Source organism: Clostridium lamae, assembly GCF_033043255.1.
Taxonomy (GTDB): domain Bacteria; phylum Bacillota; class Clostridia; order Clostridiales; family Clostridiaceae; genus Clostridium; species Clostridium lamae.
The window spans coordinates 57,672-115,342 of sequence record NZ_JASCQJ010000002.1 but is presented as its reverse complement, the minus strand read 5'-3'; the positions used below and the strand labels follow the sequence as shown (position 1 = coordinate 115,342).

The window sequence follows — 57,671 nt, the reverse complement described above, 5'->3', positions numbered from 1 at the left end:
AATCATTAGTTCCCCCCATTATAAATACTGTATATGGATTTAATTTAATTACATCCTCAGTAAATCTATTTAGCATATCTGTAGTTGTATTTCCATTAATTCCTTTATTAATAATATTAAGATTTATACTTGAAGATAGAATAGAATCTCTTAAAATTTCTATCCAACATTTATTTTTATTTACTCCATACCCAAAGGTTAAACTATCGCCTATAAATATAAAATTATTATGGTTCAATATATTCACCTCAATTAAAACAATTTATTAAAGCAATTTCTACACACTAGTGTTTTTCCACCATTTCCTCTAATTATATTTTCTTCTTTAATTTTTTTATTGCAAAAATCACAAATTAAAGCATTACTATTATCTTCTTTTTTGGTAGATGCATTTTTTATTAATCTAGTGGCGGGGTTTTTCTTTAGACTTGAGTATATTTTCTTATCACTATACTCTGCCTTCTCTTTAATTGAGTAAGAAACTTCATATTTACTTTCACCGAAGAATTCAAGCTCAAAGCGAGGATTTTCTTTATCATAAAACTCTTCTGTAATTATTCTAGTTATTTGGGCATCATTAACTATAAGACCACTCTTCTCTATTCCGTCAAAAATACTTTTAGTTATGTTTGCAGTATCTGGATGCCTTTTTTCACTTTTATAATAAACTTTTAATATAGCTATAAGGGACTCTTCTAATATAACTCCAGGATTTTGTAATCTAGCATAGTATGCTATTTTTTCTTCGTAAATAGCATATCTATCATGTGATTTTCCAGTATTGCTAGGAAGAATAGCTCTACCATCTTTATTGTGAAGTTTAAAATTAGATTTTGTTATAGGGGATCCAGGTACAACTATCTTAGCATATGTATTCATTTAAAAACTCCTTTAAAATTTTAGATATCCTTAAAAATCCATTAATTCTAACAAAAATTAATGAATATTTTTGTTATTCATTATATAATAATCAATGAAACGAAAGAAATATATGATAAGCTAATAGCTTTATTTTAATATACAATAATTGAATGGCTTATACAATATAACTAAGGAATAGAAAAATAAATAAGAGGTAAAAAATAGATGGAAAGTAAATTAATTTTATCAATAGAATCAAGTTGTGATGAAACATCAGCAGCAATAGTAAAAGATGGCAGAGAAGTATTATCAAATATAATTGCTTCTCAAATTGAAACCCACAAAAAGTATGGGGGAGTAGTTCCGGAAGTTGCATCAAGAATGCATATTGAAGTTATTAATGGTGTAGTTACTGAAGCTTTAGAAGAGGCAAATGTTAAATTAGAAGATATAGATGCTATTGGAGTTACATATGGCCCAGGTTTAGTTGGAGCTTTATTAGTAGGATTACAATATGCAAAAGGATTATCATATTCATTAAAAAAACCTTTAGTAGGTGTAAATCATATTGAAGGACATATTTGTGCTAACTATATAGAGCATAAGGATTTAAAGCCTCCATTTGTATCATTAGTAGTATCAGGAGGGCATACATTTATAGTTCATGTTAAAGATTATGGTGAATATGAGGTAATAGGTCAAACAAGAGATGATGCAGCAGGTGAAGCTTATGATAAGGTTGCAAGAGCACTAGGACTTGGATACCCAGGTGGACCTAAGATAGATAAGTTAGCTAAAGAGGGTAATGAAAATGCTATTGAGTTTCCGAAAGCAAACTTTCATGATGATACCTTAGATTTCTCTTTTAGTGGAGTTAAGTCAGCTGTGTTGAATTATTTAAATAAATGTAAGATGCAAAATATAGAAATAAATAAAGCAGATGTAGCTGCATCATTCCAAAAAGCAGTAATAGATGTTTTGAAACAAAATGTTTTAAAAACATGTAGACAAAAGAATGTGGATAAAATAGCTATTGCAGGAGGGGTTGCTTCAAATTCTGCCTTAAGAGAAGCTTTGATAAAATCAGCTTCTAAAGAGGGAATAAAGGTATTATTTCCGTCACAAATCTTATGTACAGATAATGCAGCAATGATAGGAAGTGCGGCTTATTTCAATTTTATTAAGGGATTAGAAGCTCCTTTAAATATAAATGCAAAGCCAAACTTAAAGTTATAATCTATAGGGGGGATGGTATAAGTGAAACTTTTGCCACATTCAAATGGGCTTTATAAAGTAAATATGAAAATACAATTAAATCCAAAGGATAGAGCTAAAAAGATTATTCTTATAATATTAATAGTATTATCAGTTGGCTTTATATTTCAAAGAGTAAGTAATTTTATTACAAAAGAAACATTAAAAGAAAGAGTTGACTATGTAAGAGTTAATGATAAAAGATTAGATTTTAAATTAGATGGGGAAGGTAAATATACTATAATCTTTGATGGTAATATTGGTACTAACTTAAATCAATGGAATGAGATATCAGAAAAATTAGTATCGGATTATGGAGACGTTGTAACTTTTACATATAATAGAAGAGGATATGGCTTTAGTGATAGTGGATCGATAAGAACACCTAAAGAACAAGCTGAAGATTTAAGGTTATTACTAAAAAAAGCTGGTGTACCGGCTCCATATATATTAGTAGGAGAGGAATACGGTAGCCTTGTATTGACAGAGTTTACTAAAGCTTATCCAGACTTAGTAGCAGGTATAGTTTTAGTAAATCCTTTAGTTGAAGATGAAATTAATACTGATCAATATAAAAGAAGTATGTTTTTTGACAAATTTAGAAGAAATGTAGAAAAAATTGGTTCCGAAATAGGGCTCACAACATTACTAGATAAGATTAATTTAGCTTGCAGTACTGATGAATTTGAAAATAAGCTTGATGAGAACGCATTAGAAGAATTCAAAGCTCATAGAACAAAAGCTAGTTATAATAAAGCTGTAAGTAATGAAAATAAAAATATAACATCTGGTAATAACTTTAGTCAGGAGGATGGTGTATTTTCAGGAAAGCCTTATTACTTAATAGCTAAACCTGGACAAGAAGTCTTATCTAATTTAGGAGATGAAGATCTAACCAAAGTTTATAATGTTGATTATGAAGAGAGTATTGTCTCTATGTACGAGCCTGATACAGTAATAACAGGAATAAGACAAGTTATTAAACAAGCTAATGAGATAGAAAGACTACAAAAAAATAATTAAATAAATTAATTTTGTTAGATATATGTCATATAATTGTCACAGAGAAGGGTTATATTAATAATTGTAATAGGAATTATTAATATTTTAGGAGGACTTTCAAATGAATGAAGATAATATATATGATGTAGAAAATTATGAAGATGTAAACAGGGATAAAGAATTAATAGACAAACAAGAAAATACTTATGAAGATCATAGTTTTGAGAAAGAATCTTATGTCCATCCGATAAATGATATTTCAAATAAACCAAAGAAAAAAAAGAAAAAAGGTACATTTAAATTTATAGCTTTGGCTCTTATAGTGGGATTGTTAGGCGGAGCTATAGGTGGTGGAAGTACTTATTATATAATGAAAAATTACATTAATGGATCAAATAATAAAGTTATAACTGAAAATCCTCAAACATTCAATACTGATTCAGAAGCGTTAACAGCTAGTGAAGCTTTTGAAAGGGTCGCACCAGCAGTAGTTGTTGTATCTGTTAGTGGAGTAATTGATTATAGTGGAATTATACCTCAAGAAACAGAGGGGATAGGTTCTGGATTTATAATAAATGAGGAAGGTTATATCTTAACTAATTATCATGTAATTGAAGGCGCTAAGGAAGTGACAGTAACATTATCTGATGGAAGAGACGTCAAAGCTAAGGTTGTTAATTACGATGAAAATCAAGATGTAGCAATGTTAAAGATAAGTGATGATAGTGTAAAAGTTCCAGCAGTAGTTGAACTTGGAGATTCAGATGCATTAAAGCCAGGAGAACAAGTTATAGCAATTGGTACTCCTTTATCTAAAGAATTTAATCAAACTGTTACTAGTGGAATCGTAAGTGCAGTAAATAGAACAGTAGAAACAAGTTCTGGTGTACAATTAAATTTAATACAAACAGATGCAGCAATAAACCCAGGTAATAGTGGTGGTCCTTTAGTTAATACAAAGGGTGAAGTAGTGGGAATCAATAATATGAAAATAGCTTCAGATGAAGTTGAAGGAATAGGATTCTCTATTCCAATAGATGAAGTTAAAGATAGAATAGAATCATTATCCAAACCTATTTTAAATCTAGGAATATCAATAAGAGAAATTAATTCAGAGCTTGCTAAACAATATAATATGGATGAAGGATTATATATAGTTCAAGTAACAGAGTTTTCTCCAGCAGAAAAGGCAGGACTACAAGGTGGAGATTTAATCGTTAAATTTGACGGTAAAAGAATTAAGACTTTTGATGAGTTAAAAGCTATTAGAGACACTAAAGAAGAGGGCGATATAGTTAGTGTGGAAGTAGTTAGAAATGGTGAAAATAAAACATTTAATGTACAATTAGAAGCAAAGAGTTAATATAATAGACTAGTTCGAAAATGAACTGAACTGTAACATAAAAATGTTACAGAGAATGTTCAAGGAACTAGTCTTTTTTATTTTGTAGAATTATTAAAGATAAGTAGCCTTAGGAATTTTTAAAGAAAAATATAACTATTAAATCACATTTTAGTGTTAACGGAATAAACTATAGTATAAATAACAAAAAACTTATTTTCAAAACTTAGGAGGCAAAGTTATGAGCGGAAGAATAGCATCATGTGAATTAAAGACAAGATGTAACGAACAAATTGAAGCAATAATTAAATTACCAGAGGAAAAAAGATCAGTTATATTTGGAACAGTTTTAGACTGTAATAGAATGCCTGTAGTAGATGCAGTAGTTAAATTACTACAAGTAGTTGAAGGTTACAGATATCCTTATCCTTTGACTCACACTTTCACAGACTGTCATGGACAATTCTTATTGGGACCATTATGCCCAAATACAAAGTATATGTTAAAGATATATAAAGACAATATAGTAATAAGATATACTGAATTAGAAACATCTTCATTTAATGGTAAATGTATAGGAAAACCAGATCAATCTGAAAATAAACCTGGAGATCATGGACAAGGCGGTTGCAATTGTTAGTATTTAATAATTAAATAACAAAGAGTCCCTTAAATGATAAGGGACTTTTTTGTTATTTTAATATTTGATAAGGAGTAAATAATTATTCTTAATCCTTTTAATATTAATTTTCTAAGGTAAAATCAGAATCAGTTAATTTAAAAATATTTTTTAGTTCATTAGTTATATAAACTTTTTTATCTTTAGTGATAAATATTGCATCTATACCATCTAGGGAATTGACAAACTTCATGCCTTCTTCCACCCCCATTGCAAATACAGAGGTAGATAGTGCATCTCCATCAACAGATTTATCACTTACTATTGTAATTCCTGCAATTTCATTATCGTAAGGGTATCCAGTTTTAGGGCTTAAAATATGATGATATTTAACCCCATCTTGTTCAATATATCTCTCATATATACCAGAAGTAACGATAGACTTATTACTAGTAGTAAGAACGCCAATTTGATCACCACGTTCAGAATATGGATTTTGGATTCCTATTCTCCATTCATCACCATTAGGCTTTTTACCGTGAGCAAAGATATTTCCACCTAAATCTATTATGGCACTCTTAACACCTTGTTCAGTTAATATATCTGAAATTACATCTGCTGTATATCCTTTAGCTATTCCGCCTAAGTCTATCATCATACCTTTTCTTTTTAAATAAATTGTCTTATCAGTATCATTAAGTTCAATATCCTGATATCCAATAAGTGGAAGTTTCTCATTGATTTCTTCTTGAGTAGGAACTTTCGCCTCAGGAAGTCCTATGTTCCAAAGCTTTACTATAGGTCCTACAGAAATATCAAATAATCCATTTGAAAGTTTTGAATATTCTACTCCTTTTTTCACAAGAGTATATGTGTCATCATCTACTTTTACAGGAGTAATGCCAGCAGATTCATTTATTTTATCTACTAATGTACCATTTTCATTAATACTTAAAGTAGATTCAAGCTCTTTAACTTTAGTAAAGACTTTATTTAACACTTCTTCATCATTGCTATCATAAAGAGTTACGGTTACTACGGTACCCATTAATATTTCGCTTCTAGATAAAGGCTCCATTACTTTGTTATTATTTGAACAACCAGCCAAAATTCCAAGAGAAAAAATTAACAAAAGGTAAAAAACGAGTTTTTTTAGTGTTTTTTTTGTCATAAAAATCCTCCTAATTTGATAATAATTAATATTATTATTAGCAAAAATATATATAAATAACAAAGGACTTTAGACAAGAGCCTAAAGTCCTATTTTTCAACAGTAATTACTTAGCTTCTGCTAAAGCTTCTTCTGCTAAAGCTTTAAATTTATCTGAAGTGCTAGTAGCACCTGTTACAGCATCAACAGCAGCAACATCTTGCTTTTCAACTAAAGAAGCTTCTAAAGCTGGGATAGCTTCTACAGGGTTGCTTCCTGAAACTTCTTTCATCTTAGTGTTGTAAGCTTCATCATCTAATTTGCTTACTCCATCAGCTGAAACTTCATCGTACTTAACAGTAGCGATTTTTCCATCTTTAACTTCTATTTCTATTGAAGAAGTATATCCTCTTTCATCAGCTTCAGATGTTTTAGTATATGTACCATCTTTTAATCCGGCTTCTTTAGAACCACATCCTACAAATATAGTAGTTGCTAAAGCAGCAACAGCTAATAAGCTTATAACTCTTCTTGATTTCATAAAAAATCCCCCTCAAATGTATTTAATTTATGTTTAAATGTTTTAAATTACGGTTTAATTATACACAAAATATAATGAAATTGGTATTCGAAATTCTTATGAAGCATAAGTAAAACTAATAGTGTTAAAATATAAACAATCACCTGTAGATTAGATAATATAAGGATTCTAAAGAAAAAAACGTTTAAAAAACCCTAAATATATTGTTAAAAATTCGACAAAAAAATATTTTTCATAATATAGACATATTAATGATTAGTGTATAGAATTAAATATGCTATTTTGAATTATTTGAGTTGAAAGGAAGGGTGCGACATGTCAAAAAATAAGATACTTGTTCTTGGTGCGGGATATGGTGGTGTCCATGCTGCTAAGAAATTAGCTAAGAAATATAAAAAAAATAATGATGTGGAGATAACGTTAATAGATAGGAATCCATATCACACATTAATGACAGAATTACATGAAGTTGCTGGTGGAAGAGTTCATCCAGAATCAGTACAAGTTGAATTATGCAAAATTTTCGGTAAAACAAAAGTTAAAGTTGTAACTGATTTCATAGAGAAGGTTGATACAGACTCTAAAGTTGTAAAAACAACATATGGAGAGTATTCATATGACTATCTAGTTATAGGTACAGGAAGTGAACCTGCTTTCTTTGGAGTACCTGGAGTAAAAGAAAATGGATTTACCCTATGGTCATTTGAAGATGCACTAAAAATAAGACATCATATTGAAGATATGTTTGCAAAAGCAAGATTAGAAAGAGATGCTAGTAAGAGAAAGGAAATGCTTACGTTTATAGTAGCAGGTTCAGGTTTTACTGGTATTGAAATGGCTGGAGAACTTCTAGAATGGAAGAGTAGATTAGCAAGAGAATACAATGTTGATGAAACAGAAGTTACTTTAAAAGTTGTTGAAGCTATGGGAACTATCTTAAATATGTTAGATAGAAAACAAGCAGATAAAGCTGAAAAGTATATGGTTAAACATGGAGTAGAAGTATTAAAGAATTCACCAATAGTTGAAGTTAGTGAAGATAAGATAACTTTAAAAGGTGGAGAAGAAATAAGTACAAGAACATTAATTTGGACTTGTGGAATACAAGGAAATCAAGATGCTAAAGAATATGGCTTAGAAACAGCTAGAGCTGGAAGATTACAAACTAATGAATATATGCAAGCTGTAGGAAAGAAAGATGTTTATGTTGTTGGGGATATGGCTTACTTTGAAGAAGAAGCAGGCAAGGGTACTCCACAAATAGTTGAAGCAGCAGAACAAACAGCTAATACTGCAGTTACAAATATAATTGCCTCAATTGAAAATAAAGAAATGGAAAAATTCAAAGGAAATTATCATGGATTTATGGTTTCAATCGGGGGAAGATACTGTGTTGCTAACTTAATGGGAATGAAATTATCAGGATTCATTGCAATGATGATGAAGCATTTAGTTAATATGTACTACCTATGGGGAGTAAATAATATTAATGCTGTATATAATTATTTACAACATGAGTTCTTTACAATGGAAGATAGAAGATCTGTAATGAGAGGTCATGTATCTTCTAAAGCAAATAGATTATGGTTAGTGCCATTAAGACTATATATCGGTTGTTTATGGTTAATTGAAGGTATAAAGAAATTACTTGGTGAATCTACATGGGAAAAAATGTGGGACGCTGGTAGCATTAAAGGATTCTTCGAAAATATAACAATAGGTGCTGATAGCTGGACTAAAGCTGGTAATATAAACATGCCATTTACATGGTTAAAAGATGCTACATCTGGGGCTTCAGCTTCTACTGGAGAAGCAGCAACAGAGTGGGCTACACCAATACTTAAGGAAGTTCCAGGCTGGTATGCTTCAATAATGCAAGTTGTTATGCCAAACCCAGAAGTTGCTGTTTGGTTCCAAAGAATAGTTGTATTAATGGAAATAGGAATGGGTCTTTGTTTAATAGCAGGATTATTCACATTTATATTTAGTGCAGTTTCCGCTGGAATGGTAATTAACTTTATATTATGCGCTATGGCTGGATGGGATATATTATGGTACTTCTTTGGTTCTATAGCACTAATGGGTGGAGCTGGTAGAACATTTGGTTTAGATTACTATATTATGCCGTGGATTACAAGGTTGGCAGATAATTTCTGGCATGGTAAGAAACAACCAATATATAAAAGTGCAAAATAATGATGAAATAAATTAAATATATATGTATAATGAAATTTATAAGGTAGAGTTTTAATACTCTACCTTATAAATTGTTAAGTTATAATGTTGTTATATTATAACAGAGAGAGGTTTAATATGTTTAAAAAATTAGACTTTGTTATAATTGCAGTATTGATGTTATTATCCTTTTTACCTGAAATCTTGTTAGGTGCCTCAGTTGGAAAAGGGTTTAACAATACATATGCAGAAATAACAGTTGCTGGAAAGCTATATAAAACAGTACCTTTATCAGAGCATAAGGGTGAAGAGACAATAGAGTTAAGTACAGATTTAGGAACTAATATTATTAAGATAAAAGATAATGAAATAGGTATAATAGAAGCTGATTGTCCAGATAAGGTTTGTATGAATCCAGAACATATTGAGAAGCCAGGACAAAGTTTAGTTTGTCTTCCTAATAAAGTGATGATAGAGATTAAAGGGATGGCAGATGATGATGTTATACTATCATATTAAGGTGATGCTATGAGAAAGACTAGTAAAATAGTATATATTGGATTGTTAGTTGCTCAAGCTTTAGTTTTGCATATTATTGAACGTTCGATTCCTGTACCTTTTATAACACCAGGTGCTAAATTAGGTTTAGCAAATTTAATTACTGTAATTGCTTTATATACACTAGATAGTAAAAAAGATGCTTTTTTAGTTATGTTTTTAAGACTTACATTATCAACTATGTTTGGAGGAAACTTATCTTCATTTATGTATAGTGCAGCAGGAGGAATATTAAGTTTCTTTTCAATGATATTAGTAAAAGAGTTGTTTAGAGATAAGGTTAGTATTATCGGAGTTAGCTCAGCAGGAGCTATATTTCATAATGTAGGACAATTAATAATTGCTTCATTAATAGTAAAGAACATAGGAGTTATGTTATATTTGCCTGTATTATCAATTATAGGAATAGGGACGGGTATTTTTATTGGAATAACAGCAAACTATGCAGTTGCACACTTGAGAAAATTACCAATGTTCAATAGCTAAATAGTTATGCGGTGAAAAATAAATATATGATTTTTTAATCACTAAGAAGGTGGAATAGAATGGACAATATTTGGAATAATTATCCGGAAATAAAGCAAGAGCTTATTGAAGTGCTAAATTTAATGAAGAAAAATGTAAAATGCAAAGATAAGAAAATAGAAAAATCTATAATGGAATTAATTGAATCAGGTGGGAAATTATTAAGACCTGCTTTTGTTTTAATAGGATCAAAATTCGGTGATAACGATAAAAATAAGGCAATTCCTACTGCAGCAGTAATAGAAATGCTTCATATGGCAACTTTAGTGCATGATGATGTAATAGATGATTCAAAACTTAGAAGAGGAAAAGAGACTATTCAATCTAAATATGGTAAAGATTATGCTGTATATATAGGAGATTATCTTTTTTGCGTATGCTTTAAGATATTAGCGACTAATTCATCATTGCAAGCAATAAAAGTTGATTCAAGAGCCATGTCAAAGATTTGTATGGGAGAAGTAAATCAACTGAATTCTAGATTTTCTATGAATTTTTCAGTTAAGGATTATTTAAGCAGAATATCCGGAAAAACAGCAGAATTATTTTCTATATCATTATATTTAGGGGCAGCAGAATGTAACGCCGGAGAAAAGGTATCTAGAGAACTTGGAAATATTGGTCATAATTTAGGGATGGCTTTTCAAATAATAGATGATATTCTAGACTATGAAGGAAATGATGAAAGTATCAAAAAATCAGCTGCTAATGATTTAAAGCAAGGTATTTATACTATTCCATTAATATATGCTTATAGAAATAATAAATCTGATTTTAAATATATTCTTGGAAAAGATTATTATTCTGAAGATGATGTAAGTGAAATAATCAAATTAGTTAGGGATAATAATGGTATAGAAATGGCTAAAGAATTAGCTGAGAAGTATATAAATAAATGCCTTAAGGGAGTAGATAGACTTCCGAATAATGAGTATAAAAATGTGTTAAGACAGATAATTAATTGGTTATTACAGAGGACATACTAAAGAGTTGCTTAAATTAAGTAACTCTTTAGTATGTTTTTTAAGGATTTAACAAATTCGGAATTAGTTTTATAAAATGAATCTAAATAGCTTATATATACAGGCAGATTAAGAGATAAATTATCAATTTTAATTATTTTGATATTAGGCAGTGAATGATAATTTTTGTATATGCTTGAAGGTATAAATGTAGCGGCTTTACTAGAAGAAACACCTTTCAAAGCAGAAAAATAGGAGCTAGTACTATATAATATGTTTGAATTATCAAAAAGCATATCATCGCAATTTAATTCATTACATAGTAATTTTTTTAAACAACTTTTATCTGAAGCAAATATTAATGGTATATCAAATATTTGCTCCTTTGTTATTGAGTTCATTGGGAAATTTTTGTCCGCAACTAGAATTATTTCATCAGTACCTATTAATTTTGTTGTAAAACCATGAATATTTTCACGTTTACTATAGCATATTAAAATATCACATAAGTTATCAAATAGATTTGATTTTGAGCAACAATCTATAGTGCCAAGATTTATTGTATAAGAAGAAAAATGTTTTTTTAATCTAGAAATTGCCATAGGTAAAATAGTCAATCCTAATGATTCTACAGATTGAATAGATACAAACTTTTTCTTGTTTACTGAATTTAATAGTTCTTCTTGCATTTTATCATAAGCATTTAAAATTGTTTCAGTGTACTTATATAAAATTTCCCCTTCAGAAGTTAATGATACCCCTTTATTAGTTCTATTAAATAATTGTACATTAAGTTTATTCTCTAGCTTAGCTATTTGTTGGCTAAGTGCAGATTGTGAAATATGTGAATTTTTTGCAACAGTTGAAATGCTTTTCAAACTAGCAACTTGAAAAAAATAATTTAAGCTATCAATATGCATAATAATCTCCTATCTGATGATTTGAATATTAAATTATTATATTATAATAATATATAAAAATCAAAGCTTTATTATTATATAAATAATAATAAAATAGTGTATAATTTATTTGTAGCTAGGATGTGAGAGTGTGAGAATTAGAAAAAAATTAGTATTAATAGTATTATCAGTTTTTTTTATTATTTTTAGTATAAATTTATTCTTTAATAAATCTAATAGAGAAGAGTTAAAGGGAGAGATTGTAATTTGGACAAACGATTTATATTATACTTATTTTTTGGAAATTGCTAATGAATTTATACAAAGTAATAAAAAAGTTGATATAGAAGTTGTAAGTATAGGAAAAGACGATTATTTAAATAGAATTATGAATACAAATGAAAAAAGTTTGCCTAACATAGTACAACTAGATTTTATGGAAATAGATATGATAAAAGATAAAATTGATTTTATAGAGGAGAATAAATATATAATCGATACATATAATAAAAATTTTAATGATAGCAGACTTCAACAAGTTGAAATTAATGAAAATTATTATGGAGTTCCATTTGAATCTAAGCCAATAGCATTATATGTGAGAAGTGATATATTAAGTAACTATGGCTTTGAAGTATCACAATTAAATACATGGAATGATTTATTAAGAGTAGGTAGTGAAATAAAGTCTAAAACTGCTGGGGAAATTAATTTATTTTCAGTAGCTGACAAGAATAATATTGAATTATTAGTTACAGCCCAATTAGTAGATAATAAAGATACTAAATACACAAAAGTGAGTATTTTAGAAGAGATTAGTAAGATATATAATAATGAATTTGTAACTGAAGATAGCAATTATTTATTTCGAATAGCATCAATAGATTTTTATAAAGATATTACTGAAGGGAATATTGCTGGTATATGGGGATGTAAAAATCCACCAAGTTATAGTGTTGGAGAAAATAAGTTCTATGACTTAGGTGGAAAAAGTTTAGTAGCATTAAATGTAGATAAAAATAGAGAAGCTATAAAAGCATTTATAGCATTTGCATCTACTAATAAAGAATTGTTATCGGAAGAGCTTTTAGATAATAAATTTTTCCCTAGCTCATTATATTCCTTAAATATTAAACAAAAGGAAAGTGAGATAGTCAATATAGAGGGAAGTAGCCCCTTCTTAATATTGTCTAATATAGTTGAAAGGGCCCCAATTATAAAAGATTATGATAGATTAAAAGAAATGCTTTATAATTAGATATTATTAAATATTTTATAAGCCTCTAAAGTTTTCATGGCAGTATTTCTCCATGAAAATTGGAGGCTTCTTTCATAGCCTTTTTTAGATAAATCATTTTTTAAGTCATCATCATTTAGCAAATTAACTAAAGCCTCTTCTAGCTCCACTCTATTTAAAGGATTGATAAGAATACATGAATCACCTGTAACTTCAGGAATAGAAGTTATATTAGAAGTTATTACAGGTGTTTTGCAGCACATAGATTCTAATGGTGGCAATCCAAAACCTTCATAAAGAGAAGGATATACAAAGGCAGCAGCACCATTATACAAGGTAGGCAATAATTCATCTTCTATAAATCCTGTAAAAATAATATTATCTGAAGAACTCAATGTTTTAGAAAGATCTAGTAGTTTTTTCCCTTCATCTTTTAAGGACCCTGCTAATAATAAGACATGAGGTTCTTTTAAATCTTTGTAAATTTTATCAAAAGATAGAATTAGATCTTTAGCGTTTTTCCTTGGGCTAAATCCACCTATGTATAAAATATAAGGTTTCGAAAAATTAAACTTTTCTTGCATATGCTTTCTACAGAGCTCTTTATTTAATGGCTTGAAGTTAGAATTTGCCGCTAAAGGAGTGACATATATCTTATCTTCAGGAATATGATTAAAAAATTTTAATATATCCTTCTTAGAATATTCAGAAACAGTCAAAATTCCTTTTGATTTATCAATTATTGTTGGCATATTCTTAAGAAATCTTTCGAGATATCTTCTACCAGTTGTTTCAGGTAATATATAAGGAATTAAATCATGAATTGTTACAATACAATTAGTATCGTAGTTATCGCAAAGTCCAATTCCGTTTTGAGGGATATGATGAAGATCTATTTTATTATTTTTTATAAATGTTGGAAAATAATAATTTTCATAAAAACTACCATGTTTACTAGAGGTAAACACTATCTTACAATTATTCTTTTTATATTTTTCGTAGTTCTTACCTGTCCAGAAAAGTGAAAATTCATTTTCGTTATCAATACTAAGCATTTCTTTAATTAAATTTTCAGTATAAGTACCTATACCTGTTCCGTTATATAAGTTGATTCCTCTAGCATCTATGGAAATGTTCATAGTGATCCTCCTAAATTACTCTTTTATATTATAGATATTAATAATTATTTAATTCTATGATTATAAACACAATAAAATAAGTGAGTTCATATAATAACATAGAATTAATCTTAAGGAGAAGCCTATGGAAATTTCATATATAAAGAATGAAATTGAGGATAAGTATTTATTGAGAGTAGAAACTATAGAGAAAGTTAAGAATAGCTATAAGATAAAAACAAATGATGGGGATTATGGTATTAAGGTAATTAAATATCAGCATCCTCATTTTTATTTTATATTTTCAGCTATTGATCATTTAAGAAGAAGAGGCTTTAAAAAGATGCCAGAAATAATTATGACTAAAGATAATTTAGGATATATAAGTCTCGGGAATAAATTTGCATATTTAAATAAATGGATAGAATCTAAGAGCTGTAACTATAAAAACTCAATGGAGTTGAAGTTAGCATCAGAAACATTAGGTGAACTTCATAACTTTAGTGAAGGTTTTACATTAAGTAATAACATGAGACCAAGAATTGCTTGGTTTTCATGGATAAATGTTTTTGAAACAAGATGTGAAGAAATATTGGATTTTAAAAGGAGAATTTATCAGAAAGCTTATAAGTCACAGTTTGATGATATTTATTTAGGAGCTATAGAAGAGGAATTAGATAGAGGTAAAAGAGCTATAGATGAGATTAAAAATAGTAAATATATAGAATTAATGAATAAAGAGATTCTTAAAAGAGGCTTTTGTCATCATGATTATGCACATCATAATGTTTTAATGAATAAGAATAATGAAGTAAATATAATCGATTTTGATTATTGCATCTTAGATACTCATATTCATGATTTAGCTTCATTATTAATTAGGGTAATGAAAGATGGGGGATGGAGTAATGAGGTGGCTAATCTAATATTGGACTCTTATGCGAATACTCATAGTTTATTTAATGATGAAGTAAAGCTTATGAAGGGATTTATTAGATTTCCTCAAGGATTTTGGCAAATAGGACTTCAATATTATTGGGAACAACAGCCTTGGGGAGAGGAGTTTCTTATAAATAAATTAACAAAATATTTAGGGGATAGAGAAAAAAGAGAAGAGTTTTTAGAAAGCTTTATTTATTAGGGAGTGAGAGAATGCAGAAATCTGAATTAAACTCCTATTTAGAGAATAGGGGGATATATGTTTTGAATAGAAAAATTTCTAAAGATAAAGATGAAGATAATAAAAATATATATAAACAAATAGATAATATAGTCTCTTTTCATAATAAGATAGGTCAATATAAAGAAAATTTATTTCCTAGAATCGGTGCATCTATTGGTAAGGAAGTGAATGCGTATTATTCACAGATAATATTAGTTAGTAAATATTTAGGGAAAATTGAGAACAAGACTTCTTTGAACTCTATAGACTTTTATCTAATTAATAGAGGAGAAGAGTTAATAGAGTTAGGTAAAAAATCAATAAATCAAATAAAGACAAATGGTTTTAAAGGGTTAATTAAAAGAAGCATGAGCAATTATGAAGTTTGTTTAACTAGAGTAGATGAAGGGAATTTGAAGGTCGAAGAGGATGGGAGCATAAAAGTGGGAACTATACGATACTTAACTTATAATCTTAAGGAACACGATATATATTCTTATATAAAAAAGATTAAAAGGCGAAATATTGAGCTAGATATGGATAAGATTATTGATTATTATATCAAGATTGCCGAACTTGAACCTTGTAGTAGGGAATATCTAAGAGCATTGACCTCATATCCTAATGAAGAACTAAGAATAATAGAAAAATATATTCTTGGTAAACTTCAGATAGAGGAAGGGGAATGGCTAAGGAATTTATATAAGGCTAGAAGTATAGATAGTAATGGAATAGTAATTTAAAGGTGGGGTAAATATGAATAAATTTAGATATGTAGATAACGATATTTTATGTAAATATGATTTGAGTGAAGAGTTTTTCAACAAACTATCTTTTGAAGTCGAGGATATAGTTCCTTTAAGAAAAGTTTTTGTATTATTAACAACTGAAGGGAAGAAAATTTTAAAGCTTACAGATTCATCAGACAAGAGAATAGATTTTATAAATAAAGCACTAAATTATGTATCTAAAAAATATGGTGATATCTTGAGTTACTATGAAGATCAGGAAGGAAGAGTGACACATAAATCTGGAGAAAACACTTATGTAATTCTGAATATGATAGAAGGAAGAGAAGCAACATTTACCAATCCTGTAGAAATAGAGATATGCTCAAAAGCTATAGCAAATATGCATTTGGCTTCTAGAGGGATATTTAATATTTTAGATGCTGATACAGTTAAGGGAAATTTAGGAGAATACTTGCCCTATCAGTTTAATCGAGCTAAGGAAGATCTTATTAATATTAAAGAATATATATTAAGATTTAGACATAAAGTAGAATTTGATGTTCTTGTATTAGATAATATCGATAAGCACATTAATGAAATACAAAAGTCTATAGATCTTATTGCAATGTGTAATTATAACAGCTTATTAGAAAATTTTAATAAGAGAGTGTTATGTCATAATGATTTAGCCCATCATAATTTTATTATAGATGGAGATGAAGTGAAAATTATAGATTTTGATTATTGCAAAATAGATGCAAGGGCTGTAGATATAGCTAATTTTGCAATGAAAGTTATAAAAAATACTTATTATGATATGGATACATTTAAGTTAATTTTAGAATCATATAATTCTATAGATATTTTAAGTAAGGATGAAATTAAATTAATCTATGGAATTTTAAGTTTTCCAAAAGATTTTACAACAATTACAAGAGATTATTATTACAAGCAAAAGAAGTGGGAGTATGAAGTTTTCTTAAATAGATTAAAGGAGAAGATTAATAATGAGATACACAGGGAGGAGTTCATAAAAAAATTTATCACTGAGTTAAGTCAATATTTTTATTAAATAATAAAGGGCATCGTTTTATATAATATCGATGCCCTTTATACTATAAATTTAAGATTTAATAATTTTTTCATAGGCTTGCACTGTAGATTCAGCCGTTATATTCCACGAATACTTAGAGCTTTGCATAAGGCCTTTTTTAATCATTTCTTTTCTTAATAAATCATCTTTCAATACAGTTTCTATGGAATTTTTTAATTCATCAATATTATAAGGATTAATTAATAAAGCAGATTCAGAACAGACTTCTGAAAGCGATGTTACATTAGAAGAAATTACGGGAGTTCCGCATGCCATAGCTTCTAAAGGCGGTAATCCAAATCCTTCATAAAAAGAAGGATAGGCTAGTAATTTTGAAGCGTTGTAAAAAATAGGCAATTTTTCTAGAGGAATAAAATCTGTAAAAATTACATCATTCTCAATATGAAGATCTATTGCTCTCTTTTTATAAATATTATATGAAATCCCTTTTTTACCTGTTATAACCAACTTAAGATTCTTCTTTACTCCTTTAGATAGAAGTGAAAAAGCTTCGATCAATCCAACTATATTTTTTCTAGGGCTAAAACCACCTACATAAAGTATAAAATCATCTTCAATATTATATTCATTTTTTATTATTTCTTTGCATTGACACTTATCTAAGGGCCTATATATATCCTCAGCAGCAAGATGTGTAACAAAGATTTTTTCTTCTGGGAAGTTAAATTCTTTTGCTATATCTTGCTTTGAAAATTCAGAAACTGTCAATATACCATCACAATCATTAATAATTTTAGGAAGTTCATTATTAAAAATATACAAATAGCGTTCACTAACTGTTTCTGGCATTCTCAATGGGATTATATCATGCAATGTAATAGCTTTGTGACAATTAATATTAGTATATAGCCCAACTCCATTTTGAGGAACATGATAAAGGTCCAAAGTGTTATCATGTAAAATATTTGGTACTCTAACTTCATCCCAAAAGTTTGATGAAGCTGTGGCTCTAACTAGTTCAATATTAAAATTATCACTTAAATCTAGAGCTGAATTTTCAGGTAAATAAACTAAATAATCATTAGTATGATCAACTTTACTAATACTATTAATAAGTTGATAAGTATATGTTCCTATCCCAGTTCCTCTATACCATTTTGCAGCTCTACCGTCTACGCCTATCTTCATGATTTAATCCTTTCTCATTGTTTTTAATTTATTATATTAAACTTAGGAATAAAATGTTAATAAAAGAATAAATATAGTCATATAAATATAAAGGGGGTGAGGGTTATGATGAGAGAATTCGAAATAGAAAGACAGTTTGATATCAAGATTGAGACTTTAAAAGCCAATAAAGGAGTATATTATCTAAAGACTAATAAAGGTGAAAAGTGTTTAAAAAAAATAAATTATGGACCTCAAAAGTTATTATTTGTTTATGGAGCTAAAGAGCATCTAATTAAAAATGGATTTAATGCTGTTGATAAGTATTATTTGAACATAGATGAGGAACCATATGCCCTAGTAAATGAGGATCTTTATACTTTATCTGAGTGGATAGAGGGAAGAGAGTGTGATTTTCATAACATAGACGAAGTGAAATTGGCAGCTCGTACTTTAGCTATGCTACATGAGGCATCTAAGGGATATGATCCTCCTGAGAATTCCAAGTTGAAGAGTGATTTAGGTAGATGGACTCATCTTATGAATAAAAGAATTAAATCTTTAGATAAGATGAGAGATATGGTAAGAAAGAAAAATAATAAAAATAATTTTGATTTATTATATATAAAGTCAATGGAGTTTTATAAAGAAATTGGTAGAAAAGCTCTAAAGACTTTAGAAGAATCAGAATATATTAAGTTATGTGAGATAGCTGAAAATGAGAAGAGTTTTTGCCATCATGATTTTACTTATCACAATATAATATTGGACGCAAATAATAACTGTAATGTTATAGACTTTGATTACTGTAAGAGAGAAGTTAGAACTTTTGATATATCAAACTTTATGATAAAGGTATTAAAAAGAGTTGATTGGGATACTAACTTTGCAAAAGCTATTATAGAGTCTTATAATGAAGTTTCACCTTTATTAGAAAGTGAATATAAAGTCTTATATGCCTATTTACAGTTTCCTCAAAGATATTGGAGGCTTGCCAATAGATATTATTATAATGAGGTTAATTGGGGGCAAAACACTTTTGGTAGTAAGCTAGAGTCGATAATTAACGAGCAAGAGTCTATGCTAAAGTTCTTAAATGAATTCCAAAATGAATATAACTTAAAATAGAAAAGTGCCAAGTGCACTTTTTTACTATTTATGAACGTATAAAAAGATAAAAAATAATTTTCATAATTCTGAATGGAATGAGGAATTATTACCTTTAGTATAGAGTGAGATAAATACTATATGAGCGCCACTTGGAGCGGAGTGACGGAGCAACGAATATAATATTTATCTCACCTTTTTTATGTACAAATAGATTAGATTCGACATAGGATAATATAAAGCAATAACTAAGAGGTAAAAATGAAAGTAGGAGATTTAGTAGTTAGGAAGTCATATGACAGGGATATAACTTTTAAGATTATAGATATTAAGGAGGATGACGAAGGGAACACAGTATATATTTTAAAGGGAATTAGCATAAGAATAATAGCAGATTCAAGAAGTGATGATTTGGAGAATGTAGATGATGAATATGAAGGATCAAAAGAAAAAATTCTAAATAGAAGGGTGGAAGAAGCATTAAAGAAAGCTGTATCTATGAGAGGGGACAGTGAAGCTACAAAGGCTTTAAATAATCTATACAGAGGGAATAAATCTTTAAAAAATCAACAAAATAAAGAATTGATATTTGGAAGACCAGGAAAAATACTTCATATAGATGGTGATAGTGAGTATCTAGAGACATGTCTTAAAGTATATAAGCAATTATCTCTAGATGCTGTAGGGCGTGCTGTTGCAGAAAAGAAACAACCTGAGGTCATAGTGGATTTAGTTAAGGAAATTAAACCTGATATAGTAGTCTTGACAGGACATGATAGTGTTCTTCGAACACCAGATGATTATCTTAATCTAGAAAATTATAGAAACTCAAAATATTATATAGATGCTGTTAAAGCTTTGAGAAATTATAATTCTAGCTATGATGAACTGGTGATATTTGCAGGGGCTTGCCAGAGCTGTTATGAGTGTATGCTGGATGCTGGTGCTAATTTTGCTAGCTCTCCTAACAGGGTTTTGATACACTGTTTAGATCCTGTTTTAGTATGCGAAAAAATAGCTTATACAAGAATTGATAAGATAGTATCGATAACAGATGTTATAGATAATACTATAACTGGTATCAAAGGTATAGGAGGATTACAGACTAGAGGAAAGTATAGGGAAGGATATCCTAGATCGCCATATATTTAAATATAAAGAAAGTAAAAAAAATTGTATAAAAAAATAGAAATTAGGAATAATAATAAATGTATAAAACGGCAATAAAAAAGGTAAAAGTTTACATTGACAATTACTATAGAAGATGGTAAAATTATAATTTTTATTTGACAATAAGTGGGTTTGGGTGTATAATATAATCAAGAAAGAAGGTGTTTATGTGGAAAATGTAAAGACTATCGCCGCTATAAAGAGAAATATAGAAAATCATATAGGAGAAAAAGTAACTTTAAAGGCAAACGGTGGAAGAAAAAAGATCCTAATAAACAACGGTGTAATAGAAAGTGCACATCCAAGCATTTTTGTAGTAAGATTAGATAATGATATTCCAAGGACAGTAACATACAGCTATTCAGATGTATTAACTAAGACAGTTCAATTATATTTTGCTTTATAGAAAATAGAGCTCAACAGTAAGGGCTCTATTCTTTTTTTTGCATTTTTTTATAAAAAAAAAGAAAGATGGTGGGTTTCCATCTTTCAACTATGGTATAAAAGGGTATTGAGAATTTATGAGAGGTTATATGGTCAATAACCATATTCATAATACGACAGATTTTTATATATGTCAACATATTATTTAAAAAAACATAAAAAATTTTTAAAAAAAATTATCATAACTAGATAATTCGACAATAAATTAGTTAAATGAACCTTTATTGTAAATAAGATACATGTGGATGTAGAAATTTGCAAAACTTATTTTTGAAACATTGATATAAATCCTGAATAAATATATATAGTTAGAAATATATTTATTATAGGAATTATATGGGAGGGATAATATGTCACAGATAGATGTAATAAGAGAAAGTGTCCGCTATGAACAATTATTAAGAGAAGGTTCAACTAATCAACCTATAAAAGGAGAACATTTATTAAGAGATTCACAATATCCTGATATGAAAGAAGTATTAGGAATAGACGTAAAGGCTACTATAACAAATAAGGAGATAGTAGGCGATAAAGTAATGGTGGAAGGAAACTTAGATTATATAGTTTTTTATGTATCTAAAGATGAGGCTATCTTAGATTCACCAGATAATAAAATACATGCAGTTGTCTTTAATGATAAGTTCTCAAATCATCTAGATCTTAATAGCGATGAACATAATATAGTATGTAATGTTGAGTGTGATATAGAACATATTGAAGCAGAATGGATGAATGAAAGAAAAGTTCGAATTAGCGGATTGTTAACTTTAAACTGGGAAATTTATAAAAATGGAGAGTTTGAATACGTAAAGGATATTGAAGGAAAAGATGACATACAAATGAAAAAGAAAGAAGAAGTATTGAATGATGTTAAGGGAGACAAAGATATAGACTTTATGGGTAAATCTATGCTTAAAGTAAGTACGGATAAACCTGAAATAGACGAAATTTTAAAATGCAATATGAATCTTCATAAAAAAGAAGTAAAAGTTGTAGAAGGAAAAGCTTATATTGGATGCTATTGTAAGGTAGCAATTCTTTATAAAGGCAAAGATAATAAAGAACTTGAGTCATTAGAAGATGATGTGTACTTGTCTAAGGAAGAAGAATTACCAGGAATAAGCGGGGATATGATTAGTGTCATAGATTTAAATGTAGCTGATGAACAGCATTCAGTTAATCTAGACGATGTTGGAGAGAATAGAATAGTTAATGTGGAATTTCTACTTAAAGGAAATATCAAGGTATATTCTAATGAAAAAGTAGATATTTTAAAAGATGCGTACTCACCAACAATGAATATAGAATTAGTAAATGCTGATAAGGGATTTACGTTGATTCACTCTATATCAAATGCTGAAGTAACAGCTAAAGATATATTTGATATTGGTAATAGAGAAGAAAGAATAGGAGAAATAGTTGCAGTTTCTGGACATCCTATAGTAAAAGACAAGGTAGTTGAAGATGAAAGAGTGAAAGTAGAAGGTGCAGTTAAAATCCATATAATATATAAGTTAGCAGGTGAAGAATTGAAATATGGAATACTGAATGGAAATATTCCTTTCAATACAACAGCCGATGTTAAGGGATTAAGAAAAAATATGGATGTAATGGTTAAACCTTATTTAGAAAATATAGATACAAATATAGAAGGAAATGCAATTTCAGTAAGAGCAACTATAAGTCTTAGTTTGAAATCTTACTACAAAGTTAATAAAAATTATATTAAAGATGTCTTAGAGGGAGCAGAAGAAGCTAAAGAAAAGAAAGCATCTGTAACTATATATGTTGTAGGGGATGGAGAGAGTTTATGGGATTTAGCTAAGAAATACAATACAACTGTTGATGAATTACAAAAATTAAATGAATTAGATGGTGAAGAAAAAATTAAGCCAGGGTGTAAACTTATAATTCCTGGTAGAGCAGTATTTTAAAAAGAGTTAAATATATTTAAAAATAAAGGGGATTGGAAAATTTGAATGTTTTTCAATTACCCTTATTTTTTTATGTCGTTTATATTTGTTAGAAAATTTATCGATGTTTTCTAATGAATAATATTAACATCTCATGGATAAAATAAGAAATGCATGATAAGAGGTGAGAAAATGGCAGAAAAGATTAAGGGAGATTTGATTATTATAGGGGGAGCAGAAGATAAAGAAGGAGATAAAGAAATTCTTAAAAAAGTATGCAACTCTATAGATAAAGAAGAGGATATTATATTGATTGCAACAATAGCTACTGAATATCCGAAGGAAGCTTTAGAAAAGTATAGAAGGATATTTACAGGATTAGGAGTTAAAAATATTAAAGGATTAAATATTGAAGAAAGGGAAGATTCTTTAAATAAAAATAATATTGATCTTATTAAGGAAGCATCTCTTATATTTTTTACAGGTGGTGATCAGTTAAGAATAACCAGCTTAATTGGAGGTACTTTAATTTACGATGCCCTAAAAAGTGCAATTCAGGATGGGTGCATAATGGTTGGAACATCAGCAGGTGCATCAGTGATGAGTGATACTATGGTGGTGAAAGGTGAAGATGATGAATCTCCTAGAAAATGCACTTTGAAGATGGCACCTGGACTAGGGCTTATAGAAGGAGTTATGATAGATCAACACTTTGCCCAAAGAGGTAGGATAGGAAGGTTATTGACCGGAATTGCACAGAATCCTGAAGTGTTGGGGATTGGTATAGATGAAGATACTGCTTTGGTAGTTAGAGATAATGGAGATGCACAAGTAATTGGGAATGGAGCAGTATATTTTTTAGATGCTAGAAATATAACTTATAGCAATGTATCTGAACAGAATTATGATGAAGTATTAAGTATGTTTAATGTTAATTTACACGTATTAAAAGAAGGAGATAAATATAATCTTCTAAGTAAGAAGCCTTTTGAGGAGGATAAAAGTAAAAATGAAAGTAACTGAAACTAAGGTTTTTAAAGGAAAGAATATCTATTCACATAAGAAGTGTATTAGACTTGATGTTGATTTAGAGGGATATTCCGAAATACCGAGTAAATATATTGAAGATTTCAATTTTAATTTGGTTAATATGATTCCAGAATTGAGAAGTCATAGATGTGGCATTGATGAAGATGAAGGATTTGTAAAAAGACTTAATGAGGGAACTTATTTAGCGCATATATGTGAGCATATAATAATAGCGATACAAAACAAGATAGGTATAGATGTTGCTTACGGGAAGGCTAGAGAAGTTAAGAATGATCATTATTATATAATTTTTCAATATGTTTATGAGAATACAGCTATAGAAGCATCCAAACTAGCTATAGATATTGTAAATTCATTGATAAATAAAATACCGTTGAATTATGAAGATAGAATTGAGTTTTTAAAGGACGTGTTAAGAGAAGAACTTTTAGGACCGAGCACTAAATCTATTTGTGATTATGCTAGGGAAGTTGGACTTCCAGTAATTGACTTTGGTAATGGGAATTTCTATCAAATAGGATATGGTAAGCAAAGAAGAATAATTGAAAACTCTATAAGCGCTAATACGAAGTGTGTGTCAGTGGATATATCTTGTGATAAACTTCTTACAAAGGAATTGCTTAGAATTCATAATATTCCAACTGCAAAGGGATGTAAGGTTAAAAATATAATAAGTTTATTAAGAGAAGCAGAAGATATAGGATATCCTGTAGTTATAAAGCCTCAATATGGAAATAAAGGAAATGGTGTAATATTAAATATAAAAAATGAAAAAGAATTATTAAGTGCTTATAAAGATTTAAAAGATAAGTTTAAGGATTTGATAATAGAAAAATATCATAGAGGAAAAGATTATAGGGTTTGTATGGTTAATTATAAGGTTGCAGCAGTTTCACTTAGAATTCCGCCATTCATAATAGGAAATGGAATCGATACTATATTCGACCTTATTAGTGAACTAAATGATGATCCTTTACGTGGAGATGATCATGAAAAGCCTTTAACTAAAGTGAAGTTAGATGAAGAAGTGATTAAATGCATTTCAGAACAAGGAAAGGCTTTAATGGAAGTGTTAGATGAGGGAGAAAAAATTTATTTAAGAAAAAATGCTAACTTATCTACTGGAGGAGAAGCTATAGATTGTACTGATGATATTTGTAGAGAAAATATAAATCTATGTATGAGGGTTGCAAGAGTATTAAATTTAGATATCTGTGGGATAGATATCTGTGCAGAGGATATTTCTAAACCACTAAAAAATAACGGGGTAATAATTGAAGTAAATGCTGCTCCAGGTCTAAGGATGCATATAAATCCTAGTAAAGGCACACCAAGAAATATAGGAAAAGAAATTATAAATATGTTATATGAGAATAAGCCGCTTAACATACCGGTTGTTTCAATTACTGGAACTAATGGTAAGACAACAACCACAAGAGTGATTGCTCATACATTATCCAAAATGGGATATTGTGTTGGGATGACGAGTAGCAGTGGAATATTTGTAAATAATGAATGTATAGATGTAGGTGATGACACAGGCTTTGAAAGTGCCAGATCTATTCTTTTAAACCCAGATGTAGATGTTGCCGTATTAGAAACGGCAAGAGGGGGGATTATTAGAAGGGGATTAGCTTATGAAGTTGCCGATGTAGCAGTTATTACAAATATTAGAGAAGATCATCTAGGGATTGATGGTATTAAGTCAATGGAAGATCTTTGCTATGTAAAATCTTTAGTTGGCGAAGCAGTCAAAGAAACTGGATATGTAGTTATAAATGCTGATGATAAATGGAGCATGAAAATTTTAGATAGGATAAAGGCAAAAAAAGTGTTTTTCACTCTTGATTCCAAGAATGATATTTTAAAAAATAGAAATTCAATAGATATATATGTATATTTGGAAGATGAAAAAATTATAGTTTTAAACAATAATAAAAAGTTTACTATATGTAATTTAAAAGATGTTCCAATTACTTTAAATGGAAAATTAAAATTTAATATAGAGAATATTTTAGCAGCAACATCAGCTTTGGTAGCTATGGAAGTTGATTATTGTATGATAAGTAATGGAATAACTTCTTATCAATTAAACTCAAATGAGAATTCAGGAAGATTCAATTGTTATGATGTTAATGGAATTAATGTAGTCTTAGATTATGGACATAATGCAGACGGGTACAATGCCGTTTTATCTGCGCTTAAAGAAATTAGTAATGGAAAACTTTATGGTGTAGTAGGTATTCCTGGAGATAGATTAGATGAATCTGCTATAGATATTGGGCGTATATGTGCTAAGTTCTTAGATTATACTATAATTAAAGAGGATAAAGATTTAAGAGGAAGAAATTCGGGAGAAATAGCTAAATTAATAGAAGATGGATTAGTTAAAGAAAATAAAAATAAGAAATATGAAGTCATTTTAAGGGAAGAAGATGCGCTGATTAAAGCTATTAATACGGCTAAAGAAGGAGATACTATTGTAGTATTCTTTGAAGAGCTGAAACCTTTAGTAAAAATAATTGAAGAGTTTAAGATGTTTGATGAGGGAGATAAGGAATTTAGGAGTAAGGCATTAAATTAAAAGAATAGTCTTTAGGTTTACTATGTTATTAAAAAAATATATAATAAAAATAAACTTCGGAGTTATCTCTGAAGTTTATTTTAAAATATTCAGCGAAAGGAAATAAAAAAATATGAGGATTAAGGCTTATGCTAAGATTAATTTATCCTTAGATATAATAGGTAAAAGAGAAGATGGATATCATTTATTAGAGATGATAATGCAATCTATAGATTTATATGATGAATTAAACATAGAGAAACAAAATAAAGATATTACGATTAAATGTAACAAACCTTATGTTCCTACAGATGAAAGAAATTTAGCTTATAAAGCAGCTAAATTATTTATAGAAAAATATAATATAGATAGTGGAGTTAACATAAATATTAAGAAAAATATTCCGGTGTGTGCAGGATTGGCTGGAGGGAGCACGGATGGTGCCGCAGTATTAAAGATAATGAATAAACTTTTTGATGTAAATGCCAGTGATGAAGAGCTAATGGAACTTGGATTAAAATTAGGAGCTGATGTACCATACTGTATAAAAGGTGGTACGGCTTTGTGTAGAGGGATTGGGGAAGATGTAACACAATTAAGTAATTTCAAAGACAAAATTTTGGTGTTGGTAAAACCGCCTTTTGGAGTTTCTACTAAGAGTGTTTATCAAAGTTTTGACCTTTCAAAAGTAAAGAACCACCCAGATACGAAGATTTTGCTTGATGGTATCGAAGGAAATGATTTAAAAGTAGTCTCAAATAATATGAAAAATTTATTGGAGAATGTTACATTAAAAAAACATAAAGTGTTGATAAATATAAAAGAAGATATGAAAAACTTGGGAGCTGTTGGAGCTATGATGAGTGGAAGTGGCCCTACTGTTTTTGCTTTTTTTGATGATATGCTTAAAGCGCAAATATGCTTTGAAAAAATGAAGTTAAAATATAATGATGTGTATATTACAAGAACAATTTAAAATTTAAGTATAAACCTCCTAAAATTGTCAATAATTATAACAGTAGGGGGTTTTGATATGAAATACAAGATTTATATATTGTTATTATTTTTTAGTTTAAATTTAAGTGGCTGTACAAATCTAAAAATTGGACAAGACTCTGATTCTGTAAAAGAGTTAGTTTATGAAGATATAGTCAATGAAATAATAAGGTTTCATGTAATTGCAAATAGTAATTCAGATGAAGATCAATCACTGAAATTAAAAGTAAGAGATAGAGTTATTGAGTTTGTATCAAGTAGCTTAAAGAATAGTAAAAGTTTAGATGAATCACGACAATTCATAATAAATAATAAAAATGATATAGAAGCTATAGCTAAGTCTGTAATAAATGAAAATGGATACACCTATAATGTTAGTAGTGCTCTTTCTAAAGAAAATTTTCCTGATAAAGTTTATGGAGATGTAGTATTTCCACAAGGTGAGTATGAAGCTTACAGAATACTTATTGGAGACGCAGAAGGGGAGAATTGGTGGTGTGTAATGTTCCCTCCGCTTTGTTTTGTGGATGGCACAAAAGAGGTTGTAGACTCCAAAGAAGTAGTAAAAGCTTTGGATGATAAGAAAGAGGAAAGAAATCAAAATGCTGAAGTTCAAGAGAATAAAGATAAAAAGGAAAAGGTTAAAGAGGGTAAATTTAAGTTCAGATTCAAGTTATTTGAAATATTATTTAAAAAATAAAACTTGATTAATGTATTTATTATATTTAAACTATATTATGTGAAAAGTAGTAAGGGAATAATACAATAAATAAATATTGTATAATATTAAGAATGGAGGAAATATAGATAAAGTGAAAAACTTTATTTATAGACGTATATGAAAAAAAGAGCGGTTATATCTTTGAGAAGTTTTAATGATTTAGATACTGATGATGTAATAGAAGTAGTAACTCCTGGAGAGTTTTTAATAACTGAAGATGGATTTAAAGCGATATATGAGGAAACAGAACTATCTGGAATGAGCGGAACAATAACTACATTAACCATGTTAAATGATAAGTTAGTTCTTGAGCGAGAAGGAAATGTTAGCGCTAAAATGGATTTTAAGAAGGGGGAAACTTCTGTATCTTTATATAATACTCCTTATGGAGTTTTAGATTTGCAAATTCATACTGAAGATTTAAAGGTGGATATTAATGAAAATGGTGGGGAAATAACAGCGAAGTACTCAATGGAACTTGCTGGTCAGCCGCCGATAGTAACTAAACTTGCAGTAAATGTTAAAACTAATTAAAATAAAAAATCAAATTGTGTAAAATCTATTGAGAATAGTTTTTTACACTTTTTTATTTTATATTTTTTGAATAAATTTGAATAATGATGCTTTTAAATGGAAATAATATAGAAAAATAAAGGGGTGATTGTCTTTTGAATCATAATGACAAGCTTGATAAGGTTTCTATAGTTATTAATGTATTAGCAACGTATCTTGGAATAGAAATAAAAGAGATGAATGATAAACTAAAAAAGAAAGAAAATAAATATTTATTACTCTTATTATTAAGGGATTATAGATGTCTTCAAAAAGATAGAGTTAAAGAAATATTAAATATAATTAGTGATAAAAGTATTAAGTATAATATTGATAAAGCTGAGGAAAAGTTTCTGATTAATAAAGAGTTTAGAGAAATGTATTTTGAAATTCAAGAAGGGATAAATAAAATTATTTAAATGCATATAACAAAAAAAACACTAGATTTTTTTTTCGTTATATGATAATATATCACTTATTGTATTTAGGCATTATTAACCCATCATAAATAGTGAGGTAATTATGATTATAACAAAAGGGGAATTTAGTGTCAAGAAAATAAATAAAAATTTTATTTTTTTGGAGGAATATTATGAAGACTAAGTATGTATTTGTAACAGGAGGAGTTGTATCTTCTTTAGGAAAAGGGATAACAGCGGCATCTTTAGGTCGATTATTAAAAAATAGAGGTTTAAAAGTTTCTATACAAAAATTTGATCCATATTTAAATGTTGATCCAGGCACTATGAGTCCATATCAACACGGAGAGGTTTTTGTAACTGATGACGGAGCAGAAACAGATTTAGATTTAGGGCATTATGAAAGATTTATTGATGAGAATTTAAGTCAGAATAATAATGTTACTACAGGTAGAATTTATTGGTCTGTTATATCTAAAGAAAGAAGAGGAGAATACTTAGGAGGAACTGTTCAAGTTATTCCTCATATAACGAATGCAATTAAAGAAAGAGTATACAGAGTCTCAAAAGAAAAAGAAGTAGATGTAGTAATAACTGAAATTGGGGGAACTGTTGGAGATATAGAATCTCAACCGTTCTTAGAGGCTATAAGACAAATTAAATATGAAGTGGGTAGAGAGAATGTATGCTTTATTCATGTTACATTAGTACCTTATTTAGGAAAAGCAGGAGAGCTTAAAACTAAACCTACTCAACATTCAGTAAAAGAATTAAGAAGTATAGGGATTCAACCAGATATAATAGTTTGTAGATCTCAAAAAGAATTATCAGATGATTTAAAAGCTAAAATAGGATTATTTTGTAATTTAGAAGCTAAGTGTGTTATTCAAAATTTAGATGCAGAGCATTTATATGAAGTTCCACTTATGTTACATAAAGAAGGATTAGATAGACTGGTTTGTGAAAAGTTAGAACTTGGATGTAGAGATATAGATAATACTGAATGGATTGAGATGGTTAAAAAGGTTAAAAACTTAAAAGAAGCTGTCAAGATTGCATTGGTCGGTAAGTATGTTGAGCTTCATGATGCATATATTTCAATAGTAGAAGCCCTAAATCATGGGGGATTAGCCAATGATTCTAATGTGCAAATTAAATGGATCAATGCAGAAGATGTTACCTATGAAAATAGTAATGATTTATTATCAGATTGCCAAGGTATATTAGTTCCAGGTGGATTTGGAGATAGAGGAATAGAAGGTAAAATTGAAGCTATAAGATATGCGAGAGTAAATAAAGTACCTTTCCTTGGGATTTGTCTTGGAATGCAATGCTCAGTCATTGAATTTGCGAGAAATGTATTGGGATATGAAGGCGCTAATAGTGCTGAAATTGATGGAAATACAAAATATCCTGTTATTGATATAATGCCAGATCAAAAAGATATTGAAGATTTAGGTGGAACAATGAGATTAGGGCTATATCCTTGTAAATTAGACACAAGTAGTACAGCCTATGATGTTTATGAAGAAAACTTGATTTATGAAAGACATAGACATAGATATGAATTTAATAATGAGTATAGAAAAGCTATGACAGATGCTGGATTAAATATTACTGGAACTAGTCCAGATGGAAGATTAGTAGAGATAGTTGAGGTGAAAGATCATCCGTGGTATGTTTCTGCTCAATTCCATCCAGAGTTGAAGTCTAGACCAAATAGACCACATCCTTTATTTGTGGGACTGATAAATGCAGCGCTAAAGGAAAAGTAAAATTAAAGAGATGATGTATATTACAATATACATCATCTCTTATTATTTTATATAGCTATAATATTGTATAAATTATGTATAACTATATTAATAGACTAACCAAAATAACTTTAGTAAAATATCAATATAAGAATAGTAATAGAGGGTTTGATTATGAGGATAAAAAGTATAACAATAAAGCTGTGTCTGCTTTTAGCAGCTTTCATAGTAACTATATCAATAGTAATAGCAGCATGGTCGATTAAGGATACTAATAATATAGTGCAAGCTGAAATAGGAAAATTAAATAGTGAAATATTAGATGAGGTTGCAGATAATATATCTATTTTTCTTTTAAATATAGAAGAAATAGGAAGCAATATTGTAGAAGATAATAAAGTTAACAGTGCATTAGCTCTTTCTAACAAGGATATAATAAATAGAACTGAAGAATCAATTATCTTAGAGAAGTATGTTGAAGGACTATTAAATGAGCAAGTTTGGAAGTATGGTAAGTATATGAAACCAGACCTGTATATAGTTTCCGAAAACGATTTTAATTTCAGTACATATTCAAAAACTAAATATACTATGGACTCTATTAAAAATGAAACATGGTACAATGAAATAGTGGATGCTAAAGGAAAAACAGTCTTATTAAGCACATTTGAAGATAAAGAGGGTATTGGACCTTTTAAATCTATTTTTAGGATGGGAAGATCTATTAATAATTTAATTACAGGTGAAACTTTAGGTGTACTTATAATGGATATAAGTGAAAAAATGTTGTTTGATAGATATAGCAAAATTATTAAAGATGGAAGAAATATTTATATAATTGATTTAAAAGGAAATATAATTTCAAGTAAAGATAAAAGACTAATAGGCAAAAATTATTATAATGATATAGATGATGGTGAATATATAGATGAAAGTGAATGGTATTCAGTAGTAAGAAGAGAAGGGGCTACTTATATTAAGATGGAATCAACTTTAAATAAATATGGATGGTCTATAATTGAAGAAATTCCATCTAACATTATCAGGCAGCCAATAAAACAAATTACTGAGAAATTTGCACTAACATTACTATTAGTTATAATAGTTTCTTTTATAATAGTATATAAACTTTCTAGCTGGATTACTAAACCAGTAATTAATATGAAAAATATAATGAAGCAGGTTATGGATGGGAATCTTAAAGTAAAAGTTGAAGTTGATAGAGATGATGAAATAGGCAATTTAGAACAGTCTTTTAATAATATGATTAAGCAGTTAGATGACTCTATAGAAGAGATTAAAGAAAAAGAAAAACAAAAGCGTATTGCTGAATTGAGTTTCTTACAAGCGCAGATTAATCCACATTTTCTATATAATACTCTTAGTGGAGTTAGATTTTTAATATCAATGAATAAGAATGAAGAAGCGGAAGAGATGCTATTTAAGTTTACTAAACTTTTGAGGAATATATTGCCCAAGGCAAGTGAGCTTATTACTCTTAATGAAGAGATAGAAATAGTCATGGCATATATTGAACTACAAAAAATTAGGTATCCAAATTTATTTAAAGTAGAAATATGCATAGAAGAAGATATTAAAAATATAAAAGTTCCAGCGCTAATATTACAGCCTGTAGTTGAAAATGCAATATTTTATAGTATGGAGGATGAAGGTAAAAAGGGAGAAATTAGTATAAATGGATACAGTGATGAGGATAGAATAATTATTGAAATCAACGATAATGGAAAAGGAATGAGTAACAGGCAAATAAATGATGTATTTAGCAACAAAGAGGCTATTAATAAAGTAGGATTAATTAATGTTCATGAAAGAATACAATTGAATTATGGAAAATTCTATGGAATAGAGATTATAAGTGAAGAAGGAAAAGGGACAAGTGTTAGGTATATTTTACCTAAATAGAGGAGGATGAGAAATGAAAATTTTGGTCGTAGAGGATGAAGCTCCAATTAGGGAATGGATAAGTTATACTATAAAAAATGTTTCTGAAGATTTTCAATTGGTAGGAAGTGCTAAGAATGGGAGAGAAGCTTATGATTTATCATTAGAAGTAAAACCAGATGTAATCATAACAGATATCAAGATGCCTGTGATGGATGGATTAGAACTTTCGAAAAGAATTAAAGAAATTATGCCGGAAGTGTACATAATTATACTAACTAATTTTGCAGAATTTAGCTATGCAAAAGAAGCTATTGGCTTTGGAGCATATGAATACTTGGTGAAATCTGAAATTAGACCTAAGGAAATAAAAGAATTATTGTCTAAAATAGATGAGAAATTAAAGGGGAGAGATTCATTTATAGGGGATCATCAAATAAATAAAAAAGAAGATAAAAAAATATACTCAAAGACTATAGAAAAATCATTGAAATATATAGAAGATAATTATAAAAAGCATATTTCATTAATTGATGTAGCTAAACATATTTATTTATCTCATGAATATTTTTCAAGATTATTTAAAGAAGAGGTAGGAGAGAATTTTAGCACATACCTGACTGTTTATAGAATGAATAAAGCTAAAAAATTAATAAGAAGCACAGATATGAAAATATCACAAATTGCTATGGAAGTTGGATATACTAATCCAGGTTACTTCTCTAAAAATTATAAAAAGTATATGGGGGTTTCTCCAGAAGAGGATAGAATATACTAAATAAAAATAAGATGTCAAAATAATATATAAAAATCAATATTTTACTATTAAATAAGTAAATAATTCTATTTATTATCAATTTTATTTATATTAAGTAGTAAAATATTTATGTATAATGAAATAAATAGAGTTATTGCAAAGGAGAATTAATGAAAAGAAAAAGCTATAAAATAGTAATGGCTTCAGTAATTTTATTATTATTTTCTATAATATCTATAAACATTATTATTGGGAATAAGCATTTAAGTAATGAATCAATAAGACCTATTAAGATAGCTGTTGTTTTCACTGGAAGTGGATTAGGTGATAAATCTTTTAATGATTTGATTTATGATGGATTATTGAGAGCTCAAGAAGAGTTAAATATTGAATTTGACTATTCAGAGCCTATATCACCTGAACAATATAGACAAAGTATTTTAGAATTTACCAAAACTCGAGATTATCAATTAATTATTGCGATTGGTCCTGAGCAAGAAAATGATGTGAAAGCGGTTTCAATGGAATACCCTGATCAGAAGTTCACATTAATAGATTCTAAATTGGTAGGTGAAAATGTAAGTTCAATTTATACTAGATGGGAAGAGCAGGCTTTTTTAAATGGTGTTATTGCAGGATTATTAAGTAAAATGGAATATGAGAAAACAGGAAATATTAATAAAGCTGGAGTTGTTATTGGAATGGATGTCACACATCTTAAAGAAGGTGCTATTGGATTTGAAGCTGGATATAAATATATATTTCCAGAAGGAGAAGTTATAACTGCGACAGTAAATGATTTCAAAAATCCATTAAAGGCTAAGGAAATAGCTCTTTTAATGTATAGTAAAGGAGTTAAGTATATTCAACACTTAGCAGGAGCTTCTGGACTTGGTGTATTTGCAGCGGCAAAAGAAGCTGAGGGATATGCTTTTGGTGTGGATGAAAATCAAAATTCATTTGATCCAAGTATTATAATAGCTACTTCAACTAGATATATTAATGAGATAGTATTTAATGAAATAAGATATGTTAAAGAAAATAGTTGGAATGCTGGAGTTCATTATTCAGGGTTAAAAGAAGGAATAATAGATATTACTAGAGAAGATTCTGAGGTTCCATTAGATCCTAGTATTATGAAGATTGTTAATGTTATAAAGTATAAAATTGTTAATGAAGAATTATATATACCAAAAACAAATACAGATCTTAATGACTGGATTAAGGATAATAAATATATTACAGATTAAATGGAGGATTAATTATGAGAGCTTTTGATATAATTGCCAAAAAAAGAGATTGTAAAGAATTGACTAAAGAAGAGATAGAATTTTTTATTGAAGGATATACTAAGGGCGAGGTTACTGACTATCAAGCATCAGCTCTTCTAATGGCTATATACATAAATGGATTAAATGATGTCGAAACTGTTAATCTTACAATGGCGATGATTAAGTCTGGAGATGTAGTTGACTTAAGTGAAATTAATGGCATTAAAGTAGACAAACATAGCACTGGAGGAGTAGGAGACAAAACTTCTCTTATATTAGTTCCTATGGTGGCAGCTGCTGGAGTAAAGGTTGCAAAATTATCTGGGAGAGGATTAGGTCATACTGGAGGGACATTAGATAAATTAGAATCAATACCAAATTTTGATATAAATGTAGATAAGAAAAACTTTATAAACTTTGTAAATAAATCTGGATTAGTAATAGCTGGACAAACTCAAAATATAGTTCCAGCAGATAAAAAATTATATGCGTTAAGAGATGTTACAGCTACTATAGACAGCATACCTTTAATAGCAGCAAGTATTATGAGTAAAAAAATTGCTTCAGGATCAGATGCTATATTATTAGATGTTAAATATGGGGATGGAGCATTTATGAAAACAAAGGAAGACGCTGAAAAGTTAGCAAATACAATGGTTGCTATAGGAAAAGGATTAAATAGAAATACTTCTGCTGCAATTACCTTAAATGGGGAACCTCTTGGGTATGCTATAGGAAATGCTCTAGAAATCCAGGAAGTTATTGAAGTATTAAGTAATAGAGGACCTAAGGATTTAAGAGAATTATGCTTAAGATTAGGAGCTCAAATGCTTAAACTTGGTGGAGTTGAACCTGATACTACAAAGGGAAGAGAAATACTAGAAGAAGTTCTTGAGAATGGTAAGGCACTTAATAAATTAAAAGAGTTAGTCATCAATCAAGGTGGAGAAGTGAAAGTAATAGAAGATAAAAGTTTGTTTACAATTGCAAATATAGTCCATGATGTTAAAGCGATAGAAGAGGGGTATGTATACGAACTGGATGCCGAAAAGGTTGGTATATCTTCATTAATAGCAGGAGCTGGAAGAGAGACTAAAGACGATGTTATTGATTATGGTGCAGGTATAATACTTAAGAAAAAAATGGGGGATTATGTTAATAAAGGAGACATAATTGCAACAATTTATACTAGTGATAAAAATAAAATAAAAGAGTCAGAAAAAATGCTTTTATCAGCATACATTATACAAGATAAGAAACCAGATATGGAGGATATAATATATAGAATTATAGAATAGTTATTCGTGTATTTCTATAGAAATTAATAGAATATTTTAAGTTATTTTAGATTCGGTTGGTATTTAAGAAGCGCATGATGTAGTAGAGTATTTAGAGAAGTGAACTAATACTCTGCTAAAAAAATAAAAGTTACTGGCGAGCTAAAAGGGATAAATCATACGAGAGAATTGGTGACTTTATTAGTTAATAGTAAGAACTCAAAGAAATGTAAACATTTAGAGAAATTTAGTGCTGTGTAATATATTGTAATAACTATAACAGATGAATTTAATACAATTAATAAAAATATTAATTTTGAGATTTTTAATAGTCTTTTAAGTATAATAAATTAATTGTTTTATATAATTTTGCAAAAATTTTAAAATTATATAATATTTTTTGAAAATTTTATCAAAAATTATTTTAAATAGAAATTTACTTTAGTATAATTAAATTGAGTGAATGTATATAATATTCATTTAAGAATGAAATTGTTAATTTATATAACTATAGTATGAGGAGAAATAAAATGGCACTAACTATAGATGACATAGCTATAAAAGCTGGCGTATCATCTGCGACTATTTCCAGAGTATTAAATAATTCTTCCTATGTTAAGGAAGAAACTAGAGAAAAAGTATTAAAGGTTATAGAAGAGATGAATTATGTTCCAAGTGCAATAGCAAGAAGTTTATCTAAAAGGGAGACAAACACTATTGGAATAGTAGTTCCTGATATAACTAATTCTTATTTTGGGGAAATAATTAAGGGAATTAGTAAAATAGCAGAAGAAGTTGAATTAAATATAATATTATTTAATACCAATAATGATGTAAAAAGCGAATTGAAAGCTTTAGAAGAAATCAAAAAACATAGATTAAAAGGAGTTATTATGACTCCTGGGTTTGGAGATACGAAGTTTCAAGAAGAATTTATAACTGCCATAAAAAGTATAAATATACCTATAGTTTTGGTATCAGCTGATTTAAATTATATTAATTTAAGTGGAGTATTTGTAGATGACATAATTGGGGGATATTTAGCTACAAAGACTTTAATAGAAAATGGTCATGAAAAAATTGGAATAATAACAGGTATAATGAGTTCTAGTTCAGCAGTAAATAGATTAATAGGTTATCAAAAAGCATTAAAAGAGAATAATATTTCAATTAACCATGAATATATAAAAGAAGGAAAATTTAAATTAGAAGAATCATATGAGTTAACAAAGGATTTCTTGAAGATGGATAATCCTCCAACTGCATTAATTGCATGTAGCAATAGGATGACTTTGGGAGTGATTAAGGCATTATTAGAACATAAGATGAAAATTCCTAATGATATCGCGTTAGTAGGGTTTAATAAGGTTGAACTTATAGATATAGTGGGTATTAATTTATCTTATATAGAGGACTCGCCTATAGAACTTGGAGAAGAATCTATAAGATTACTTTTAGAGATTTTCAAATCTAGTGAATCCGAGTATGAGATAAAAAGATTGAATATTCCACCTAAGTTAATTTTAAGGGGATCAGAAAGAAATTTCTTAGGGAAAAGACTATAAGAAAAAGTTTTAAGTTCGTGCATTTCTTTGTATAACAAAGATTGCTATATATTATTTTATGGAGGGATTATACATGAAAAAAAAGCTAATAGCACTAACACTTTCAGCACTTATGGTAACAGGCTTAGTTGGCTGTGGAAGTAAGGAAGAAGGGAAAACAGATGCAAATAAAGAGTATAAGGTAGGTATGGTTACTGATGCAGGAACTATAGACGATAAGTCATTTAACCAAGGTACTTGGGAAGGTATTTTAAAAGCTAAGGAAGAACTAGGAGTTGATAGCAACTATTTAAAGCCAGCTGGAACTACAGAAGCAGATTATATGAAGGAAATAGGAAATCTTTATGATACAGGATATAAATTTATAGTTACTCCTGGATTTAAATTTGAAACTGCTATATTTAATGCACAAGCAAAATATGCAGATGCAAAATTTGTTATTATCGATGGATCACCAAACAACGGTAAAGAAGGAGATGCAAGAGAAGCAGTAGTTGCTGAAAATACAGTTGCAGTTTTCTTTGCAGAACATGAAGCTGGATTCGTAGCAGGTGTTGCAGCAGCTCTTGAATTAAAAGAAGGAGAACTTGGATTTATAGGTGGTATGGAAATTCCAGCAGTTCAAAAGTTTAACTGGGGATTCCAACAAGGTGTTAAATACGCTAATGATAATTTAGGAACTAAGATGAATATTAAAGCTGAAAATGTAGTTTATCAAGGATCATTTGATAACGTTGCAGCAGGACAACAATTAGCAGCTACTATGTATGATAATGGAGTTAAGGCTATATTCACAGCAGCTGGTGGAGTTGGAGTTGGAGCTATTAATGAAGCTAAAGCTAGAGCAACTGCTGGAAAAGAAGCTTGGGTAATAGGTGTTGACGTTGACCAATATTCTGAAGGTGTTTATGATGGTGAAAAATCAATAATTTTAACTTCTGCAATGAAGAAGATTGATACAGCAACTTTCGATATAATCAAAGATGAGTTAGATGGAAAATTCCCAGGTGGACAAACATTAACTTTTGATGCTAAGAGTGGTGGAGTAGGTATTCCAGAAGAGAATCCAAATCTTTCAGATGAAACTAAAACTAAAGTTGATGAAATATATAAAGATATACAAGATGGAAAAATAAAAGTATCTGCTGAACAAGGAGATCTAATTAAATAATTTATTAAGGTGCTGTCGCATAATGTAATTTTTATTTTGAGCTGTTGCGACAGCTCCTTATACCTATAAAAAAGAAAGCGGTGAATTATATGGAGTATGTAGTAGAGATGCTTAATATTCGTAAGGAGTTTCCTGGAATAGTAGCTAATGATAATATTACATTACAACTTAGGAAAGGCGAAATCCATGCTCTTTTAGGAGAAAATGGAGCAGGTAAATCTACATTAATGGGAATGCTATTTGGGATGTATAGTCCAGAGGCAGGAATAATAAAAGTAAATGGGAAAGAAGTTAAAATTTCAAGTCCCAATGTAGCTAATGACTTAGGAATAGGTATGGTTCATCAGCATTTTAAATTAGTTGAAAACTTTACTGTAACTGAGAACATTATTTTAGGTTTAGAGCCAAAGAAATTTTTATCAATAGACATAAAAAGTGCAGCTAAGAGAATTGAAGAATTATCTAAGGCTTATGGATTAAATGTTGATCCTTATGCAAAGATTGAAGATATTTCTGTTGGTATGCAACAACGTGTTGAAATACTAAAGATGCTTTATAGACATGCAGAAGTTCTTATCTTTGATGAACCAACTGCTGTACTAACTCCGCAGGAAATTGAAGATTTGATACAAATTATGAAAAATCTTATTAATGAAGGTAAATCAATAATTCTAATTACACATAAATTAAAGGAAATTAAAGCAGCAGCTGATAGATGTACTGTAATAAGAAGAGGTAAGTATATAGGAACAGTTGATGTTAAAGAAACTTCAGAAGCTGATATGGCTAAAATGATGGTTGGAAGACAAGTATCATTTAAAGTTGATAAAAACGAAGCTAAACCTGGTGAAGAAGTTTTAAAGTTAGAAAATGTATCTGTTAAGAATAATAAAAAATGTCTTGGTTTAAAGAATTTTAGCTTAGAAGTTAGAAAAGGTGAAATTGTTGGGATTGCTGGAGTAGAAGGAAATGGACAAACAGAATTAGTTGAGGCTATTACTGGCATGAGAAATATTGAAGAAGGAAGTATAGTATTCAATGGTAAAGACATTACAAAAGATTCTATTAGAAAAAGAATAGATTCTGGAATAGCTCATATTCCAGAAGATAGACATAAAAGAGGTCTTATTTTAGATTATACATTAGAAGATAATTTAGTTCTTAAAACTTATAAGAATGAACCATTTTCTAAGAATGGACTTATAAATAGAAATAAAATTACAGAATATGCAAATGAAATAATAGATACTTTTGATGTAAGATCAGGAGAAGGTGGAAAGTCAATTTCTAGATCTTTATCAGGAGGTAACCAACAAAAAGGAATAATTGGACGTGAGATTCAGTCAAATCCTGATTTGTTAATTGCTGTTCAACCAACTAGGGGACTGGATGTAGGTTCTATAGAATACATACACAAAAGACTTGTTGAACAAAGAGATAGCGGCAAAGCTGTACTTTTAGTATCTCTTGAATTAGATGAGATATTAAACGTTTCAGATAGAATTGCTATAGTTAATAATGGTGAACTTATAGGAGTAGTTAATGCCTCTGAAACAGATGAAAATGAAGTCGGATTAATGATGGCAGGAATAAAGAGAGGTGAAGCTTAATGGGAAAAGATCAAGGTATAAAATCCATAATGGCAGTAATACTTGGACTTATTGCAGGTGCAGTATTAATGCTAGTTATGGGATTTAACCCTGTTGAAGGATATAGATATTTATTTCAAGGTGGGTTGATGAACCCAGAAAGAATAGGTAATACAATTGCTACAGCAACACCTTTAATGCTTACTGGACTTTCAGTTGCCTTTGCATTTAAGACGGGATTATTTAATATAGGTGCTCCTGGACAAATGCTATTTGGAGGATTTTGCTCAATAGCTGTAGGATTAACTTTAGATTTACCAAAAATGATATTAGTTCCAGTAGTAGTTCTTGCGGGTATTATTGGTGGTGCTTTATGGGCAACAGTTCCAGGTTTTTTAAAAGCTAAGTTTAATGTACACGAGGTTGTATCTTCTATAATGATGAACTGGACAGCTTATTGGATAGTTTACTATATGGTGCCTCAGTACTTTAAAGGAGAGTTTTTAGAAACTGAATCTAGAATGCTACCTGAAGCAGCTACTTTAAGAGTGGATTGGTTATCAAATATATTTAAAGGATCATATATAAATTTAGGTATTTTCCTAGCTTTAATAGCGGTTTTAATAATATGGTTTGTTTTAAATAAAACAGTTTTAGGTTATGAATTAAAGGCTGTTGGATTCAATAGATTTGGTGCAGAGTATGCAGGTATGCCTGTTAATAGAAATATAGTTATATCAATGATGATAGCTGGTGCTTTATCAGGTCTTGCAGGTGTTATACAATATACAGGTAATGCAAATATAATGCAAATCGGAATAATGCCGAGCCAAGGTTTTGATGGTATAGCAGTTGCCTTACTTGGAGCAAGTAGCCCAATTGGAGTTGTTTTCTCATCATTATTCTTTGGAATTTTATATGTTGGAAAAGGATTTATGAATGCAGCTGTAAAAGTACCACCAGAACTTGCAGATACTATTATGGCTACAATAATATACTTTGCAGCAACTAGTATGATAATGGATAAGGTTATTAAGAAATTCAAAAAATCTAAAAAGGATAAATCTGATAAAAAAGATATTACTGAAAGGGTGGTGGAAAAATAATGTGGAGCATAATTGAACAAGTTTTTCCATATGCAATTTCTTACACAGTTCCTTTATTAATAACAGCTCTAGGAGCACTTTATTGTGAGAGAAGTGGAGTTGTAAATATAGGTCTAGATGGACTTATGATAATTGGTTCTTTTGCGGGAGCATTAACAGTTTCTAAGTTACAAGCAAATGGAGTAGCAGGAGCACTATGGATTGGTTTATTAGTGGCAGTATTAATTGGGGTATTATTTTCATTACTTCATGCCTTTGCAAGTATAAATTTAAATGCTGATCAAGTTATAAGTGGTACAGCTATTAATATGATGGCTGGAGCATTAACAATTTATTTAGCTAGAAATATTACAGGTAGTGGTAATATAAGAGTGGCTAATGGATTTATTCCAAAGGATATTCCAGTGCTTTCAGAAATACCTGTAATTGGACCGCTTTTCTTCACTAAGACATATGCTACTACTTGGTTAGTATTAGCAATATTAATAGTTAGTATATTTTTACTGTATAGAACTAGCTTTGGATTAAGACTAAGAGCCTGTGGAGAACATCCTCAAGCAGCAGCTGCAGCTGGTGTAAGTGTATTTAAAATGAGATATATAGGAGTTATGATATCTGGTGGTATGTCAGCACTAGGTGGAGCTATTATGTTATTAACTTTCTCAGGAGAATTTAACGGAACAGTTGCAGGACTTGGATTCCTTGCTTTAGCAGCATTAATATTTGGACAATGGAAACCGCTTGGAATATTAGGAGCTACCTTCTTCTTTGGTTTTGCTTCAACTATAGCAAATGTATCTCAAGCAATACCATCACTATCTCAAATACCAGGAGTAGTACTAAAAACATTCCCATACATAGTAACGTTAATAGCTTTAGTATTATTCTCAAAATCATCACAAGCACCTAAGGCTGCGGGTGAACCTTTTGATGCTAGTAAAAGATAGAAAATAAGTAAAAGTTAATAGTGAATAAGTAATAGATTAAGTAAGAAATATAGTATCTACAAAAAAGATAATATATTTCTTACTTTTTTATTATTTGGGAATTTATAAAAATATTACCCTTTGAATAATATTTATAAATTCCTTCCTTATTGTATTTGCTAAATTATAATAAATAATGGTAAATTATAAAGCAAGTGAGTATAATAAATATATTAGCAATAGGTAAATAAATAATATTAATAAAAAAATTAAGGGGGAAGAAAAATGAAGAAAATCAAAATTGCTTTGTTGGGGCTTGGCAATGTTGGACGTGGAGTTTGGATTATACTAAATTCGAACAAAGAAGAGATTATGAAGAGATCAGGCTATGAAGTAGAGGTGGCCAAAATATTAGTTAGGGATCTTGGTAAAGCAAGAGGAATAGATGTACCAAGAGGCATTTTAACTACTGATTTTAATGATATTATAGAAGATGAGTCAATTAAAATAGTAATTGAAGTTATGGGTGGCATTGAGCCAGCTAGAGAATATATGTTGGCAGCCATGGCGAGAAAAAAGCATATAGTAACTGCAAATAAAATGCTTCTAGCAACTGGTGGTGACGAGTTATTTGAAAAGGCTGATAAAGAAGGCGTTATGTTTAATTACGAAGCTAGTGTAGCTGGTGGAATTCCTATAATTAATGGAATAAATGAAAGCCTAACAGCTAATAAAGTAGAAAGATTGTATGGTATAGTAAATGGAACTACAAATTATATTTTAAGTAAAATGGATTATGATAACTTAAGTTTTAATGAAGCTTTAAAAGAGGCACAAGAAAAAGGTTATGCTGAAGCAGATCCTACTTCAGATATTGAAGGATATGATTCTCAATATAAACTTGCAATATTATCGTCTTTAGCATTTGGGACAAAAATAAAAATAGATGATGTATTTAGAGAAGGTATTAGTGCGATTGAAGATATTGATATAAAATATGCTAAAGAATTTAAAAAGGTTATAAAACTATTGGCTATCGTAAAAGACAATGATGGATTATTAGAACTTAGAGTTCATCCAACGATGATACCACAAAATCATCCATTAGCTAATGTTAATGATTCTTTTAATGCAGTATTAATTCGTGGAAATGCTGTAGGAGATTTAATGTTCTACGGAAAAGGTGCAGGAGATTTACCTACTGGTAGTGCAGTAGTTTCTGATATAGTATCAATATTAAGAAGTAATGTTGATATAGATAACTTAAATCCAGTAGTTAAGAATAATTTGTGGAAAAAAGAAATTCAAAATATGAACGAAGTTAATAGTAAATACTATATTAGATTATCTGTAGAAGATAGAACAGGTGTCCTAGGAGAAATTACTTCTGTTTTTGGAGTTGAAAATGTAAGTTTACGTTCTGTTATACAAAAGGGAGTGGACTCTTCAAATGAAAATAGGGTTACGTTAGTATTAGTAACACATGATTGTAAAGAAGGAAATATACGTAATGCTATAAATAGTGTATGTGAATTAGATTCAGTATATAAAGTAAATAACCTAATTAGAATAGAAGATTTTAATTAAAATTATGTAGGAGTTGTTTTAAAGCAACTCCTTTTAAAAATTAATAATTAAATTTTTAGTATTAACAATATTATTGAGTATGTTATATTAAAGTTATATAATATTAGAAAAAAACAATAGGAGAAATAAAATGAGTATTAAATCAATAAATAGTAGTCAAGCTGAAAAGTTAATAAAGAGTAATGAAGAATTATTAATTTTAGATGTTAGAAGACCTTATGAATTTAAAGAATCAAGAATTGTTAATTCAATAAATATACCTGTAGAAGAAATAGAATGGGAAGTAGAAGAGTTAGAAAACTTTAAAGATAAACCTATTTTAGTATATTGTAAAATAGGCGTAAGAAGTAGTATAGCTTGCTCATTTCTTGAATCAGAGGGATTTAGTAATTTATACAATTTAAGAGGTGGTATATTAGATTTTGATGGTCAAATTGAGTAAATAATAATTATTTTACATACTAATTTAGTATAAAATATAAATTAAGTGGATAAAATAAAAACGTAAAATAATTGACAACAATAAAAAGACATGTTAAAATAATTAATGTGTGAAGTAGAAACAGCCGTTTCTCACCTTACGGCAACGCTTAGTAGGGTAAGTAGTTTTGTAATAATTACTAGTTATTTAAACTAGATTTTTATACGTACTAGAGGACGGCATAATATGTCCTCTATTTTTTGTTGTGTTTTTTATAGAATATTTTGGAGGTGACTTGGTATAAGTAAGGATTTTACTTGTAATGAAGCTATAAGAGTTAAGGAAGTTAGATTACTTGACGCAGAAGGTAATCAATTAGGAGTTGTTCCTACAAAGGATGCTCAAAGAATGGCAGATGAGAAGGAATTAGATTTAGTAATGATTTCTCCAAATGCTAATCCACCAGTATGTAGAATAATGGATTTAGGAAAGTATATCTATGAGCAATCTAAAAAAGAAAAAGAAGCTAAGAAAAAGCAAAAGGTTACTACACTTAAGGAAATAAGATGTAGTTTAACTATTGAAGAAAATGATATTGCAATCAAAGCAAAGAATGCTAGAAAGTTTTTATTAGATGGTGATAAAGTTAAGATCACTGTTAGATTTAAAGGAAGAGAAGCACAATTAGGACATATAGGACAAAGAATTTTAGAAAATTTTGTTTCGAAGTTAGAAGATGTTTGTGTTGTTGAAAAACCTGCAAAACATGAAGGCAGAAACATGACAATGGTTTTAGGGCCAAAAAAAGCATAACTTGAGAGGAGATTAGTATAATGCCAAAAATGAAAACCCATAGAGGTGCAGCAAAAAGATTCAGAAAGACTGGAACTGGAAAATTAAAAAGAGCTAAGGCTTTTAAGAGTCATATATTAACTAAGAAGAGTTCAAAGAGAAAGAGAAACTTAAGAAAAGCGGCTTATGTTTCAACTACTCAAGAAAAAGCAATGAAGAAATTATTACCATACCTATAATATAGAGGTTTTTAGGAGGATTAAACATGGCTAGAGTTAAAAGAGCGACAAACGCTCGTAAAAATCATAAAAAAGTATTAAAGCTTGCTAAAGGATATTACGGTGGAAAGAGCAGATTATTTAAAACTGCTAATGAATCAGTAATAAGAGCTTTAAGAAATGCATATGTTGGAAGAAGATTAAAGAAGAGAGACTTCAGAAGACTTTGGATAGCTAGAATCAATGCAGCTACAAGAATGAACGGACTTTCATATTCAAAATTCATGAATGGAATTAAATTAGCTGGAATTGATATGAATAGAAAAATGTTATCTGAAATTGCTATAAATGATGCAAAAGCATTTGCTGATTTAGTAGAATTAGCTAAGGGTTCTTTAAAGTAATTTAGAATATAAAGATAATATTTGATAAGTAAGCCTATGTAGTGGATTTATCTACTATATAGGCTTACTTACTTTTATGAAAAAATAAAATATAAAATTTATCCAATAATGGTAAATAACATAATATTTAATAGAAAATTAATACAGAAAATAGAACAAAAGATGTATAATTATAATATAATAGATGATGATTACTAAGAGCATAAAAAGAGGGGATTTATATGAAGATAGGATTAGTTTTATCTGGAGGTGGAGGAAAAGGAGCTTATGAACTTGGGGTTTGGAAGGCTTTAAAGGAACTAAAGATAGATAAATATATAGATGTATTTTCTGGAACATCAATAGGAGCTTTTAATGCGATTTTATTTGCACAAGATAATCTAGAAGCAGCAGAGGCATTATGGAACGAAGTAACTATGGATAAAATTGTTCCTATAAGTAAATTTGATTTGTTAAGAAAAGGAATAGGAATATTTATCGGAGCCAAAAATATAAATTTTGCTAAAAAATATTTGAATCAGCAAATATATGAAGGAGCAGTGTCTAAGGATGGTGCTAAGGAAATAATAAATAAGTACTTAGATATAGAGAGTGTTAAGAAAAATAATAAAATATGCTATGCTGCTTGCACAGAGTTGCCAGATTTCAATGTGAAATATTTCAAGATAAATGATTATTCTGAAGAGTTAGGAAAAGAAATAGTAATTGCATCTGCATCTTTACCATTGATATATGAAGCAACTGTTGTTCTAGGAGGGAAATATATAGATGGTGGAATTGCGGATAATACCCCAATTCAGCCTGTTTATGGGGAAGGCTGTGACATAATCATAGCCGTACTTCTATCAAAAGAAGCGAGAGTAGATAGATCATTATATCCTAATGCCTACATTATAGAACTTTATCCTAGAAACTTAAATGAGAGTGTAATTAATGGAACTTTAAATTTAGATGAAGAAGCAAAGAGAAATAGAATTAAAGCTGGTTACGATGATACTATGAGTGTTATAGAACCTATTATAAAAATGGCTGAATATAAATTTATGTTAGAAGAAGAAAAAAAATTTCCAAGATTATATAAAGCATATAATAGCTTAAAGTCAGTACTAAGTAAAAATAAAAGAAATGATATAAATATATAGAAGCGTTAAAAAGGATCTGTTTGACACAGATCCTTTTTAGCCAACCTTATAATTATAAGTTAAGCCTTCATATACAAATTCCTTATCATTAATGTTTAATAAGTCGCTAGGTTTAATTAGACTAGGGATTTTATCTGAATCATATATGTTACTCTTAATTAATAGGTGAGATACAAATTCTGAACAAAAATATCTATTATTCCTTTTAATTGGTTTATTAATAACTACACCTATCAAGCCGAGAAGACTATACTTATATTTTTTTTGATCTTGTAAAAATAGCTCAAGTTCCTTTTTTAATAATGAATACTGTCTATTACTTATTTCAATTCTATAAATAATACATTGGCTATTTTGAAATTTCTTATATACACCATCCTTTAAATTTTCCTCAACAAGACCACCTATAAATGGATTGCTAGGAAATATTCTTCCAAATGAATACATTCTTTCGAAAGAATCATCGAAGCTTAAGGAAACATGCACATATTTATCTCTTGTATAATAATTAATACATTTTGATAATATTGTTCCAGTATTGGAAAATACTAAATAAATATTTTTCTTACTCATATTTAAAATCATCCCCCAGTAAAATAGTTAAAAGATAAATACAAAATGATTATACAACATAAATCTTAATATATCCTTAAGAAAAAATAAAAAAATAAAAAATTATAGATAATATATATGCAAAGTAAACTAAATATTAACTATTTATAATAATAATTAAGTTTTTAACGAAAAATAGAAATGAAGAATTAAAAAATGATATAATTTATTGGGAGCGAGTTTTAGCATTATAGTTGAGAGGTGATATTTTGAAGAAAAATGCAATGCAAAGGGAATTTAAGAAATTAAAATCCCAAATTAATCATATAGAAGAAATTGCTTATAATTCAAAGGTCGGTGCCTTAATAGAGCAAGAGTCTTCTCTTAGAAAGAAGATACGACAACTTATTGATATGGAGAATGAGGGCTTTAAAGATTATAAAGATCTTAGAGATAGATATGAAGAATTATTAGAGTATATTTCTAAAAGATTATTAGATAATTATAATAAGAAAAACAATACAGATTTTGATTTTTATCAAGTTATAAGAGGAAATTATAATAGCTTTATTAATTCAGGGTTTATGACAGTATTAACTAAACAACATATACCTAAATTAATTTCTAAAGAGTTTGAAGAGAACTTTCCTGAAAATCCTAAAGATGAATATAAGTTAGCAAGAAATATAAAAAGAAAAGTATATATTCATTTAGGGGATACTAATACAGGTAAAACATATACAGCTATGGAAAGGTTAAAAGAAGCCAAGAATGGAGTTTACTTATCTCCATTGAGGATATTAGCATTAGAAAATTATGAAAAGTTAAATAATAATAAAGTAATATGTAACCTTTTGACTGGAGAAGAAGAAATTATAAAAGAAGGTGCTACACACACTTCTTGCACTATAGAAAAGGTGGATTTGAAAAAAGAATATGATATAGCTATTATAGATGAAATTCAAATGATAAATGATTCTCAAAGAGGAGCGGCGTGGACAAGAGCTTTACTTGGGTTAAGATGTAAGGAAATTCATATTTGTGGTGCATTAAATGCTAAGGATGTAGTAGAAAAGATATTAAACGACTGCAATGATGATTATGAATTTAAAGAGTATAAGAGAAATATTCCTTTAGAAGTTCAAAATAGTAACTTTTCTTATGATGATGCACAAGAGGGAGATGCAATAGTTGTATTTTCTAAGAAAAAAGTTTTACAGATAGCTCAGCAATATTCGGAGAAGGGGATAAAAACTAGTATAATATATGGAGATCTACCTCCTGAAGTAAGAAGAAAACAATATGATATGTTTATAAATAAAGAAAATAAAATTCTTGTAACTACTGATGCTATAGGTATGGGAGTAAATTTGCCTATAAAGAGAATAATTTTCTTGGATATTCAAAAATTTGATGGAGAAGAAATAAGAAGCTTAACATCACAGGAAGTAAAGCAAGTAGCAGGTAGGGCAGGAAGAAAAGGAATTTATGAAATAGGCTATGTAGCAACAGTTAGAGATAATCAAAAGTTTATTAAAGAGAAACTAGATGAAAGAGATATGATAATAAGAAAAGCAGTTCTAGGACCATCAGAAGCAATTCTAAATGTAAAAGCATTACCTTTAAATGAAAAATTAGCTTTATGGTCAACTAGAGAAGATGTTTTAGATTATTATAGAAAAATGGATATAAATGAATACTTAATAATTTTAGATAGAATAAAAAAATATAAATTAAAAGAAGAAACTCAATGGGAATTATTGAAAATACCTTTTGATATTTCTAAAGATGAGCTTATGGATACTTTCTTAGGCTATGTGGAAGAATTATTCGTATTAAAGAATAAAGTGATAAGCAGACCACAATGTTTTAAAGGTAATTTAGATGAGCTTGAAATTTACTACCAAAGAATAAATATGTATTATTCTTTCTGTAAGCTATTTAATTTAGAATTTGATTTTAAGTGGATATATGAGGAAAGAATTAAGATAAGTGAAGATATAAACGAAATACTAATTAGGTTATAATTTATATGTTATAATAAGATTGATTAAATCCTTGAAAGGAAGATAATATGGAATACAAGTTTGAATTTGATGGAAAAGAATATATTTTAAGTGAAGATAATTTAGAGTACTTTGCTAATGATGAAAATGAGGAGCTTGAAGGAATAGATACTGAAAAGATACTAGAATTACTTTCAAATAGTAGTGAGGTTGATTTTCAAAAGGCCTACTATGAAAGTTGTTGTAGCAACTGTAAGGCTGGAAAAGAAGAAAAGAAGAAAGTGTTTGATTTCTTAGAATTTTATTTCTATGCTTATGGGAAAAATAGTGTTTTTATAACTAGTAGTATAGATGAGGAATACGAAGGAAAATCTTTTACTAGATTGAATAGAGAAGGCGTAGTTGATAAAAGCTATTTAGTAACAGTTATAGTATGCAAACATTGTGGTACTTATGCTATAGAAATTGAAGAGTTTGAATTATAAATAATGTATTAAAAATAATTTAGGGTATAAAATACATTTGAAAGGATGTGTTAATATGCCTAAGAACACTAAGACTGAAACACCAAGACAAAAAGGTACAAGAAGGCAAAGGTTACATGAAAATCAAAACAATATAGGTAATGATAAAAATAAACCTGAATATACAGATTTCGAAGGAAATCCAATCTAAAAAAAGAGCTGTTAGGTCAGCTCTTTTTTTGTTATTTAATATAGGGATAATCAAGTAATGTTCTATGATTAAACAATAATTGTTAAAAATATATTACAAAAATATGAAAGAGATAATATAAAAATAAATATATGGTATATTGATTATTATAAGGGTGTGGGGGTGAAAATTTGAAAAAAAATATTGATTTATTAATTGGATTGGTAATGATTTCATATGTAATAGCAATTAGTTTAATATTTGGAAAGATAACATTTAGTGAAGCCTTCTTAGTAGCTGGTGTAATTCTAATTATATACCATTTTATAAAATCGAAAATCAGTAATAACAAAGTATTAAATGTATTAAAGTTTTTAGTTTCAATTGGACTAATAATATTTTTTATAGTTGAAAGTGCCATTGTTATATTTCCTAAGAGTAATAGTATATATTCAAATTATATAATTGTTTTGGGGGCAGGAGTAAAAGGAGAAACTCCTAGTTTAACATTAGTACAAAGACTTGATCAGGTTCTTGAGTACGTTGATATTCAAAATAATAAAGTTAAAATAATAGTTTCAGGAGGACAAGGAAATGGTGAGAATATATCAGAGGCTGAAGCTATGAAGAGATATCTTCTTGAAAAAGGGTTGAAAGAAGAAATAATAATGGAAGATCAATCTAGAAATACAGTAGAGAATTTAAGATATTCAAAAGATATTATAGAAAAGGAATCCAATAGAAAAATTAAAGATTTAGATGTAACTATAATTACTTCTGATTTTCATGCATTAAGAGCTAATCTGATTGCTAATAGCCTGGGATATGGTAATAGGAAATTCTTTACTAATAAAACATTACCAATTCTAGTACCCGTCATGTATTCTAGAGAATTTTTTGCAATTATAAAATATTTTTTGTTAAATTGATATGATTTTATATAGTTTAGAGGTAATTTTAGCTTTATGTAGAATATATGAATGTAGAGAAAACAATCAGATGATGATAAATAAAAGATTAAGGTAACACTAGGAGGGAAGTATAATGAACAAAATTGCAGAATGCTCTGTAATAATAAAAGATGATTTTAATAATATTTATATTGTTAGGAGAAAAACAAAAAGAAATCAACCACAATTATGGTATTTAGTAGGAAAAAAGATTAGAGGCAAAGAAACAGAAGAAAAATGTATTGCAAGAGCAGTAAAAGATGACTTAAAATCTATAATTTTTAACTTGAAAAAAATAGGAGAAGCTAAAGTTAGTGAAGAAGCAGATGACTTTGCTGCAATTTATGTTGGAGAATTAAAAGAAAAAGTAGTATATGGTACTGATATTGCAGAAGGCAAGTGGGTTAGTATAGATGAACTTGATAATTATAATTTAGCTGAACTAGAAAGAGAAAAAATATTATGCTATAAAAATATATAGGAGAAATATACGAACACTTTATATTCTTCAGTGTTCGTATATTTATTTTTTTATTGATAAAAAAATCACTATTGACATAAGAAAATAATAAACTTATGATGAGAATAAAGGGTAATAAATATTCATTTAATTTATGACGGTGTTGCATTTATTATTTGTTTATTTATTATAATAAATAAAATAGTTATTTATCTAACAAAAAAGAGAAATCTGATTTGAAAGAAAATAGACAAAATGTATTAATAATAAAGGTTATGAATATGAATATCCATAGCTTATTTGAGTTTGCTTTTTTGTAAATAACTTTTATTATTAATATAAGCCTGTTTTCTTTTAGGAAAGCAGGTTTTATTATTTTAAAATATAATTATTTATGTCCATAATTAATATTTTAGGAGGAATATATGAAAGTTGCTGTTGTTAGTGCGATACTTGAAGAACCTAATAAATGTAATAGTAGATTTAATGAAGTAGTAGCAAGCTTTAGAGGTAAGATTAAGGGAAGAATGGGAATACCTTTAGAAAATGAAACATCAATTATATCAATAGTTGTAGTTGGAAGCTTAAATGAAATTAATAGTTTAACAGGAAAGCTTGGAAATATAGAAGGAGTAACAGTAAAAACTGCTATAGGTAAAAAAGAAGTTGGAATATAAATAATGTAAAATGAAAAGAGAAAAATGTAAAATTAAAGAAAAATATCCTTTAGGAGTTTATAAAATATATTTTTAGTTTTATAGCACATCAATAATTTTACATTCTACATTTCTAATTTGGAGGTATATATGAATATTAAGAATATCATTGATAAATTGTATGAAAATAATAATGCTAGTAGGGAGGAACTTGTATATTTATTAGATAACTTAACAGAAGAAGATAAGGTGTATTTAATAGATAAGGCACATGAAACCAGAATGAGAACCTATGGGAATACAGTTTATATGAGAGGTCTTATAGAGTTCACGAATATATGTAAAAGAAGCTGTGTTTATTGTGGAATAAGAAAAGAAAATAAAAATGCTGATAGATATAGATTAACACTAGATGAAATTTTAGAATGCGTAGAAATTGGAGATAGATTAGGTTACAAGACTTATGTACTTCAAGGTGGAGAAGATGCTTACTTCACTGATGAAAAAATGATAGAAATAATACAAGCCATAAAAAGTAAATATCCTAATAATGCAATTACTCTATCATTAGGAGAAAGAAGTTATGAATCATATAAAAAGATGTTTGAGGCAGGAGCAGATAGATATCTTTTAAGACATGAAACTGCTACAAAAGAGCTTTATGAATCTCTTCATCCAGGAGCAAGCTTTGAAGAAAGAATGCAGTGTTTAAAAGATTTAAAAGAAATTGGATATCAAGTAGGAGCAGGGTTTATGATAGGCCTTCCTAATCAAACTACAAATGATTTAGTTAATGATTTGTTGTTTGTAAAAGAGTTTGAACCTCATATGTGTGGAATAGGTCCATTTATACCACATAAAGATACTCCTTTAAGGGATGAGAAGGCTGGAACGTTAGAGATGACAACAACAATATTAGCTATAGTTAGACTATTGCTTCCAGATGTTTTATTACCTTCTACTACTGCCCTTGGAAGTATAGATCCTATAGGTAGAGAAAAAGGGATTAAAGCAGGGGGAAATGTAGTTATGCCAAACCTTTCTCCAACTAGTGTAAGAGAAAAATATTCATTATATGATGGAAAGATATGTACTGGTGATGAAGCTGCAGAATGCAGAAAGTGTATAGAAGGAAGAATAAACAAGGCTGGTTTTAGAGTTGAAGTTACAAGAGGTGACAACATAGGCTGGGCTAAAGATAATGGGTACTATAAAGTAACTAAGGGTGATATTCAACTTGAAAATATAAAACTAATATAAAAATATAATTTAGGGGTGTTTATATGTTTATTAATCATGAGTACATTGAGAGAGTTTTAGAGGAAGCTAAAGGAGCATCTAGAGAGGATATTAAGGCAGTATTAGAAAAGGCTAAGAAAAGAGATGGATTATCATATAGAGATATTGCAGTTTTATTACAAGTGGAAGATAAAGATGATTTAAATGAAATTTTTAAATTAGCAGGAGAAATTAAGGAGTCTATTTATGGTAAGAGAATAGTTATTTTTGCACCATTATATGTTAGTGATTACTGCGTAAATAATTGTGTTTACTGTGGATATAAGAGAACTAATGATTTTTCAAGAAGAAAATTAACTTTGGAAGAAGTAAGTGAAGAAGTTAAGATATTAGAAAAAATGGGACATAAAAGACTTGCATTAGAACTTGGGGAAGATCCTGTAAATGCACCGATAGACTATGTACTAGAGTGCTTAAAAACTATTTATTCAACTCAAAGTGATAATGGAGAAATTAGAAGAGTTAACGTTAATATTGCTGCCACCACTGTAGAAAATTACAGAAAACTTAAAGATGCTAAAATAGGAACATATATATTATTCCAAGAAACATACAATAATGAAGCTTATGATAAAATGCATCCTAAGTCTTTAAAAGGAGACTATAATTATCATTTAACTGCTTTTGATAGAGCTATGGAAGCAGGCATAGATGATGTTGGAGGTGGAGTTTTATTTGGACTAGCTGACCCTAAATTTGAAGTTTTAGGACTTATGATGCACAATAAACATTTAGAAGATAAGTATGGAGTAGGCTTCCATACAATATCAATGCCAAGATTAAAACCAGCTTCAGGAGTAACACTTAAAGAGTTCCCTAATTTAGTAGATGATGAAATGTTTAAAAAGTTAGTTGCTATTATTAGAATAGCAGTTCCATTTACAGGAATAATAATGTCTACTAGAGAAACAGCAGGAATGAGAAGGGAATTATTGAAATATGGTGTATCTCAAATTAGTGCTGGTTCAAGTACAGGTGTTGGTGGATATAAGGAAAGAGAAGAAGGAAGAGAAGCCCTTCAATTTAAAACATCTGATGATAGAACCCCATTAGAAGTAATAAAATCAGTATTAGATGATGGATATATTCCTAGTTACTGTACAGCTTGTTATAGAAGAGGAAGAACTGGTGAAAGATTTATGAAGCTTGCAAAAAGTGGAGAAATTCAAAATGTTTGTGAGCCAAATGCAATAACTACTCTTTTGGAATTTGCAATAGATTATGGCGATAAGGAAATATTAGAAAAAGCAGAGACAGTTATTAATACTGAAAAGGGAAAAATTAAGAGACAGGATATTAAGGATTTATTAGAAAAGAATTTGGCTAAATTAAGAGCAGGGGAGAGAGATCTATATTTATAGGAGGTGCATATTATGAATTCAACCCCAAATGCAAATAGAAAGCATATTGCTATTTATGGTAAGACAAATGCAGGTAAGTCATCATTAATAAATAAGATTTTAGGTCAAGAAGTTTCATTAGTTTCGGAAAAGGAAGGAACTACTACTGATCCAGTTCAGAAGGCCATGGAATTAATTCCAGTAGGACCGGTTTTATTTATAGATACTGCAGGTTTTAAGGATGAGAGCGCTCTTGGAGAAATAAGAGCTAAGAGAACATTAGATATTTTAAAAAGAACAGATATAGCAATATATATTTTTGATGCTTTAGATATAGATTTAGAAGAGTTTAATAAAGTAAAAAGAAGTTTTAAAAAATATAATATACCTTATATTATTGTTGTTAATCAAATAGATAAACTGAAAGAAGAGAATATTAATTTACTAAAAGAGAAGAATAAAGATTATTTATTTTTATCTGCACTAACAGGAGAAGGAATCGAAGAATTAAAACAAAAACTTATAAATATTTTAAAAGAAGAAGAGGATGAACTTCCTATACTTGGAGACTTATTGCCATATGATAGTAAAGTGGTAATGGTAGTGCCAATAGATTCAGAAGCTCCGAAAGGCAGAATAATATTACCACAAGTTCAATGTATAAGGGATTGTTTAGATCATGGAATAAAAAGTTATGTAGTTAGAGATACTGAACTTGAATCTGCTTTAAAGGATATAAAAGATGTAGACTTAGTAATAACTGATTCACAAGCGTTTAAAGAAGTTGATAAGATAGTTCCTAATGATATTAAGCTAACTAGTTTTTCAATGCTATTTGCAAGGCAAAAGGGAGATTTCGAAGAATTTATAAAGGGAGCCTTTAAAATTAAAGAACTAAATAAGGATTCCAAAATATTAATAGCTGAAAGTTGTACTCATAATGTATCTCATGAAGATATTGGAAGAGTGAAGATACCTAAGCTAATAAATAAGGCTGTAGGGGCAGAGCTAAGCTATGATTATAGTATTTTTCATGATTTCCCAGAGGACATAGATAAATATGATTTAATTATTCATTGTGGAGCATGTATGATTAATAGAAAGACAGTAATTAATAGAGTTAATGAATGTAAGGGAAAAAATGTTCCCATAACTAATTATGGTATAGTTTTAGCGTATTTAAATGGAATTTTAGAAAGAAGTTTATCTTTGTTCAATATAAATATAGATGATATAATATAAATACTAAAGTTACACGAAGGAAAAAGGGGAATTTTAATGAAAGACTTAGTTTTAGAATCAAATAGATGTTATCTTTGCAAAAATCCAAGATGTAAGGCACATTGTCCAATAGATACTCCTATTCCAGAAATAATAGATTTATTTAAGGATGGACAAATAGCTAAAGCAGGGGAGATATTATTTAATAATAATCCACTTTCTTTAGTTTGTTCCATAGTTTGCCCACACGAAGATCAATGTAAGGGCAACTGTATTAGAGGAATTAAGGATGAACCAGTAAGGTTTTGTGATATAGAAAGACATGTATCAAAATATTATTTAGAAAATGTTAAATTAGAAAAAGAAGCAGAATTAGATGAAAGAGTTGCCATAGTAGGAGGAGGACCAGCTGGTATAACAATTGCATTTATATTAGCACAAAAGGGCTATAAGGTTACTTTGTTTGACTCCCATGATAAAATAGGTGGAGTATTAAGATATGGTATTCCGGAATTTAGATTACCAAAAAGTATAATAGATAATTATGAAGAAAGATTAATAGAACTAGGTGTAAAAATAAGACCTAATACGTTAATTGGACCAGTAATTACATTAGATAAATTATTTTATGATGGATATGATGCAATCTTTATAGGAACAGGAGTATGGAATCCTAAGACTTTAAATATAAAAGGCGAGAGCTTAGGACATGTACACTATGCAATTGATTATTTAAAATCTCCTCAAGTATATAATTTAGGAAATAAAGTCTGTGTAATTGGTGCTGGAGATGTTGCAATGGATGCAGCAAGAACAGCTAAGAGAAATGGAGCTAATGAAGTATATATTTTATATAGAAAAGGCATGGAAAATGTTCCTGCAACAAAAGTTGAATTAGAAGGAGCCATTTCAGATGGTATAAAATTTGAATTATTTAAGTCTCCTTTAGAATTGACTGAAGATGGAGTAAAATATGTAGAGACAGAAAATGTTATAGGTGAAGATGGTAGAATAAATACTGTAGCAATAGAAGGAAAAGAAGGATTATTTGAGTGTGATTCAATAATAATTGCTGTAAGTCAATCTCCTAAAAATAACATTGTTTCTAATACTACAGGCCTTGAAACGAACAAGTGGGGACTTTTATTGACAGATGAGAATGGACATACAACAAAAGAAGGTGTCTTTGCATCTGGAGATGTGGTTACTGGTGCCAAAACAGTAGTAAGAGCAGCAGCACATGCTAAGATAGTTGCAGAAGAAATAGAAAATTATATATTAAAAAAGAAAAATAAATAATAAAGAAAAATTATAGGAGTATCTTTAATAGAGATACTCCTATAATTTTTCTTTATTATT

56 protein-coding genes (1 of these 56 only partly in view) are annotated in these 57,671 nt (G+C 28.9%); 48 read left to right on the top strand and 8 right to left on the bottom strand.

Annotated elements, in window-relative coordinates; genetic code table 11:
- Together QK892_RS01635 and QK892_RS01630 are read right to left on the bottom strand one after the other, a co-directional pair.
- Positions 1–238: the 5' portion of a GDSL-type esterase/lipase family protein gene (locus tag QK892_RS01635; RefSeq protein WP_394854996.1), read on the bottom strand. The gene continues 362 nt to the left of window position 1, outside the view; the window shows 238 of its 600 coding nt (coding positions 1–238); its start codon is at positions 236–238; its stop codon lies off the left edge, out of view.
- Between the two features lie 14 nt (positions 239–252).
- The gene (locus QK892_RS01630; protein WP_317271776.1) at positions 253–879 is read right to left on the bottom strand and encodes a RusA family crossover junction endodeoxyribonuclease; all 627 of its coding nucleotides are present in this window, start codon (positions 877–879) and stop codon (positions 253–255) included.
- A gap of 207 nt (positions 880–1,086) precedes the next feature.
- Here QK892_RS01630 and tsaD point away from each other — a divergent pair, with 207 nt between their 5' ends.
- From tsaD to QK892_RS01610, 4 genes are all read left to right on the top strand, one after another.
- A complete protein-coding gene (tsaD, locus tag QK892_RS01625; protein ID WP_317271775.1) occupies positions 1,087–2,097 on the top strand; it encodes a tRNA (adenosine(37)-N6)-threonylcarbamoyltransferase complex transferase subunit TsaD in 1,011 nt (336 codons plus the stop codon).
- A gap of 21 nt (positions 2,098–2,118) precedes the next feature.
- A complete protein-coding gene (locus QK892_RS01620; protein WP_317271774.1) occupies positions 2,119–3,138 on the top strand; it encodes an alpha/beta fold hydrolase in 1,020 nt (339 codons plus the stop codon).
- Positions 3,139–3,238: 100 nt separating this feature from the next.
- A complete protein-coding gene (locus QK892_RS01615) occupies positions 3,239–4,480 on the top strand; it encodes a S1C family serine protease (protein ID WP_317271773.1) in 1,242 nt (413 codons plus the stop codon).
- Positions 4,481–4,700: 220 nt separating this feature from the next.
- Complete coding sequence (locus QK892_RS01610; RefSeq protein ID WP_317271772.1) at positions 4,701–5,099, top strand: carboxypeptidase regulatory-like domain-containing protein; 399 nt, start codon at positions 4,701–4,703, stop codon at positions 5,097–5,099.
- 103 nt (positions 5,100–5,202) lie between these two features.
- Here the strand turns inward: QK892_RS01610 and QK892_RS01605 are convergent, their stop codons facing one another.
- Positions 5,203–6,249, bottom strand: a complete 1,047-nt coding sequence (locus QK892_RS01605) for an FAD:protein FMN transferase (protein WP_317271771.1) — start codon at positions 6,247–6,249, stop codon at positions 5,203–5,205.
- 106 nt (positions 6,250–6,355) lie between these two features.
- A complete protein-coding gene (locus QK892_RS01600; RefSeq protein WP_317271770.1) occupies positions 6,356–6,769 on the bottom strand; it encodes an FMN-binding protein in 414 nt (137 codons plus the stop codon).
- A gap of 315 nt (positions 6,770–7,084) precedes the next feature.
- Here QK892_RS01600 and QK892_RS01595 point away from each other — a divergent pair, with 315 nt between their 5' ends.
- From QK892_RS01595 to QK892_RS01580, 4 genes are all read left to right on the top strand, one after another.
- Entirely contained in the window at positions 7,085–8,965 is a 1,881-nt protein-coding gene (locus QK892_RS01595) for an FAD-dependent oxidoreductase (RefSeq protein WP_317271769.1), read from the top strand.
- Positions 8,966–9,082: 117 nt separating this feature from the next.
- The gene (locus QK892_RS01590; protein ID WP_317271768.1) at positions 9,083–9,463 is read left to right on the top strand and encodes a NusG domain II-containing protein; all 381 of its coding nucleotides are present in this window, start codon (positions 9,083–9,085) and stop codon (positions 9,461–9,463) included.
- A 9-nt stretch (positions 9,464–9,472) separates the two neighbouring features.
- Positions 9,473–9,988, top strand: a complete 516-nt coding sequence (locus tag QK892_RS01585; protein WP_317271767.1) for a Gx transporter family protein — start codon at positions 9,473–9,475, stop codon at positions 9,986–9,988.
- Positions 9,989–10,047: 59 nt separating this feature from the next.
- Entirely contained in the window at positions 10,048–11,013 is a 966-nt protein-coding gene (locus QK892_RS01580; protein ID WP_317271766.1) for a polyprenyl synthetase family protein, read from the top strand.
- Between the two features lie 8 nt (positions 11,014–11,021).
- Here QK892_RS01580 and QK892_RS01575 read toward each other — a convergent pair whose 3' ends face one another.
- A complete protein-coding gene (locus QK892_RS01575) occupies positions 11,022–11,909 on the bottom strand; it encodes a LysR family transcriptional regulator (protein WP_317271765.1) in 888 nt (295 codons plus the stop codon).
- 130 nt (positions 11,910–12,039) lie between these two features.
- Here QK892_RS01575 and QK892_RS01570 point away from each other — a divergent pair, with 130 nt between their 5' ends.
- The gene (locus QK892_RS01570) at positions 12,040–13,146 is read left to right on the top strand and encodes an ABC transporter substrate-binding protein (protein ID WP_317271764.1); all 1,107 of its coding nucleotides are present in this window, start codon (positions 12,040–12,042) and stop codon (positions 13,144–13,146) included.
- Here QK892_RS01570 and QK892_RS01565 read toward each other — a convergent pair.
- Positions 13,143–14,264 carry a glycosyltransferase family 4 protein gene (locus QK892_RS01565; protein WP_317271763.1) on the bottom strand — a complete coding sequence of 374 codons (1,122 nt, stop codon included), beginning with the start codon at positions 14,262–14,264 and terminating at the stop codon, positions 13,143–13,145. The two genes, QK892_RS01570 and QK892_RS01565, sit on opposite strands and share 4 nt — an antisense overlap.
- Before the next feature lie 124 nt (positions 14,265–14,388).
- Between QK892_RS01565 and QK892_RS01560 the strand changes: the two genes are divergently transcribed.
- The 3 genes from QK892_RS01560 to QK892_RS01550 all read left to right on the top strand — a co-directional run bounded on the left by QK892_RS01560 (position 14,389) and on the right by QK892_RS01550 (position 17,208).
- A complete protein-coding gene (locus QK892_RS01560) occupies positions 14,389–15,384 on the top strand; it encodes a CotS family spore coat protein (protein WP_317271762.1) in 996 nt (331 codons plus the stop codon).
- Positions 15,385–15,446: 62 nt separating this feature from the next.
- Entirely contained in the window at positions 15,447–16,148 is a 702-nt protein-coding gene (locus tag QK892_RS01555; protein WP_317271761.1) for a hypothetical protein, read from the top strand.
- A gap of 13 nt (positions 16,149–16,161) precedes the next feature.
- On the top strand, positions 16,162–17,208 hold the full coding sequence (locus QK892_RS01550) for a CotS family spore coat protein (RefSeq protein WP_317271760.1): 1,047 nt from the start codon (positions 16,162–16,164) through the stop codon (positions 17,206–17,208).
- A 51-nt stretch (positions 17,209–17,259) separates the two neighbouring features.
- Here the strand turns inward: QK892_RS01550 and QK892_RS01545 are convergent, their stop codons facing one another.
- Positions 17,260–18,378, bottom strand: coding sequence for a glycosyltransferase family 4 protein (locus tag QK892_RS01545; protein WP_317271759.1), 1,119 nt, complete (start codon positions 18,376–18,378; stop codon positions 17,260–17,262).
- A gap of 105 nt (positions 18,379–18,483) precedes the next feature.
- Between QK892_RS01545 and QK892_RS01540 the strand changes: the two genes are divergently transcribed.
- The 26 genes from QK892_RS01540 (at position 18,484) to QK892_RS01415 (ending at position 47,174) form a co-directional block, all read left to right on the top strand.
- Positions 18,484–19,485 (top strand): CotS family spore coat protein, encoded by a 1,002-nt coding sequence (locus QK892_RS01540; protein WP_317271758.1) that lies wholly within the window; start codon positions 18,484–18,486, stop codon positions 19,483–19,485.
- 240 nt (positions 19,486–19,725) lie between these two features.
- Complete coding sequence (gene yabG, locus QK892_RS01535) at positions 19,726–20,616, top strand: sporulation peptidase YabG (protein ID WP_317271757.1); 891 nt, start codon at positions 19,726–19,728, stop codon at positions 20,614–20,616.
- Between the two features lie 187 nt (positions 20,617–20,803).
- Entirely contained in the window at positions 20,804–21,040 is a 237-nt protein-coding gene (locus QK892_RS01530; protein WP_317271756.1) for a Veg family protein, read from the top strand.
- 388 nt (positions 21,041–21,428) lie between these two features.
- Positions 21,429–23,012: a DUF3794 and LysM peptidoglycan-binding domain-containing protein gene (locus tag QK892_RS01525; RefSeq protein ID WP_317271755.1), complete on the top strand. Its 1,584-nt coding sequence runs from the start codon at positions 21,429–21,431 to the stop codon at positions 23,010–23,012.
- Positions 23,013–23,183: 171 nt separating this feature from the next.
- The gene (locus QK892_RS01520) at positions 23,184–24,014 is read left to right on the top strand and encodes a cyanophycinase (protein WP_317271754.1); all 831 of its coding nucleotides are present in this window, start codon (positions 23,184–23,186) and stop codon (positions 24,012–24,014) included.
- Positions 24,001–26,625: a cyanophycin synthetase gene (gene cphA / locus QK892_RS01515; protein ID WP_317271753.1), complete on the top strand. Its 2,625-nt coding sequence runs from the start codon at positions 24,001–24,003 to the stop codon at positions 26,623–26,625. The genes QK892_RS01520 and cphA overlap by 14 nt, the downstream gene beginning before the upstream one ends.
- A 112-nt stretch (positions 26,626–26,737) precedes the next feature.
- Positions 26,738–27,580: a 4-(cytidine 5'-diphospho)-2-C-methyl-D-erythritol kinase gene (ispE, locus tag QK892_RS01510; RefSeq protein ID WP_317271752.1), complete on the top strand. Its 843-nt coding sequence runs from the start codon at positions 26,738–26,740 to the stop codon at positions 27,578–27,580.
- A gap of 57 nt (positions 27,581–27,637) precedes the next feature.
- Positions 27,638–28,300, top strand: a complete 663-nt coding sequence (spoIIR, locus tag QK892_RS01505) for a stage II sporulation protein R (RefSeq protein WP_317271751.1) — start codon at positions 27,638–27,640, stop codon at positions 28,298–28,300.
- 162 nt (positions 28,301–28,462) lie between these two features.
- Positions 28,463–28,855 (top strand): DUF1934 domain-containing protein, encoded by a 393-nt coding sequence (locus QK892_RS01500; RefSeq protein ID WP_394854995.1) that lies wholly within the window; start codon positions 28,463–28,465, stop codon positions 28,853–28,855.
- A gap of 134 nt (positions 28,856–28,989) precedes the next feature.
- Complete coding sequence (locus QK892_RS01495) at positions 28,990–29,292, top strand: hypothetical protein (protein ID WP_317271749.1); 303 nt, start codon at positions 28,990–28,992, stop codon at positions 29,290–29,292.
- 173 nt (positions 29,293–29,465) lie between these two features.
- A complete protein-coding gene (locus tag QK892_RS01490; RefSeq protein WP_317271748.1) occupies positions 29,466–31,067 on the top strand; it encodes a CTP synthase in 1,602 nt (533 codons plus the stop codon).
- Positions 31,068–31,220: 153 nt separating this feature from the next.
- Positions 31,221–32,969: a sensor histidine kinase gene (locus QK892_RS01485; protein ID WP_317271747.1), complete on the top strand. Its 1,749-nt coding sequence runs from the start codon at positions 31,221–31,223 to the stop codon at positions 32,967–32,969.
- A gap of 13 nt (positions 32,970–32,982) precedes the next feature.
- Entirely contained in the window at positions 32,983–33,726 is a 744-nt protein-coding gene (locus QK892_RS01480; protein WP_317271746.1) for a response regulator transcription factor, read from the top strand.
- Positions 33,727–33,875: 149 nt separating this feature from the next.
- Complete coding sequence (locus QK892_RS01475) at positions 33,876–34,955, top strand: BMP family lipoprotein (protein WP_317271745.1); 1,080 nt, start codon at positions 33,876–33,878, stop codon at positions 34,953–34,955.
- A 14-nt stretch (positions 34,956–34,969) separates the two neighbouring features.
- Positions 34,970–36,274 carry a pyrimidine-nucleoside phosphorylase gene (locus QK892_RS01470; protein WP_317271744.1) on the top strand — a complete coding sequence of 435 codons (1,305 nt, stop codon included), beginning with the start codon at positions 34,970–34,972 and terminating at the stop codon, positions 36,272–36,274.
- 509 nt (positions 36,275–36,783) lie between these two features.
- Complete coding sequence (locus QK892_RS01465) at positions 36,784–37,818, top strand: LacI family DNA-binding transcriptional regulator (protein WP_317271743.1); 1,035 nt, start codon at positions 36,784–36,786, stop codon at positions 37,816–37,818.
- Between the two features lie 73 nt (positions 37,819–37,891).
- Positions 37,892–38,989 carry a BMP family lipoprotein gene (locus tag QK892_RS01460; protein WP_317271742.1) on the top strand — a complete coding sequence of 366 codons (1,098 nt, stop codon included), beginning with the start codon at positions 37,892–37,894 and terminating at the stop codon, positions 38,987–38,989.
- An 89-nt stretch (positions 38,990–39,078) separates the two neighbouring features.
- Entirely contained in the window at positions 39,079–40,599 is a 1,521-nt protein-coding gene (locus QK892_RS01455) for an ABC transporter ATP-binding protein (RefSeq protein ID WP_317271741.1), read from the top strand.
- Positions 40,599–41,684, top strand: a complete 1,086-nt coding sequence (locus QK892_RS01450; protein WP_317271740.1) for an ABC transporter permease — start codon at positions 40,599–40,601, stop codon at positions 41,682–41,684. Before QK892_RS01455 ends, QK892_RS01450 begins: the two co-directional genes overlap by 1 nt.
- The gene (locus QK892_RS01445; RefSeq protein WP_317271739.1) at positions 41,684–42,631 is read left to right on the top strand and encodes an ABC transporter permease; all 948 of its coding nucleotides are present in this window, start codon (positions 41,684–41,686) and stop codon (positions 42,629–42,631) included. Before QK892_RS01450 ends, QK892_RS01445 begins: the two co-directional genes overlap by 1 nt.
- A gap of 264 nt (positions 42,632–42,895) precedes the next feature.
- Positions 42,896–44,197, top strand: a complete 1,302-nt coding sequence (locus QK892_RS01440) for a homoserine dehydrogenase (protein ID WP_317271738.1) — start codon at positions 42,896–42,898, stop codon at positions 44,195–44,197.
- Between the two features lie 130 nt (positions 44,198–44,327).
- Positions 44,328–44,639, top strand: coding sequence for a rhodanese-like domain-containing protein (locus tag QK892_RS01435; protein ID WP_317271737.1), 312 nt, complete (start codon positions 44,328–44,330; stop codon positions 44,637–44,639).
- A gap of 279 nt (positions 44,640–44,918) precedes the next feature.
- Positions 44,919–45,431, top strand: coding sequence for a translation initiation factor IF-3 (gene infC, locus QK892_RS01430; protein WP_317271863.1), 513 nt, complete (start codon positions 44,919–44,921; stop codon positions 45,429–45,431).
- A gap of 20 nt (positions 45,432–45,451) precedes the next feature.
- The gene (gene rpmI, locus QK892_RS01425) at positions 45,452–45,649 is read left to right on the top strand and encodes a 50S ribosomal protein L35 (RefSeq protein ID WP_073019840.1); all 198 of its coding nucleotides are present in this window, start codon (positions 45,452–45,454) and stop codon (positions 45,647–45,649) included.
- A 26-nt stretch (positions 45,650–45,675) separates the two neighbouring features.
- Entirely contained in the window at positions 45,676–46,032 is a 357-nt protein-coding gene (gene rplT, locus QK892_RS01420; RefSeq protein WP_317271736.1) for a 50S ribosomal protein L20, read from the top strand.
- A 221-nt stretch (positions 46,033–46,253) separates the two neighbouring features.
- Positions 46,254–47,174 (top strand): patatin-like phospholipase family protein, encoded by a 921-nt coding sequence (locus tag QK892_RS01415; protein ID WP_317271735.1) that lies wholly within the window; start codon positions 46,254–46,256, stop codon positions 47,172–47,174.
- A 36-nt stretch (positions 47,175–47,210) separates the two neighbouring features.
- Here the strand turns inward: QK892_RS01415 and QK892_RS01410 are convergent, their stop codons facing one another.
- Positions 47,211–47,747: a hypothetical protein gene (locus QK892_RS01410; RefSeq protein ID WP_317271734.1), complete on the bottom strand. Its 537-nt coding sequence runs from the start codon at positions 47,745–47,747 to the stop codon at positions 47,211–47,213.
- A gap of 248 nt (positions 47,748–47,995) precedes the next feature.
- On the opposite strand from QK892_RS01410, the gene QK892_RS01405 reads away from it, so the two are divergent.
- From QK892_RS01405 to QK892_RS01360, 10 genes are all read left to right on the top strand, one after another.
- Complete coding sequence (locus QK892_RS01405) at positions 47,996–49,753, top strand: SUV3 family DEAD/DEAH box RNA helicase (protein ID WP_317271733.1); 1,758 nt, start codon at positions 47,996–47,998, stop codon at positions 49,751–49,753.
- A 47-nt stretch (positions 49,754–49,800) separates the two neighbouring features.
- A complete protein-coding gene (locus QK892_RS01400) occupies positions 49,801–50,217 on the top strand; it encodes a DUF3785 family protein (protein ID WP_317271732.1) in 417 nt (138 codons plus the stop codon).
- Between the two features lie 55 nt (positions 50,218–50,272).
- Positions 50,273–50,407: a clostri-philic family protein gene (locus QK892_RS01395; protein WP_317271731.1), complete on the top strand. Its 135-nt coding sequence runs from the start codon at positions 50,273–50,275 to the stop codon at positions 50,405–50,407.
- Between the two features lie 170 nt (positions 50,408–50,577).
- Complete coding sequence (locus QK892_RS01390) at positions 50,578–51,315, top strand: YdcF family protein (protein WP_317271730.1); 738 nt, start codon at positions 50,578–50,580, stop codon at positions 51,313–51,315.
- Between the two features lie 115 nt (positions 51,316–51,430).
- Entirely contained in the window at positions 51,431–51,817 is a 387-nt protein-coding gene (locus tag QK892_RS01385) for an NUDIX domain-containing protein (RefSeq protein ID WP_317271729.1), read from the top strand.
- Positions 51,818–52,221: 404 nt separating this feature from the next.
- The gene (locus QK892_RS01380) at positions 52,222–52,473 is read left to right on the top strand and encodes a TM1266 family iron-only hydrogenase system putative regulator (protein ID WP_317271728.1); all 252 of its coding nucleotides are present in this window, start codon (positions 52,222–52,224) and stop codon (positions 52,471–52,473) included.
- A 129-nt stretch (positions 52,474–52,602) separates the two neighbouring features.
- A complete protein-coding gene (gene hydE / locus QK892_RS01375) occupies positions 52,603–53,712 on the top strand; it encodes a [FeFe] hydrogenase H-cluster radical SAM maturase HydE (RefSeq protein ID WP_317271727.1) in 1,110 nt (369 codons plus the stop codon).
- A gap of 23 nt (positions 53,713–53,735) precedes the next feature.
- On the top strand, positions 53,736–55,112 hold the full coding sequence (gene hydG / locus QK892_RS01370) for a [FeFe] hydrogenase H-cluster radical SAM maturase HydG (RefSeq protein ID WP_317271726.1): 1,377 nt from the start codon (positions 53,736–53,738) through the stop codon (positions 55,110–55,112).
- 12 nt (positions 55,113–55,124) lie between these two features.
- Positions 55,125–56,333 (top strand): [FeFe] hydrogenase H-cluster maturation GTPase HydF, encoded by a 1,209-nt coding sequence (gene hydF, locus QK892_RS01365; RefSeq protein WP_317271725.1) that lies wholly within the window; start codon positions 55,125–55,127, stop codon positions 56,331–56,333.
- A 30-nt stretch (positions 56,334–56,363) separates the two neighbouring features.
- Positions 56,364–57,611 carry an NAD(P)-dependent oxidoreductase gene (locus QK892_RS01360; protein WP_394854997.1) on the top strand — a complete coding sequence of 416 codons (1,248 nt, stop codon included), beginning with the start codon at positions 56,364–56,366 and terminating at the stop codon, positions 57,609–57,611.
- Positions 57,612–57,671: the final 60 nt, after the last annotated feature.

Excerpts from the sequence above, each read along its gene's own strand:
- QK892_RS01630 (WP_317271776.1), bottom strand. The coding sequence starts at position 879 with ATGAATACATATGCTAAGATAGTTGTACCTGGATCCCCTATAACAAAA.
- tsaD (WP_317271775.1), top strand. The coding sequence starts at position 1,087 with ATGGAAAGTAAATTAATTTTATCAATAGAATCAAGTTGTGATGAAACA.
- QK892_RS01615 (WP_317271773.1), top strand. The coding sequence starts at position 3,239 with ATGAATGAAGATAATATATATGATGTAGAAAATTATGAAGATGTAAAC.
- QK892_RS01610 (WP_317271772.1), top strand. The coding sequence starts at position 4,701 with ATGAGCGGAAGAATAGCATCATGTGAATTAAAGACAAGATGTAACGAA.
- QK892_RS01605 (WP_317271771.1), bottom strand. The coding sequence starts at position 6,249 with ATGACAAAAAAAACACTAAAAAAACTCGTTTTTTACCTTTTGTTAATT.
- QK892_RS01600 (WP_317271770.1), bottom strand. The coding sequence starts at position 6,769 with ATGAAATCAAGAAGAGTTATAAGCTTATTAGCTGTTGCTGCTTTAGCA.
- QK892_RS01595 (WP_317271769.1), top strand. The coding sequence starts at position 7,085 with ATGTCAAAAAATAAGATACTTGTTCTTGGTGCGGGATATGGTGGTGTC.
- QK892_RS01590 (WP_317271768.1), top strand. The coding sequence starts at position 9,083 with ATGTTTAAAAAATTAGACTTTGTTATAATTGCAGTATTGATGTTATTA.
- QK892_RS01585 (WP_317271767.1), top strand. The coding sequence starts at position 9,473 with ATGAGAAAGACTAGTAAAATAGTATATATTGGATTGTTAGTTGCTCAA.
- QK892_RS01580 (WP_317271766.1), top strand. The coding sequence starts at position 10,048 with ATGGACAATATTTGGAATAATTATCCGGAAATAAAGCAAGAGCTTATT.
- QK892_RS01575 (WP_317271765.1), bottom strand. The coding sequence starts at position 11,909 with ATGCATATTGATAGCTTAAATTATTTTTTTCAAGTTGCTAGTTTGAAA.
- QK892_RS01565 (WP_317271763.1), bottom strand. The coding sequence starts at position 14,264 with ATGAACATTTCCATAGATGCTAGAGGAATCAACTTATATAACGGAACA.
- QK892_RS01560 (WP_317271762.1), top strand. The coding sequence starts at position 14,389 with ATGGAAATTTCATATATAAAGAATGAAATTGAGGATAAGTATTTATTG.
- QK892_RS01550 (WP_317271760.1), top strand. The coding sequence starts at position 16,162 with ATGAATAAATTTAGATATGTAGATAACGATATTTTATGTAAATATGAT.
- QK892_RS01545 (WP_317271759.1), bottom strand. The coding sequence starts at position 18,378 with ATGAAGATAGGCGTAGACGGTAGAGCTGCAAAATGGTATAGAGGAACT.
- QK892_RS01540 (WP_317271758.1), top strand. The coding sequence starts at position 18,484 with ATGATGAGAGAATTCGAAATAGAAAGACAGTTTGATATCAAGATTGAG.
- yabG (WP_317271757.1), top strand. The coding sequence starts at position 19,726 with ATGAAAGTAGGAGATTTAGTAGTTAGGAAGTCATATGACAGGGATATA.
- QK892_RS01525 (WP_317271755.1), top strand. The coding sequence starts at position 21,429 with ATGTCACAGATAGATGTAATAAGAGAAAGTGTCCGCTATGAACAATTA.
- QK892_RS01520 (WP_317271754.1), top strand. The coding sequence starts at position 23,184 with ATGGCAGAAAAGATTAAGGGAGATTTGATTATTATAGGGGGAGCAGAA.
- cphA (WP_317271753.1), top strand. The coding sequence starts at position 24,001 with ATGAAAGTAACTGAAACTAAGGTTTTTAAAGGAAAGAATATCTATTCA.
- ispE (WP_317271752.1), top strand. The coding sequence starts at position 26,738 with ATGAGGATTAAGGCTTATGCTAAGATTAATTTATCCTTAGATATAATA.
- spoIIR (WP_317271751.1), top strand. The coding sequence starts at position 27,638 with ATGAAATACAAGATTTATATATTGTTATTATTTTTTAGTTTAAATTTA.
- QK892_RS01490 (WP_317271748.1), top strand. The coding sequence starts at position 29,466 with ATGAAGACTAAGTATGTATTTGTAACAGGAGGAGTTGTATCTTCTTTA.
- QK892_RS01485 (WP_317271747.1), top strand. The coding sequence starts at position 31,221 with ATGAGGATAAAAAGTATAACAATAAAGCTGTGTCTGCTTTTAGCAGCT.
- QK892_RS01480 (WP_317271746.1), top strand. The coding sequence starts at position 32,983 with ATGAAAATTTTGGTCGTAGAGGATGAAGCTCCAATTAGGGAATGGATA.
- QK892_RS01475 (WP_317271745.1), top strand. The coding sequence starts at position 33,876 with ATGAAAAGAAAAAGCTATAAAATAGTAATGGCTTCAGTAATTTTATTA.
- QK892_RS01470 (WP_317271744.1), top strand. The coding sequence starts at position 34,970 with ATGAGAGCTTTTGATATAATTGCCAAAAAAAGAGATTGTAAAGAATTG.
- QK892_RS01465 (WP_317271743.1), top strand. The coding sequence starts at position 36,784 with ATGGCACTAACTATAGATGACATAGCTATAAAAGCTGGCGTATCATCT.
- QK892_RS01460 (WP_317271742.1), top strand. The coding sequence starts at position 37,892 with ATGAAAAAAAAGCTAATAGCACTAACACTTTCAGCACTTATGGTAACA.
- QK892_RS01455 (WP_317271741.1), top strand. The coding sequence starts at position 39,079 with ATGGAGTATGTAGTAGAGATGCTTAATATTCGTAAGGAGTTTCCTGGA.
- QK892_RS01450 (WP_317271740.1), top strand. The coding sequence starts at position 40,599 with ATGGGAAAAGATCAAGGTATAAAATCCATAATGGCAGTAATACTTGGA.
- QK892_RS01445 (WP_317271739.1), top strand. The coding sequence starts at position 41,684 with ATGTGGAGCATAATTGAACAAGTTTTTCCATATGCAATTTCTTACACA.
- QK892_RS01440 (WP_317271738.1), top strand. The coding sequence starts at position 42,896 with ATGAAGAAAATCAAAATTGCTTTGTTGGGGCTTGGCAATGTTGGACGT.
- QK892_RS01435 (WP_317271737.1), top strand. The coding sequence starts at position 44,328 with ATGAGTATTAAATCAATAAATAGTAGTCAAGCTGAAAAGTTAATAAAG.
- rpmI (WP_073019840.1), top strand. The coding sequence starts at position 45,452 with ATGCCAAAAATGAAAACCCATAGAGGTGCAGCAAAAAGATTCAGAAAG.
- rplT (WP_317271736.1), top strand. The coding sequence starts at position 45,676 with ATGGCTAGAGTTAAAAGAGCGACAAACGCTCGTAAAAATCATAAAAAA.
- QK892_RS01415 (WP_317271735.1), top strand. The coding sequence starts at position 46,254 with ATGAAGATAGGATTAGTTTTATCTGGAGGTGGAGGAAAAGGAGCTTAT.
- QK892_RS01410 (WP_317271734.1), bottom strand. The coding sequence starts at position 47,747 with ATGAGTAAGAAAAATATTTATTTAGTATTTTCCAATACTGGAACAATA.
- QK892_RS01400 (WP_317271732.1), top strand. The coding sequence starts at position 49,801 with ATGGAATACAAGTTTGAATTTGATGGAAAAGAATATATTTTAAGTGAA.
- QK892_RS01395 (WP_317271731.1), top strand. The coding sequence starts at position 50,273 with ATGCCTAAGAACACTAAGACTGAAACACCAAGACAAAAAGGTACAAGA.
- QK892_RS01385 (WP_317271729.1), top strand. The coding sequence starts at position 51,431 with ATGAACAAAATTGCAGAATGCTCTGTAATAATAAAAGATGATTTTAAT.
- QK892_RS01380 (WP_317271728.1), top strand. The coding sequence starts at position 52,222 with ATGAAAGTTGCTGTTGTTAGTGCGATACTTGAAGAACCTAATAAATGT.
- hydE (WP_317271727.1), top strand. The coding sequence starts at position 52,603 with ATGAATATTAAGAATATCATTGATAAATTGTATGAAAATAATAATGCT.
- hydG (WP_317271726.1), top strand. The coding sequence starts at position 53,736 with ATGTTTATTAATCATGAGTACATTGAGAGAGTTTTAGAGGAAGCTAAA.
- hydF (WP_317271725.1), top strand. The coding sequence starts at position 55,125 with ATGAATTCAACCCCAAATGCAAATAGAAAGCATATTGCTATTTATGGT.